Annotated in this window: 39 protein-coding genes and 4 tRNA genes; 25 read left to right on the forward strand and 18 right to left on the reverse strand. The window is 47.2% G+C overall.

Annotated elements, in window-relative coordinates; all coding sequences use genetic code 11:
- The 3 genes from JNN12_09805 to JNN12_09815 all read left to right on the forward strand — a co-directional run.
- Positions 1-292: hypothetical protein (locus tag JNN12_09805; protein ID MBL7978626.1), on the forward strand; the 292-nt coding region annotated here is incomplete at its 5' end.
- A 724-nt stretch (positions 293-1016) separates the two neighbouring features.
- Complete coding sequence (locus tag JNN12_09810) at positions 1017-2609, forward strand: TROVE domain-containing protein (protein MBL7978627.1); 1593 nt, start codon at positions 1017-1019, stop codon at positions 2607-2609.
- Positions 2610-2714: 105 nt separating this feature from the next.
- Positions 2715-3350, forward strand: a complete 636-nt coding sequence (locus JNN12_09815) for a hypothetical protein (GenBank protein MBL7978628.1) — start codon at positions 2715-2717, stop codon at positions 3348-3350.
- Here the strand turns inward: JNN12_09815 and JNN12_09820 are convergent.
- Complete coding sequence (locus JNN12_09820; protein ID MBL7978629.1) at positions 3347-3760, reverse strand: hypothetical protein; 414 nt, start codon at positions 3758-3760, stop codon at positions 3347-3349. The genes JNN12_09815 and JNN12_09820 overlap by 4 nt on opposite strands.
- Between JNN12_09820 and JNN12_09825 the strand changes: the two genes are divergently transcribed.
- From JNN12_09825 to JNN12_09840, 4 genes are all read left to right on the forward strand, one after another.
- Positions 3726-3797, forward strand: a tRNA-Met gene (locus tag JNN12_09825). The genes JNN12_09820 and JNN12_09825 overlap by 35 nt on opposite strands.
- 192 nt (positions 3798-3989) lie before the next feature.
- A tRNA-Arg gene (locus tag JNN12_09830) sits at positions 3990-4063 on the forward strand.
- A 199-nt stretch (positions 4064-4262) separates the two neighbouring features.
- Positions 4263-4338 (forward strand) — tRNA-Lys (locus JNN12_09835).
- A 205-nt stretch (positions 4339-4543) separates the two neighbouring features.
- Entirely contained in the window at positions 4544-5845 is a 1302-nt protein-coding gene (locus tag JNN12_09840) for a PcfJ domain-containing protein (protein ID MBL7978630.1), read from the forward strand.
- An 88-nt stretch (positions 5846-5933) separates the two neighbouring features.
- Here the strand turns inward: JNN12_09840 and JNN12_09845 are convergent, their stop codons facing one another.
- The 3 genes from JNN12_09845 to pdhA are packed head-to-tail and all read right to left on the reverse strand — an operon-like array spanning position 5934 to position 9420.
- A complete protein-coding gene (locus tag JNN12_09845) occupies positions 5934-7226 on the reverse strand; it encodes a 2-oxo acid dehydrogenase subunit E2 (protein MBL7978631.1) in 1293 nt (430 codons plus the stop codon).
- Positions 7227-7276: 50 nt separating this feature from the next.
- The gene (locus tag JNN12_09850; GenBank protein ID MBL7978632.1) at positions 7277-8260 is read right to left on the reverse strand and encodes a pyruvate dehydrogenase complex E1 component subunit beta; all 984 of its coding nucleotides are present in this window, start codon (positions 8258-8260) and stop codon (positions 7277-7279) included.
- A gap of 44 nt (positions 8261-8304) precedes the next feature.
- Positions 8305-9420 (reverse strand): pyruvate dehydrogenase (acetyl-transferring) E1 component subunit alpha, encoded by a 1116-nt coding sequence (gene pdhA, locus JNN12_09855; GenBank protein ID MBL7978633.1) that lies wholly within the window; start codon positions 9418-9420, stop codon positions 8305-8307.
- 238 nt (positions 9421-9658) lie between these two features.
- Here pdhA and JNN12_09860 point away from each other — a divergent pair, with 238 nt between their 5' ends.
- The 8 genes from JNN12_09860 (at position 9659) to JNN12_09895 (ending at position 16841) form a co-directional block, all read left to right on the forward strand.
- Positions 9659-10642, forward strand: a complete 984-nt coding sequence (locus tag JNN12_09860) for a nucleoside recognition protein (GenBank protein MBL7978634.1) — start codon at positions 9659-9661, stop codon at positions 10640-10642.
- Between the two features lie 39 nt (positions 10643-10681).
- Entirely contained in the window at positions 10682-11215 is a 534-nt protein-coding gene (locus JNN12_09865; GenBank protein MBL7978635.1) for a spore maturation protein, read from the forward strand.
- Positions 11216-11443: 228 nt separating this feature from the next.
- Positions 11444-12214, forward strand: coding sequence for an FkbM family methyltransferase (locus tag JNN12_09870; GenBank protein ID MBL7978636.1), 771 nt, complete (start codon positions 11444-11446; stop codon positions 12212-12214).
- 63 nt (positions 12215-12277) lie between these two features.
- Complete coding sequence (locus tag JNN12_09875; protein MBL7978637.1) at positions 12278-13399, forward strand: prephenate dehydrogenase; 1122 nt, start codon at positions 12278-12280, stop codon at positions 13397-13399.
- 102 nt (positions 13400-13501) lie between these two features.
- Positions 13502-14188, forward strand: coding sequence for a sialate O-acetylesterase (locus tag JNN12_09880; protein ID MBL7978638.1), 687 nt, complete (start codon positions 13502-13504; stop codon positions 14186-14188).
- Between the two features lie 114 nt (positions 14189-14302).
- Positions 14303-14767, forward strand: a complete 465-nt coding sequence (locus JNN12_09885) for a DUF1905 domain-containing protein (protein MBL7978639.1) — start codon at positions 14303-14305, stop codon at positions 14765-14767.
- Entirely contained in the window at positions 14764-15729 is a 966-nt protein-coding gene (locus tag JNN12_09890; GenBank protein MBL7978640.1) for an MBL fold metallo-hydrolase, read from the forward strand. Before JNN12_09885 ends, JNN12_09890 begins: the two co-directional genes overlap by 4 nt.
- A 656-nt stretch (positions 15730-16385) precedes the next feature.
- Entirely contained in the window at positions 16386-16841 is a 456-nt protein-coding gene (locus tag JNN12_09895) for a transposase (protein MBL7978641.1), read from the forward strand.
- Between the two features lie 622 nt (positions 16842-17463).
- On the opposite strand, the gene JNN12_09900 is transcribed toward JNN12_09895, so the two are convergent.
- The 8 genes from JNN12_09900 to JNN12_09935 all read right to left on the reverse strand — a co-directional run bounded on the left by JNN12_09900 (position 17464) and on the right by JNN12_09935 (position 41238).
- Positions 17464-19362 (reverse strand): propionyl-CoA synthetase, encoded by a 1899-nt coding sequence (locus tag JNN12_09900; protein MBL7978642.1) that lies wholly within the window; start codon positions 19360-19362, stop codon positions 17464-17466.
- A 305-nt stretch (positions 19363-19667) separates the two neighbouring features.
- Positions 19668-19889, reverse strand: a complete 222-nt coding sequence (locus JNN12_09905; GenBank protein MBL7978643.1) for a hypothetical protein — start codon at positions 19887-19889, stop codon at positions 19668-19670.
- Between the two features lie 51 nt (positions 19890-19940).
- Complete coding sequence (locus JNN12_09910; protein MBL7978644.1) at positions 19941-21467, reverse strand: MHS family MFS transporter; 1527 nt, start codon at positions 21465-21467, stop codon at positions 19941-19943.
- 66 nt (positions 21468-21533) lie between these two features.
- On the reverse strand, positions 21534-22700 hold the full coding sequence (locus JNN12_09915) for a hypothetical protein (GenBank protein ID MBL7978645.1): 1167 nt from the start codon (positions 22698-22700) through the stop codon (positions 21534-21536).
- A 294-nt stretch (positions 22701-22994) separates the two neighbouring features.
- On the reverse strand, positions 22995-24938 hold the full coding sequence (gene acs, locus JNN12_09920; protein MBL7978646.1) for an acetate--CoA ligase: 1944 nt from the start codon (positions 24936-24938) through the stop codon (positions 22995-22997).
- Between the two features lie 576 nt (positions 24939-25514).
- Positions 25515-27500 (reverse strand): hypothetical protein, encoded by a 1986-nt coding sequence (locus JNN12_09925; GenBank protein MBL7978647.1) that lies wholly within the window; start codon positions 27498-27500, stop codon positions 25515-25517.
- Positions 27501-27506: 6 nt separating this feature from the next.
- Complete coding sequence (locus JNN12_09930) at positions 27507-39491, reverse strand: hypothetical protein (protein ID MBL7978648.1); 11985 nt, start codon at positions 39489-39491, stop codon at positions 27507-27509.
- Positions 39492-39516: 25 nt separating this feature from the next.
- Entirely contained in the window at positions 39517-41238 is a 1722-nt protein-coding gene (locus JNN12_09935; GenBank protein ID MBL7978649.1) for a hypothetical protein, read from the reverse strand.
- Between the two features lie 258 nt (positions 41239-41496).
- Between JNN12_09935 and JNN12_09940 the strand changes: the two genes are divergently transcribed.
- The 3 genes from JNN12_09940 (at position 41497) to JNN12_09950 (ending at position 45303) form a co-directional block, all read left to right on the forward strand.
- Entirely contained in the window at positions 41497-42099 is a 603-nt protein-coding gene (locus JNN12_09940; protein MBL7978650.1) for a sigma-70 family RNA polymerase sigma factor, read from the forward strand.
- Positions 42062-44704, forward strand: a complete 2643-nt coding sequence (locus JNN12_09945) for a serine/threonine protein kinase (protein ID MBL7978651.1) — start codon at positions 42062-42064, stop codon at positions 44702-44704. Before JNN12_09940 ends, JNN12_09945 begins: the two co-directional genes overlap by 38 nt.
- Before the next feature lie 71 nt (positions 44705-44775).
- Positions 44776-45303, forward strand: coding sequence for a cytochrome P460 family protein (locus tag JNN12_09950; GenBank protein ID MBL7978652.1), 528 nt, complete (start codon positions 44776-44778; stop codon positions 45301-45303).
- A 310-nt stretch (positions 45304-45613) separates the two neighbouring features.
- On the opposite strand, the gene JNN12_09955 is transcribed toward JNN12_09950, so the two are convergent.
- From JNN12_09955 to aceB, 3 genes are all read right to left on the reverse strand, one after another.
- A complete protein-coding gene (locus JNN12_09955; GenBank protein MBL7978653.1) occupies positions 45614-46618 on the reverse strand; it encodes a Gfo/Idh/MocA family oxidoreductase in 1005 nt (334 codons plus the stop codon).
- 152 nt (positions 46619-46770) lie between these two features.
- A complete protein-coding gene (gene aceA / locus JNN12_09960; protein MBL7978654.1) occupies positions 46771-48042 on the reverse strand; it encodes an isocitrate lyase in 1272 nt (423 codons plus the stop codon).
- A 123-nt stretch (positions 48043-48165) separates the two neighbouring features.
- The gene (aceB, locus tag JNN12_09965) at positions 48166-49803 is read right to left on the reverse strand and encodes a malate synthase A (protein ID MBL7978655.1); all 1638 of its coding nucleotides are present in this window, start codon (positions 49801-49803) and stop codon (positions 48166-48168) included.
- 197 nt (positions 49804-50000) lie between these two features.
- Here aceB and JNN12_09970 point away from each other — a divergent pair, with 197 nt between their 5' ends.
- The 6 genes from JNN12_09970 to JNN12_09995 all read left to right on the forward strand — a co-directional run bounded on the left by JNN12_09970 (position 50001) and on the right by JNN12_09995 (position 54338).
- Positions 50001-51509, forward strand: coding sequence for a helix-turn-helix domain-containing protein (locus JNN12_09970; protein MBL7978656.1), 1509 nt, complete (start codon positions 50001-50003; stop codon positions 51507-51509).
- A gap of 57 nt (positions 51510-51566) precedes the next feature.
- A tRNA-Met gene (locus tag JNN12_09975) sits at positions 51567-51641 on the forward strand.
- A gap of 262 nt (positions 51642-51903) precedes the next feature.
- Complete coding sequence (locus tag JNN12_09980; protein ID MBL7978657.1) at positions 51904-52341, forward strand: hypothetical protein; 438 nt, start codon at positions 51904-51906, stop codon at positions 52339-52341.
- Positions 52342-52370: 29 nt separating this feature from the next.
- A complete protein-coding gene (locus tag JNN12_09985; GenBank protein MBL7978658.1) occupies positions 52371-52811 on the forward strand; it encodes a hypothetical protein in 441 nt (146 codons plus the stop codon).
- 82 nt (positions 52812-52893) lie between these two features.
- The gene (locus JNN12_09990; GenBank protein MBL7978659.1) at positions 52894-53388 is read left to right on the forward strand and encodes a hypothetical protein; all 495 of its coding nucleotides are present in this window, start codon (positions 52894-52896) and stop codon (positions 53386-53388) included.
- An 8-nt stretch (positions 53389-53396) separates the two neighbouring features.
- A complete protein-coding gene (locus JNN12_09995) occupies positions 53397-54338 on the forward strand; it encodes a hypothetical protein (GenBank protein ID MBL7978660.1) in 942 nt (313 codons plus the stop codon).
- Here the strand turns inward: JNN12_09995 and JNN12_10000 are convergent.
- Entirely contained in the window at positions 54335-54817 is a 483-nt protein-coding gene (locus tag JNN12_10000) for a sterol desaturase family protein (GenBank protein ID MBL7978661.1), read from the reverse strand. The genes JNN12_09995 and JNN12_10000 overlap by 4 nt on opposite strands.
- Before the next feature lie 273 nt (positions 54818-55090).
- Between JNN12_10000 and JNN12_10005 the strand changes: the two genes are divergently transcribed.
- Complete coding sequence (locus JNN12_10005; GenBank protein ID MBL7978662.1) at positions 55091-55285, forward strand: hypothetical protein; 195 nt, start codon at positions 55091-55093, stop codon at positions 55283-55285.
- Positions 55286-55367: 82 nt separating this feature from the next.
- Here the strand turns inward: JNN12_10005 and JNN12_10010 are convergent, their stop codons facing one another.
- On the reverse strand, positions 55368-56195 hold the full coding sequence (locus JNN12_10010; GenBank protein ID MBL7978663.1) for a segregation/condensation protein A: 828 nt from the start codon (positions 56193-56195) through the stop codon (positions 55368-55370).
- Between the two features lie 3 nt (positions 56196-56198).
- Positions 56199-57437: an insulinase family protein gene (locus JNN12_10015; protein ID MBL7978664.1), complete on the reverse strand. Its 1239-nt coding sequence runs from the start codon at positions 57435-57437 to the stop codon at positions 56199-56201.
- Positions 57438-57671: the final 234 nt, after the last annotated feature.

The following is a 57671-nucleotide window of genomic DNA, read 5'->3' on the forward strand; positions in this document are numbered from 1 at the left end:
AAAAATGGCGGAGTCGGATGTATTTGCGTATGAACAAAGCCTGAAGGTCTTCAGAGACAATAAGGCAACTTTTGACTATGCCTTGGAACAAGCCAAGAAGGAAGGAAGACAAGAAGGAAGACAAGAAGGAAGACAAGAAGGAAGGGAAGAAGGAAGACAAGAAGGTAGGGAAGAAGGCCAAAAAGCGGCACAACGGGCAATAGCACAAAAAATGCTTGCACAAGGATTAGACGTATCAATGATACGAGACATTACAGGTTTATCTATATCTGAGATTCAACCACTGGACTGAGCAACTTCTCCCATTTTATATATTGGGCTCGACCAGATAAGCACATCAAGGTATGTACCCATCGTCTTGACACTCAAATATTACCACTCCTATACACCATAACGGATATTAATTTTCAGACATTTGTACTTCATGCTGCTTACACAAGAATCACTCCTATTAATGATATTACTAATGTCTAATAAAAAAATACACCTGTCAAAAAAAAATATTTTGCCTATTGCATTCTTATTTACAATTGTTGTATTATACCAGAGCTAAACAAATTTAAACCAAAACAGCCATGTTCATCATTCACAACCTAAATACAAACCATTCCTCATCAGCGAGTCGGAGCGAGATTCGTATGGGGCGTATAAATGTACGGGGCAATGATCAAAAATATGGCTATAAGGGCTTACACACGCACAGATTAAGAAAGGATTAACCATATCAATCTGTCACCATGTGCAAGCCCACTCCAAAAGAGTCGGGCTTTTTTGTTGCTCCATTTGCAAACCGGATACGACATGCGCGACATCCACGTAACACCCATGCCTCCATACATGGGTTGTAAATACGATTTATTGAAACAATTTATTGAATCCTATTTAATTTTCGGAAGGATATATTTTCGATCCTGACAGGTATTTTATTGCCTATCAAATTCGATTTATCCCGACCTTCCGAAAGAAAAGTCGGGTTTTTTTATTCACTAAACCGCAACCTTTAACTCTTGTGTGCTATGCGATTTAATCAAACCACGCGCCACCAAACTAAGGTCTTGAACCATGAGGGAGCGGTGGCCACCCAATTACATCCGAAGATGGAATTGTATGCAGCAGTTGTTACCTCGCTGCTCAATGACAGCTTTTACGAAAAGGGAACAATCCGACTTGAGCGCCTGAAAGAACTCGTCGCCTTAAACGATCCGGTATTTGTGGCCCAATTAGCGGTCTATGCCCGCGAAAAAATGTATCTCCGTACCACGCCATTGGTTCTGTCGGTAGAATTGGCGAAAGCACATAATGGCGACGACTTGGTAAGAAAATTAGTGTCGCGGGTGGTACAACGGGCAGACGAAATCAAGGAATTATTGGCCCACTACGCGATTGCCAACCAGCGGAATGGTGTAAAAAAGCTGAATCGGCTTTCTAAGCAAGTGCAAAAAGGATTAGCCGCCTCGTTTAACCGCTTTGATGGCCACCAGTTTGCTAAATACAACCGTAAAACGGACGTTACGCTGAAAGATGCCCTGTTTTTGGTTCACCCGAAAGCAAAATCCGACCAACAACAATTGCTCTTTGACAAGATTATCCGAGACGAATTGGAAACGCCTTATACATGGGAGACCGAGCTTTCCCGTGTTGGGCAAATGGACTTCGAGACGGAAAAACAGAAAAAGGTGGCGGTTTCTGCAACATGGGAGGCATTGGTATTGAGCCGGCGACTGGGGTATCTGGCACTCTTACGAAACCTCCGTAATATCCTTCAAACAGAACCCTCTACTAGCGTTCTAAAAGAAGTTTGCCGACAAATTAACGATCCGAAAGCTATCGAAAAAAGTAAGGTATTTCCTTTCCAATATCTGGCTGCTTATCGCGAGTTAGACGAGCCAGACCAAGTGGTTACGGAACCGAGACGGTCCATTTTGGGGTGGGTGCTTGGCGAAGTTTCTGCTCGTCCGAAGCAACAAGAGTCCGTTTCCATCATTCGAGAGGCGTTGGAGCAGGCTGTGCTGACCTCGACCGAGAACTTGGCGGGATTTGATGTCGAAACCAGAATCTGTGTAGCCTGCGATGTCTCGGGTTCTATGTTCCAGCCTGTTTCTCGCAATAGCAAAGTAACGCTTTTTGATGTGGGATTGATGTTGGGTATGTTACTTAAAAGCCGTTGCAAAACCGTTTTAACAGGCATTTTTGGGGATACTTGGAAGATGGTCTCACTGCCTAACAAGGATGTTTTGGAAAGTGTAAGCTACCTAAAACAACGCGAAGGAGAAGTGGGATATGCCACGAATGGGCATAGGGTCTTGCAGGACTTGTACCGTCAACGAAGAATTCTCGACAAGGTGATGATCTTCACCGATTGTCAGATGTGGAACTCGGTTGAACATGCTTCGGATGCGTTTACACGAGCATGGAAGCAGTACAAAGAGGTGGCTTCTGATGCCAAACTCTACCTATTTGACCTTGCAGGATATGGGCAATTGCCGCTATCCCAAGCCACGGAAGACGTTTTTTTGATTGCCGGTTGGTCCGAGAAAATCTTTGAAGTCTTGGAACGTCTCGATAATCCGGAAAAGACACTTTCGATGATCGAAGAAATTGAACTGTAATTTGTCAACTAAAGTTTTAAGGAGGATTCCGGGCGCGGGTGTGGCCCAAAGGTTGCACCTCACCGGAAAATCGCTAGATTTTCACCCTTTTAAACGGAGAAAAACATGAACACACAACGCATGACCATACACCGTGGGCTTTCCGAATTAAAATTGTTGGATGTCCGCATCACCAAAACCATCCAAAACTTAAAACCTGCGGAAGTACGTCAGAAAGACAAACTCATCGGAGGTCGGACGCCAGAGGCAGAGTTTGTACAAGAGGCAAAGTCTAAGTTTCAGGCGATTCAAGACCTTATCGTCCGCAAAAACAAAATTAAATGCGCGATTGTGGAAGCGAACAGCAAAACCATGGTGGAAGTGGCAGGTCGGAAGATGACCATCGCCGATGCCATCAACTACAAAAGGCTGGTGGAGTACCAAAAAAGCCTGATCGAAGCCATCCAAAACGGACACCGACGAGCAGTGGCAGAACTCAACACCCGAAACACACAGGTGGAGCAAAACCTCCAACACATTTTAGAAACCACCTTCGGAAAGGACAACGTTAAAGTTGGAAAAGACGACATCGAGTCCATCCGCAAACCGTTCCTCGAAGCCAATGCCTACCATTTGGTAGATCCGTTGGAGGCCGAGAAAACCATCGAGCGACTCGAAAAAGAAGTGGGCGAATTTGAAGCTGAGGTAGATGCCATCCTCTCGGAAGCAAACGCTGTCACCTATATCGAGATCACGGTCTAACGAAATTGGGGGTGGTTTGCCCATCCCCAACTTCGGGTCGGCGGCACGAAATCCGCGAATAACACCATATTGCGCAAAGAGTTTGTAAGACTTTTTCCGCTCCATACCTGGATGACTTCGGGGTAGCTGGTTCGATTCCGGCCTCGGCGGCCCAAGGCCAGGCCAATGCCGAGTAGCTCATCGGTAGAGCACGAAGAGGGTATTTTCTGAAAAGCCCAAAGTTCAAGGATGAAAGTAGAGAGTTTAACGTCTAAAATTCTTTTGTATAAAGCTAAAAGTACAAACCACAAAGGTTCTACAAACCCGGTGGTACGTTTAGTGGGCGGGGTGTCGCCCCGTGGATTGCGACCGGCTGTGCCGTCGGCCCGTTTTTTTACCGCAATGGCGCAATGGTAGCGTATCAGGCCCATATCCTGATGGTTGTAGGTTCAAATCCTGCTTGCGGTACACCTCTCGAACGGAGATTTTTATTCCGGAAAGAAAATCTCCGTCGGAAAACCACAGTAGTATAAATAAGGCCATACACCGGATAAGTTCGTAGAAAGACACAGGTTCGACTCCTGTTTGTGGGTCTATGCAATCTCGGAAAATCATTCTTGGCTTCAACCAAAGGAGTTGTTTCCGTATTGTTCCCCAAAAGCCACAGAAGCGCAATCGGGAAGCGCATCGGAATACGAATCCGGAGGATGCAGGTTCGAGTCCTGCCTGTGGTTCTAACAAAGTGCCGTAAATACGGGTTGCTTCGAAGACTGCTAATCTTTGTGAAACCACGCCTGTATTGCTTGTTGCCTTTGTTTTTGTAAGTCGAGAAGCGCACCATCGGATGTTCATGGCGTGCCGTTTAAGCGGGCTCCTTCCTTTGGGATGATTGTCCTGCTTTGCTTATTGCCGTCCTGATTTTTCGACTTTCATACCATAGTGGCGCAAATGGTGGCGCAACGGACTTTTAATCCGTGGGTTGCAGGTTCGAGCCCTGCCTGTGGTACCAGCAAAGTGCCGTAAATGTGGGTTACTTCGATGCCTGTCACGCACCAATACCCCCACATTGTCTGTCGCCTTTGCTTCTTTTACTCGGATCAATCCGATTTTCACCATAATCCATACGAAAATGCAACGTAGCCTTGATACCACCGGCTCTCCCGCCGGAAAACCCCGTCAATTATTGATTATCATGCAAAAACCCATACTAAACCATGAATGCCCCAAAGAAATATCGGGCAAAGTACAATACACGGGGGCGCGCCCGTCGCCAGAAAGTGGCTAACCAGCGCCTTGCCCGCCTTGCCCGACAACAATCTGATTGCGAAATAGATAAAGCCTTTCTCCGTAATCCATCACTTTTGGATGCAACGCTATTACGACAATTAGCACAAGGAAAAGCAAAATTTTTCGATTATCATCATCCCTTGGCCGATTTACGCCCGCTCGGTTTGAATCGGCGTGTATGGAAAAAAGCCGTCCAACTCCTAAAAGTGATGATGGAAAAAAAGGTGAAAGCACTTATTACGCCAGCCTATATTGTGGCGCTTTGTAGGGCGGCACAACTTCCTATGATCCGTAAACCAGAAGACTGGAAACCCAAGGAAAAAGGTGCTTGGAAGTTGTTTAAGTCGTTGTTGGATCATCTTTTTGTACGATATAAAATACCGGAATCTTTCTACCACCTGCTTTATTTTGAACAAGAAGTGGCGTTAGAGGTGGTTTTAGCACTCTTCGAGACGGCTGCAAGCGGAAAAAGCGTGGCCAAACTGGGCCTCAAAGGAATCTGTGGAGCGAAACTAACCCGCCACATGAGCCATCAGTTGCTGAATTTGCAATTTTCTAATCTTTGTGAAGCCATCCGATTTGTACAAATTACTGGCCAAGGTGGATCGTGTGCTTTGGCTTCCGCCTTCACAAAAAACCGGTGTGTCCGTAAGCAAATGGTTTATGAGCATGCTTATGCTCGTGCTTTAGGCTACTTTGCACGACAAACCACCCATGAGGTGGAACAGTTGGAAAAGATTTTGTTGTGGTTGTTAGAACGTTTTCCCGAAGGAAACCTACCGGATCTTAGCCGCCGCACCATTGCATCCCTTCAGCGGGAAATGGATCAATTCCGCCATGACGAACGGTTGGCGAAACGTGCTACCGTAGCCGCTTATACACCATCAGGAATTCAAGGGGGAACGATCTGTGCTTTTGGTGAGGAAAATATTATTCTTGCGCAATACGAGTTCCTTGAAATGAGTGGTGATCATCAGCTCTTGGCCGAAGGCCGTGCCATGCACCATTGTGTGTTTACCTATCGGGATGAAGTGCTAAGCGGCAAGACCTCTATCTGGGGCTTACGCAAAAACGGCTATCGTTTGGCCACTATCGAGGTGCAAAACAACTCCCGAAGCATCGTACAAGTACGCAAGAAGTGTAATAATCTTGCAGATAAAATGACGCAAAACATTATCCGACAATGGGCAAAAAAAGCGGAATTGACCATTCCTGAAGGTATTTTTTAAACATCAAGAAAATGGGGCCTTCTACAGAATAGAAAGCCCCATTTATGTTTTCATCTTATTTTTGATCTTTCGTGTGCAAGTGGGAGGGTTAGAGGAGGAGCAAATTAGGTTCTTCGAGATATTGCTTCACCTCCGAAAGGAAAGCTGCCCCAACAGCGCCATCCACTACCCGATGATCGCACGAGAGACTCAAGGCCATGCGCTTACCCGGAACGATGGCACTGTCTTTAACAACAGGTACATCGCGGATGGTTCCGATTGCCAGAATAGCCGCATTGGGCGGATTGATAATGGCCGTAAACCGCTCAATGCCAAACATCCCTAAATTGCTTGTCGTAAACGTAGAGCCTTCCCAATCGGCAGGTTCGAGGGTACGGGCGCGGGCGCGTCCGGCAAGTTCTTGCGTTTCGGCGGCAATCTGAGACAAACCTTTTTGGTCTGCATTTCGGATTACTGGCGTGACCAAGCCCTCATCTACAGCCACCGCAATGGCCACATGTACATGATCATATAGCCTAATTTCACCCTCAGACTCCAAGTATGATGCATTGACCATTGGATGATTGCGCAAAGCAACCGCACAGGCTTTTGTAACCAAATCGTTGAAGGAAATTTTGGACAACTTCCGCGACTCGGCTAGTTTGTTCATCTCGCTACGGAATGCAATGGCACGTTCCATGTCTGCTTCCACTTGTAAATAGAAATGTGGTGCTGTGAACTTGCTTTCGGCCAATCGGCGTGCGATAGTACGGCGCATCGGCGTAATTTTAAGCGACTTGTGCCCGCCTCCAATAGCCATAGTAGGCTTGGGTGCAGGTGTGGGCGCAACGGGTGTGGGCTTGGGCGCAGAAACAGAAGCCGGAATAGGAGCAGGAACCACAACGGGTATTGCTACTGGCTCAACATTTTCGACATCCCGCTTCACAATACGGCCTTCGGGACCACTTCCGGCAATGCCTGAAAGCGATACCCCCTTTTCCTCTGCCATTTTCCTGGCCAAAGGAGAAGCCTTGATCCGGCCATCCTCTCCCACCACAGGTCCTGGAACCAATACAGGAGGCGCACTTTCTACTGGCATTGCAACTTCAGGAGAAGCCCCTTCGGCTTTTCCATACTTCGCTAAAATCGCCGAAAAGTCTTCGTTTTCTTTTCCAAGAATGGCAATAAGCCCACCGATAGGCACAGATTCGCCCTCGCCAATCAGCCGTTTAAGTAAAACACCATCATCATAGACTTCGAGGTCCATGGTTGCTTTGTCTGTCTCTACCTGTGCCACGACATCGCCAGACTTCACTTTCGCGCCTTCATCCACCAACCATGCCACTAGGAGTCCTTCCTCCATGGTGTCGCTCATTTTAGGCATTTCAACCGCAATAGCCATAAGATTAATTTTTTGGGGTTAGCAATTTTGTAAAAAGCAAGGGATTAACCTCAGTTGGCGTACATCACGGCTTTACAAGCCTTCACGATCTCGTCCACCGTAGGAACCCAAAGTTCGATCAGGTTTTTCGCATAGGGAGCCGGAACGTCCTTATTCGTCACCCGTAAGACAGGCGCGTCTAAATGATCGAAGGCTTCGGCCTGAATGCGATAGGCCACTTCTGAGGCGATAGATGCCAGCGGATTACTTTCGTCCACAACCACACACCGATTTGTTTTACGGATGGACTGTAAGACCGCCGGGATATCCATCGGACGAATAGTGCGAAGGTCAATCACCTCGGCCTCATATCCTATTTTGGCAAGTTCCTCGGCGGCGGCCATCACCGTCCAATAGACTTTATTCCAAGTCACAATCGTAACATGTTTACCTTCGCGACCCACACGGGCCTTCCCAATAGGAATCAGGTATTCTGGGTGGTCAGAAACCTCTCCCTTCATGCCATACATCACTTCCGATTCCATAAATAGCACAGGATCTTCATCCCGAATTGCAGACTTTAGAAGCCCTTTAGCATCGTCCGGGTTAGAGATTGACACCACTTTTAGTCCGGGGACATTGGCATAAAAGAATTCAAAGGAATTGGAGTGCGTAGCGCCCAATTGTCCAGCCGAGCCGTTTGGCCCTCGAAAAACGATGGGAATGCTATACTGTCCGCCGGACATATACCGAATCCGAGCGGCATTAGACAATATCTGATCAGCTGCGACCATGCTAAAGTTCCAGGTCATGAATTCGATGATTGGACGTAAGCCCATCATGGCCGCGCCCACGCCCAGGCCCGAGAACCCTGTCTCCGAAATGGGGGAGTCTATTACCCGTTTGGCACCAAAATGGTCCAACATACCTTGGCTTACCTTGTAAGCACCATTATATTCTGCCACTTCCTCCCCAATGAGAAACACGTTTGGATCGCGTTCCATTTCTTCCCACATCGCCGCACGAAGGGCTTCCCTTAATTGTAATACTGCCATAATACGTTTCGTTTGAAGTTTTTTAGCGTTTCGGAAGTCCCAAATCAGCAGATGAATGGGTAATCTTGTTGTACATAAACATCTTCCCACATGGTTTCGACGGGTGGGAAGGGGCTGTTTTCGGCAAAGTTCACGCTTTCCAATGCAATTTGGTTGATTTCCTCGTCCCACCTATCAATTTCTTCTGGTGTGGCCAAGCCCTTGTTTTCGAGGTATAATTTCAGGCGGATGATCGGGTCTTGGTTCTGACGATTTTCCATCTCCTCTTTGGTTCGGTATTTCTGCGGATCCGACATGGAGTGCCCCCGATAGCGGTAGGTTCGAATTTCCACAAAGCTGGGTTCTCCTTTCCTTGCCCATTCTACATGTTGTTTGAGTTGCTTATACACTTGCAACACATCCATTCCATTGATCAGACCACAGTGCATGCCATACGCTTCACCACGTTTGTAGAGTTCGAGCGTAGCAGAAGAGCGATCTACGGCGGTTCCCATGCCATAGATATTGTTTTCCACGATAAACACCACGGGCAGGTCATATAATCCCGCCAAATTAGCGGCCTCATGCACCGCACCTTGTTGTGCAGCCCCATCGCCCATAAAGGCGAGACACACATTGTCGGTTCCCTTGTACTTGAGGCCAAAAGCAATACCAGCGCCTAATGGAATTTGTCCCCCTACGATACCGTGACCACCACACATGCCATTTTTCTTGTCAAAAAAGTGCATAGATCCTCCTTTTCCACGAGAATAACCATCAATACGTCCAAAAAGCTCGGCCATGCAGCCATCGGGCGTCATCCCCAACGCCAATCCGAGGCCATGATCTCGATAAGCCGTAATAACTTGGTCTTCACCTATGCGCAATACATGCCGGACGGCTGCCGAGATGGCTTCTTGGCCATTATAGAGGTGGAGGAATCCTCCAATACGCTGGCGGCCATATGCCTGGGCTGCACGCTCCTCGAATCGCCGCTGTAGCATCATGTTACGGTACATATCCCGCACGGCCTCATCGCTCAGTCCTAATTCACGATGGTCATTGTCCTCTATCGGAGCAAGGTCTATCAAATGGTCAATGCTGTCGTATGCGGACGCCGGAGCAGCACCATTGGTTTGGCCTGCTACCGTGTGGCCAGTTTCTTGATTTTTCTTTGCCATGAATCCGGGTTTTAATTGTAAATGGTCTAAATCAGGATAATATACACCAGATACCCCATTCCCCGAAACCTACTGCTTAAAAAAACCGACCTTTAAGCGTCTTAGGCACCATGCGGAACCGCTTCCAAGCGATGGCTTCACGGATCTTTCAGTTTTTTTCGATACAAGGGTTCCGCTTTTGAACAAGATAGCGTAACTTAATCCGATCAAATAACCTCGGATTAATCCGTTTAAGTCTATGATGAACTACATCTGGGCGGGCCTCATTATTCTGAGCCTGCTTTTTGCGTTGGGAAAAGATTTCTCTGACCTCCAGCAAGACCGATACCGGAATGGGCAATCTCTGCCTGTCACCCTTTCTTTCCCGAATGGTTTCCAGAAGCAAGAGACCCAGCAGCCTGTACAAATATCGGTTCAGGCTTCCACGTATAGCCGTTTTTATGGCGTAACGCAAAAAGAAGCCCTGCGCTACGAAGGGAGGCTGCGGATAACACCCAATGGCCAAGAGCTGAGTTTTGCAGAAGGTGCCACGTTGCCAGAACCGCTCGCTACCATCCAAAAGACAACCAATAAAAAAGGAAAAGACCTCTTGGCGTTTGTTGGCACACTTAACATAAAAGGTGACTCTGTGGCATATAGTTCAGTTCGATTTCAACCGGTTCGCTTTATAAAACTTCAGGCCATAACAGCCGCTGCACTGGAATTTGCAGATACCGCTGTCACCTTGGCCCTCAGCCTTATTGGGGTCATGGCCCTTTGGTTGGGCTTAATGCAAATTGCTGGAAAGGTAGGACTTATCGAGGGCTTGGTTAAATTGGTAGGGCCAATCTTCAGACCTCTTTTCCCTGGTGTTCCCAAAGACCATCCAGCAATGGGGATGATCATCCTGAACATGGCCGCCAATATGCTAGGACTTGGAAATGCTGCTACACCGATGGGGATTAAAGCCATGCACGAACTTCAAAAACTTAATCCTTCGGAGGACACAGCAACCAACGATATGGTGATGTTCTTAGCCCTCAATACTTCGAGCGTACAGGTGGTTCCACCTGCTACATTGGTGGCCTTGATGGGCCTGGCGGTAAACGAATTGTTCTTTACCATTTTATTTGCCACGTTCTTTTCAACACTGTTTGGCATATTGGCGGCAAAAACACTTAGTAAAATGCCCAAACACCGTAAAACCGATCCGGGGGTTCGTTCTGAACCAATGACCGCCTAAGCCATCCGTTTCACGCCAACCCAATTAACCAGTTTTACCATGCGCGACGCGTTAGACTTAATCGCCTTATTTGTTCTTCCCACCTTAATTGTGGGCATCCCACTTTATGGACTGTTTAAAAAAGTTCCGGTTTATGAAGAGTTTGTAACGGGCGCCAAAGAAGGCTTTAATATCGCCGTAACCATCATTCCTTACTTGGTGGCCATTTTGTTTGCCATTGGAATGTTCCGGGCCTCTGGTGCCATGGAAGCCCTTACCGAGGGCCTACGGCCTATCCTGGGGGCAATAGGATATCCGGTAGAAGTATTGCCGATGGCCATCATTCGACCCCTTTCTGGCTCTGGATCTACGGCCGTTCTTGCCGATATGATCAAGGAATATGGTTCAGATTCTATTTTTGTTAAGATGGCTGCAACGATGTTTGGGGCAACCGAAACCACCTTTTATGTAATAGCGGTTTACTTTGGGGCGGTTAGCATCAAAAAAACGCGCCATGCCATCCCTGCGGGACTGATCGCCGATCTTGCCGGGATGATTGCGGCCATTATCATTGTACGTTGGTTTTTTGGGTAAGGTCCTAAATCCCAATACAACGCGAGGCTTTGGAAGGCAATCTACCAACCAAAGCCTTTTTTATGATGTTCGGATTTTCAGTTTTCAGGTAAATCGGTGATTAAAATCCCTATTGCGCCAATCAACCAAACCACTATCCGATTCACCGTTGTATCTTTCCAACACATACAGGCGCTCCTAAGCAGTTGCCTCCTTATCCACCTTATTTTATTGCTAAATTTTTTATATATGAAACACTTAGTAAAAAAAGCACTTCATTATATAGGTATCGAAATCAGAAAAGTACAAGCTGGACAGATAGATGAAGTCGGTACTGATCGCCGGCCGATTGGTCATATCCACCTTTTCTTGGAAGACATTGCCCACCGAGGATTTGCTCCCAAAGGCATTTTGGATATAGGAGCGAACCGAGGTGAATGGACCGAAATGGCCAAACGCATTTTTCCGGAAGCGGCGGTGATTATGGTAGAACCCCAAGAAGAGATGCGCAGGCTTTTACAAAAAGTGACCTCTCGTTTGGATCGGGTGGAATGGATTCAGGCCGGAGCCGGGGCCTCGAAAGGAGAAATGATCCAAACCATTTGGAAAGACTTGAATGGTTCTTCTTTCGTCCCAAAACCCGGAGACGTTCAGCCCGAATACCGCGAACAACGGGCCTCCCCCATCGTTACCATAGACGGGCTGCTCTCGGAACGCCCACACTTTGCACCAGATATGGTAAAGATGGACATTCAAGGCTTTGAATTGGAAGCCCTTAAAGGCGCTCATACTATTTTTGGTAAAACGGAACTGTTCATCCTGGAAACTTCGCTCTTCCGTTTTTTAGGAGAAAACCAGCCTATAACCCATGATGTCATTGCCTTTATGCACGAAAGAGGGTACGAACTGTATGACATTACCGAGTTCTTACGACGTCCCATAGATGGCGCATTGGGGCAGGTGGATCTGGCCTTTGCCCATAAGGAAGGGTTTTTAAGGCGCATAAAAAAATGGAACTGATTTTTTCCTTACCTCACTATATGGTTTTTTAATCATGAATATATCGAATATTTAACCTCATAAATGTCACGGTCTTTTTTTTCCCGAATAAGCATTATCGGTACTGGTTTGATAGGCGCTTCGTTTGCAAAAGCATTGCGCGAACGGTATCCATACCCACTCCACATTACGGGTTATGACACCCCAGCGGTAGTTCAAGAAGCCTTTTCTTTGGGTCTTATTGACATTCCCGCATCTACCTTAAAAGAAGCTGTCAAAGATGCAGAATTGGTGTACGTGGCAGTTCCCATCCGTAGCATTCTGGAAATCCTTTCTGATATTGCACCCTTTTTATCCCCTGGCACCCTGGTCACAGATGCAGGGTCGGTAAAATCGCCTGTGATGCAACACGCCCAAGAGGTGCTTAAGCCAGAGAATCCATTTATTGGAGGACACCCCATGGCGGGTGCAGAACATTCGGGACCGAAACACGCCGATGCGTTTTTGTTTGAAAATGCAACCTATGTCCTTTGTCCCCCCGACAAAACCTCCACAGCGGCTTTTGAGACCACTTTTTCTACCCTTATTTCCTTGATTTCGGCAACAGGTGCCCGGATTTTGGTACTGGATGCATCGCGGCACGACCATATTGCTGCCACCGTAAGCCACGTACCGCAACTACTTGCCGTTACATTAATGAATCTGGCAGCCGATAAGAATTTACAAGATGACGCCTTTTTGAAATTGGCGGCTGGGGGTTTCCGTGATATGACCCGGATCGCCTCTTCGGCATTCCCCATGTGGCGCGAAATCTTACATACCAACGCCACCGAAATCCAATCCGTTTTATTGGAGATGCAATTACGCCTCGCCACGCTCACCGATGTGTTGCAAAATAAAGAGCTAGGTTCGATACAGCAAGCCTTTGAGCAAGCAAGGGAAGTGCGAAATACCATCCCTAAAAACACCAAAGGCTTCCTCCATCCTCTTTCCGATGTATATGTTTTTGCACAAGATGTGCCTGGTTTTTTGTATCACCTAACCAAAACCATCTATGATGCCGGACTAAACATCAAAGACATGGAATTATTGAAGATACGTGAAGGGACGGGGGGCGCATTCCGGCTTGCTTTCGACAATGCACGGGAAGCCGACCAAGCGGTTAGCGCTCTCACCATAGCAGGGTATGTGGCCTATCGCCTCTAAGCGCTATGTCCTTATCATCCATACCAAGGCCGCACCACATTATTCATGCCGCTATCAAACCGAATTGATGTATTTTCGACCTCCCATTATTCATTATCCTTCATGAAAAGACATCTTTTTCTCCTCATCGGACAATCTAACATGGCCGGATTTGGCCCACTGCAACAAGTAAAGCCCATTCGCGATCCACGGATTGAGGTTTTTCGAAATGGGACTTTTATAGAGGCCACCGAGCCGCTCCATCAAGACCATAACCGAAATGGCATTGGTCTGGGGATGAGTTTTGCAAAAGTACTCGCAGATCATTGGGTTACAGACCGTATTGGACTGATTCCTTGTGCGGTTTCCGGAACGGCCATTAGACGCTGGGCGCCGGGAGCAGACCTGTACCAACGTGCCCTTCGGAAAACCCAACAAGCCTTGCCATTTGGCACGCTCCGGGGGGTGCTGTGGTTACAAGGAGAGGCCGATGCCGCCACCAAAAAGACCACCCAAAATCATTCCCTACTCTTCGAAAAAATGGTTCATCACCTGCGGGGCGATCTGGGCGATGCGCATCTCCCTTTTTTATCCGGTGGCTTAGGGGATTTTTTGGCCCACTTCCCCCCCTGCCGACGATTTGACCTCATTAACCAACAATACCAACATGCCGCCCTAACGGATTATGCCTTTGTCCCTTCTGTTGGCCTCAAGCATATGGGCGATGGCGTGCATTTTGATTCGCCTTCTCTACGCACGCTGGGCGAACGTTTTGCACAATCCTATTTACAGCTTACCCTGGCAACTTAAACCACGAACTCAACGGGTTACACAGGATTCTAACAGAACAAAATTCCTGAAAACCTTCCGGCAGCCGCTTTCTATTGTTATCTTGTGAAACCCCAAACACCAAACCCATAGGCCATGCACACATTCACGGCAGAATTGATCCGACCGGAAGATCCTGGAACATGGACCTTTATCGTGATGCCCTTTAGTGTGGAAGAAACGTATGGTGTTCGGTCTCAATTTAAAGTTAGGGGTATCATAGATGAGGTGGAGTTTGCAGGGACCCTCATGCCACGCGGCGATGGAACCCATTTTCTTGTCATTAAACAGGCTTTACGCGAAAAAATTGGCAAAGAAAAAGGTGACTTTGTGCAAGTGGAGTTAGAACCAGATTCGGGTCTTCGCGAGGTAACAATTCCGGCTGATCTGGACCTTGCCCTTAAACTAAAGCCTGAAGCACTGACACGGTTCAATACCTTGGCCTACAGCCACAAAAAGGAATATATTGATTGGATCGAAGGTGCAAAACGTGCATCTACACGGCAAAATAGAATTATTAAAACCCTTGAAAAAATTGAACTTGGCGAACGATTAAAGTGATTCCTTACGCGCTCCGCACCAAAATACGAACGACAAGCCTCTCGGTTTGCCTTGTGGCTGGGCTTCTTTTCTCGTTAGGAGTGGCTTTCCTGCCTGCCCCTCGGCCCTACGTCATGGTCTTAGGCATTGCCCAAGATGCGGGTTATCCACAAGCGGGTTGTGAAAAGCAATGTTGCAAACCCTTCTGGCAAGGAAAGGCCACACGGAAATTGGTGACATCCCTAGCATTGGTGGATCCTGCTTTTGGAAAAGCCTATTTATTTGATGCAACACCCGATTTTCCAGCACAACTACAGCGACTACGAACCCAACTACAAAAAAGTGAACCGTGGTTACCTGATGGTATTTTTTTGACCCATGCCCACATTGGGCACTACACCGGACTCATGCATCTGGGCCGTGAAGTAATGGGCGCAAAGGAGATTCCTGTTTTTGCAATGCCTAAAATGAAGGTTTTTCTTGCCGCAAATGGCCCTTGGCAACAATTGATTGCCCTGCAAAACATCCGACTAAATCCCCTCAAACAAGATACGGCCACCGTTCTTCGCCTTGGTTTACAGGTACGCCCCATCCTCGTGCCGCACCGAGATGAGTATAGCGAGACCGTTGGTTTCAGCATTGAGCATGGAGACCGTAAACTGTTGTTTATTCCAGATATAGACAAATGGGAAAAATGGGAGCGCTCCTTATCTACAGAACTGAAGGAGGTTCAAACAGCACTTTTAGATGGAACCTTTTTCCGGAATGGAGAACTGCCCAACCGAGATATGAGCGAGGTACCACACCCCTTTGTCGCTCAAACGATGACCTTGCTAAAAAACGCCTCGACTCGGGAACGTAAAAAAGTGGTTTTTATCCATTTTAATCACACCAACCCCTTGCTACGTGATGCTCAAGCACGAAAAGAAGTCATTCGCGCAGGTTTTGGGGTTGCCGAAGAATTACAACTTTTCTCCCTTTAGGAATCTTTCTACTTTAACCATACTCAATAGTTTGGCACCTTTTGATGAACAAGGACATAGCTTTTGTATGAATAAAACTTGTATGAACATTACCACCCCCTATCGTTTTTGAAAACATCCTAAATCTAATAAAAACAAATAACTAAATTAAAAAAGATTACTGGGGTATCTAAAGTAACGTGAGGTTGAGGCCAACGGGAGTAGAAAAACAGCATTTTTGACGCAATGGGAGGGTTTTTTATGAAGCCGTAATGTACGGCGCACCATTTCAGACCCCTTTAAGGCTTTGATTGATTTGTTGGAAGCCGGATTTAGCGTAATAGGCAAACAATGTTGTTGTAATCATGTTTAGTAACTTTGTACTAAATCATCTACTTTAATATATAGATTTACCAGAAAACTTTCTTTATCTTTAGGACTTTCGCTTGCGAAAAAAATTGCATAGTTTAGCGTGATAATAACGAAGAAAGACTACATAGAGTACTTATTAAGTACGCCGTACAATTATACATGTACGAATATGGCGGAGCATAAAGATCAAGTAAGTCATGATGTTGTCAGTGATTTTTTGCGTCAGTCGAAGTTTACCCCGACCGAACTATGGAATGTAGTAAGCAGTCACATCCAAGATGATGAGAACTCTGTGATCATATTAGATGACAGTGTACAGGACAAGCGGTACTCGAAACTTCATAGAATTAGTCACGCGGCAGTATTCGGGGAACGAACATGGCCTCATAAAGGGCATAGGCCCTGTGAACCTGGTTCATTCAACGGGAAACGAGGGTGATTTTTGGCCGATAGACTATCGGATATATCACCCCGAAACGGACGGCAAGAGCAAGAATGATCACTTTCAGGAGATGTTCAAACGCCTGAACACTCACCAAAACATCAAGGCCCGAACCATTCTTTTTGACTCCTGGTATGCTTCTGTCAGCAATCTGAAGCTGATTAACGCTGCCGGTTGGACGTTTTTCACCACACTGAAAAGCAACCGTCAGGTCAGTATCAGTCGGGAAGCAGGCTATAAGGCGGTGTCTAATATGGATTTTGATGAAAAGGCGCTTATGCCAGGCATTTGGGTCAAATTGAAGCCCCCCCCCTTTTAAGGTGAAGTTATTCAAGCTGGTTGCCACAAACGGCGACATTGACTGGGTGATAACCAACAGTCCAGCCCCCTCTGTAAACCGGTTCGTCGTTGAGAACAAGAACGAAAACAGGTGGCAGGTGGAGGACTTCCACAGAGGATTCAAACAATTGACCGGATCGAAAAAATGCCAATGACGAAAAGCCTGCTCTCAAAGAAACCATTTGTCATGCTGCTATCACGCATGGATTTCGCTCCATGTTATGACTAAACAGATGCGAAAAACCATTTATCAAGTTCGTAAAGAACTCTTTTCTCAATACTTATGTGCACAACTTAAAAATCCATCCATCAAAGCAATTTGCTGACAAGCGAAAGTCCTAATCTTGTAAGTACGTTGGGAGGAAGGTTTTATGATTGTGTCAATTGCGATTTGTTCACAAGATAAAACCTTTCTCTTTTTGTAATATCCTCAACCTCGCGTTCTGTAGAGATGTGTAGCAAATAAATTCTTTCCCTGAAGGGCATAGTTTTAACTAAGTACTTAAAAAATAAAGCAACGTGTACCCAGATGAGCCGTCACCCCGTCGGCCCTGTCTCTGGATATCCGTTGCTTAACCGGGTATGGCTAGTTGATCGGTTACTTACTCATGGGGATGTGCAAATCCCATTTGTGTTAGGTTTTCGGTGATTTCCTCCAGAATGGTAGGATCATCAATCGTTGCAGGAACTTTATATTCCTCGCCATCTGCAATTTTTTTAATGGTTCCCCGCAGGATTTTACCGGATCGGGTTTTCGGCAAGCGCTTCACAACGGTCGCCAGTTTAAAGGCCGCAACTGGCCCAATTTTTTCGCGAACTAATTTCACCAATTCAGGAACGATCACTTCAGCCGGACGCATCACCCCCGCTTTTAAGACCACCATTCCCATCGGAACTTCGCCTTTCAGGTCGTCTTTCACCCCAAATACAGCACATTCGGCCACATCGGGATGTGAAGCCAATACTTCTTCCATTGCACCCGTAGAAAGCCGGTGCCCTGCGACATTGATTATGTCATCTATTCGGCTCATAATCCATAGATATCCCTGCTCATCTATATATCCCGCATCACCTGTGAGATAATAACCATCATACATTGTCATATATGAATTCACAAAGCGGGCATCATTGTTCCATAGGGTCGGCAGACATCCGGGTGGCATAGGAAGTTTTACCACCACATTTCCAATGTCATTTACATCTTTTTGATTGCCCGAAATATCCAGTACTTGCACATCATACCCCGGAACAGGCTTCGTCGCCGATCCTGGACGGATTTCAAATTGCTCGATACCGAGACAATTCGCGGAAATAGGCCAACCCGTTTCGGTTTGCCACCAATGGTCAATTACCGGAACCTTGAGTTGGTCCATAGACCAGATCAGGGTATCAGGATCGCACCGTTCACCTGCCAAAAAGAGGGTACGGAAGTGGCTCAAATCGTATTTTGCCAAATGGGTGGCATTGGGATCTTCCCGCTTGATGGCGCGAATGGCGGTAGGGGCCGTAAACAAGACCGATACGTTATGATCAGCGATCACCCGCCAAAACGCACCGGGATCGGGTGTACCTACGGGTTTTCCTTCAAATACTACGGTTGTACTTCCATTTAACAACGGCCCATAAACGATGTAAGAGTGCCCTACCACCCAGCCCACATCCGAAGCGGCCCAGAACACTTCACCGGGCTGCACATTATAAATGTACTTCATACTCCACTGTAAAGCGACCATATGGCCGCCATTATCGCGGACAATCCCTTTTGGAATTCCGGTAGTACCACTAGTGTAAAGGATGTACAGCGGATCGGTCGCTGCCACCGATACACATTCTGCGGGCTGGGCACTTTCACAAGCCGTCTCAAAATCCACATCGCGACCTTCTTGCATTTCGGCCTGCAATTGGGGGCGTTGCAGGATTAAGCAAGCATTTGGCTTGTGGGTAGAAAGGGAAATAGCTTCATCCAATAACGGTTTATAGGCAATAATACGTTGTACTTCTATGCCACAACTGGCAGAGACAATAACCTTTGGCTTGGCGTCATCAATCCGAGTAGCCAACTCATTTGCTGCAAACCCACCAAACACCACCGAATGAATGGCCCCAATCCGCGCACACGCTAACATAGCCATGACGGCTTCAGGAACCATCGGCATATAAATCAAGACCCGGTCTCCTTTTTCCACCCCCAATACACCAAGTGCGCCAGCTAATTTTGCCACCCGATCTCTTAATTCACGATAGGTATAAGTTTTTTTTGAGTTTGTAACAGGGCTATCATAAATCAACGCATCCTGATCGGCACGTCCATTTTCTACATGTCGGTCTAAGGCATTGTAACAGGTATTGGTTTCTGCTCCGTCGAACCACCTATAAAAGGGTGGGTTCATACGATTCAACACACGATCCCACTTCTTATACCAATGAATGCTTTCTGCGGCTTCGCCCCAAAACCCATCGGGGTCTTGGATGGAGCGATCATATATTGATTGATAACTCATAATATCAACGGTTTAACACAAAAAGAGGCAGCATTACCGGGGCGCGATCACCTTATAGTATAGCTGCCTCCCCCCTACATTGAATATATCTGTTTTGCAAAAAAATGGGCGGTTATAAAACCGTTGGATTTGTTTTTACAACCGCCTTTTCCCCTGCATTGAATTTCTGATAGTGCAATTCAGGTTTTGAAAATACAGTGGTGGAGAGATATTGTCATCAAGACGCCATACCCACCACCACCGTCCCCTGCATTGAATTTGTGCCTTGCGGCAGCGCAAACCACCGCAAGACTAAGTTTTTGAACTTAACTTTCTTCGTTGTATTCCCCTGTCAGCGAGTAATACCCAAACAAGACCAAACTTCCCACGATGATGGGCGTGAGCACGAGCAGAATGATCCACCCAAAGATCACATCGTCCATTGTTTCGCCGCCAATGCGCTTAAAACTGTCCACGACACGGTCGTATCCGGCATACAGACCCAGAGCGATCCAGACGACACCGAGGATTTTTTTAATCATATCCATGATTTTTCTCCAATTTAATTAGGTTTAACGTAAACAGAGATTGATGGCAGATCACTCTTCATCAACGGCTTTGTTGGATAAATAGAGGGCACCAATTACCAGGCACACCCCTGCAATAATGATGGGGTACCACAATCCGGCGAGGTACGGCATGGGGGTTCCTGCTGTTTTTGCCTGTGTGACCAAGGCTGTTCCAATGAATGGCATCAGCCCACCAAAGATACCGTTTCCAATATGGTAAGGCAGCGACATAGAGGTGTAACGGATACGCGTGGGGAACAATTCGACCAAGAATGCGGCGATTGGCCCATACACCATTGTCACATAAATAACCTGGATAAGGATCAGGAAGATGAGCGTCCACTGCTGTCCAGAGGGCAGCGTAATCGCTTTTTTCACAACGGGTTTCTCGGCGGTTGTACTCCCTGCTGGCGTGGTCGTCGTTGTGGTTTCTTTAAATTTGGTTCCATCGGTATAGGAACGGGTCACCACTTTTTTCTCAACTTTATTGCCGTTTTCGGCGGTCGAATTGGTGACATCCGTTTTTTCACTACCTTCAACAACGGTTTTCTTGGTAAGATCGGCCGTGTCGTACATCATGGTATAGATAGGACGATAGGAGATAATGGCAAGTAGCATACCAGCCATCATAATCCATTTCCGGCCAATTTTATCCGAAAGCCAACCAAAAAGAACAAAGAATCCTGTTCCAAAGGCGAGGGCGTAAATCAAAATCCATGAAGCCTGTGCCGTATCAAGTGCCATGGTGTTTTGCATGAACGAGAGCGCATAAAACTGACCCGTGTACCAGACAACCCCTTGCCCCATCACTGCACCCAAAAGCGCAAGCAAAACCATTTTCATGTTTTCTTTCTTGGTGAAAGACTCTTTCAATGGGTTTGTGGAAATTTTGCCCTCGGCCTTAATCTTGGTAAATGCTGGAGATTCAGCCATTTTGAGACGAATATAGATCGAAACCCCAACCAATAAGATCGAAATCCAGAAAGGAATCCGCCATCCCCAGTCTTCAAACGCTTCTACTCCCAGTGCATTCCGGCACGTAAGAATCACGCCCAACGATAGGAAGAGTCCTAATGTTGCCGTGGTTTGAATCCACGAGGTATATAACCCTCTTTTTCCAACTGGCGCGTGTTCGGCCACATAGGTTGCCGCACCGCCATATTCACCTCCCAATGCCAAGCCTTGAATCAGGCGAAGCACCAAGACAATAATGGGCGCAGCCATTCCAATGGATTCATATCCGGGAACCAAGCCAATCAAAAAGGTTGATCCCCCCATCAGAACTAGGGTTACGAGGAAGGTGTATTTCCGACCAACAATATCACCAAGACGTCCAAAGACTAGCGCACCAAACGGGCGTACCACAAATCCGGCTGCAAAGACGGCAAGCGCAGAAAGTAGAGCAGCAGTAGGATTTCCTTTAGGGAAAAACTGTGTCGAGATAATGGCTGCCAACGAGCCAAAGATATAAAAGTCGTACCATTCGATCAGGGTTCCTACCGAAGAGGCCCCAATGACAGTGCTTATGCCTTGACGGCTATGTGGAGAAGAGGACATGAATTTATGGATTTAGGATGAACAAAATGTTCGTTTTAGGGAATCATACTTAGGAAAAAAGACAGATCAGAAGAACACGTAGGCAGCAGCCAAAAGACGCATGTTCATAACAGCTCCATCATTTGCATTGTTGCTCACAATGGTTGGTGCGCCTTTGGCATCTCGGCCCGAGCCATATTCCGCACCCGTAAAATCTGCTTCGAGGGCCAACCGGAGTTTACCTGCATTGTGTACGATGCGTGGAGATACCCGCCAAACATTGAGGATACTGCTTCCACGTGCATTATTGGTAAAGTCTTTGGTTGAGTTTGAGATCAAGTCCTCGGACGCACCACTATTAACCAAGTAACCTGCAAAGAGACCTACGGACGTAGGCTTTTTGGTTTGTATATCCACCCAAGCAGTTGTGGTATTCAGGGCTGCATAAGTAGAGACATTATTAACGGTTTCCTTTACCCAACCACCTACGGAAAGATGATCGCTCATATCGCCCCCATATGCACCTTTGGCCATAAAGGTCACTTTTTTGTTATCTAATTTCAGATAAACATCTGCCGCGCCTGTCGAGATATTATCTGCCAGATTTGCCGGACGAAGGGTTTTATGCATGATGTCTGCCCCAAGGGTCAGGTCGCCAGATTTGGCCTGAAATCCCAATACAGCCGCTGGTAATACCGCTCTTTGCTGTGCTTTACGCCCCAAGCCAACCGTCTCAAAAACATCCCGCTGCTGCATCAACGTTCCAACTAATTTAAAATTGGCGCTTGGTTTCAGGGCTAACTGAATCTGCGGATTGCGGGAGAAGGGTTGCATCGGCGCACCCGTATTAAAGTTCACCGTTCCCGGAAAAACACTACCGAACAGTGGTGACCATGTCTGGCCGATCAGTACTTCTTTTTTCTTCCATTCCATCTTGGCCCAAGCATGGCGCAAAACGTAATGGCTAATCGTGGCCTCGGAGGCACCAAAAAAATCGCCTTCAAAATAACCGGATACTTTTGCTCCCATTGCATCGGGCGCGGCGATTTTTCCGAACAGACGGGTTTGGAACATGGCAAACAATAAATTTGCATTGGCATTTTGGTCTTCATTGTTGCTCATGCTCTTTGCAGTAGGATATAGCAACAAATGGCCTTCCCGTGCTGAAGCCACCTGACGACTATCCAATATGCCATCAAACTTAACAAAACCACCAAAAGTTACGCCCGGCTGCTGGGCAAACAAGATGGGCATTGATAGCCACATCAACATGAAAAAAGAAAGAAGCCTCTTCTGGGCAAATAGCTTTGGGAACATGACGGATCCTCTTTTGTTTTGAGGATACAACAAAAGGGTAGCGCTCCTGCCACATTAAGAGCGATCTTTTGGTGTATCGTTATTGTTGAAAGGACGGCTTGCATGGTTTCGTTGCCACACTTTTTCCATGCAAGTCGTTTTTGTATTGTCTTCTGTGGTTAAAGAAGCCCGCCATTTACCACAACAAACGGGCTTCGTATCATATCACCACTTTTTTTAACGGTACTCGTTCTATTTATTGGCTCGATTCTCAATGAGATCTTCCACCACATTGGGGTCTGCCAGTGTAGAAGTATCTCCAAGATTAGAGAATTCGTTCTCGGCTACTTTCCTAAGAATCCGTCGCATAATTTTTCCGGAGCGGGTTTTGGGAAGACCGGGTGCCCATTGTAAAAGGTCAATGGTTGCAATCGGCCCAATTTCTTTACGAACCCAGCCAATTAATTCTTTTTTAAGCGCATCCGAAGGATCGGCATCTGCATTGAGGGTTACATAGGCATAAATCCCTTGTCCCTTAATGTCGTGTGGATAACCCACAACGGCTGCTTCTGCAACCAATGGATGGGCGACCAATGCGCTTTCCAATTCTGCCGTTCCAATGCGATGTCCTGAAACGTTTAGGACATCATCCACCCGTCCAGTAATCCAGTAATATCCATCCTCGTCTCGACGACAGCCGTCTCCAGTGAAATACATGCCGGGATACATCGAGAAATAGGTTTGGATGAAACGCTCGTGGTCTTTATAAACGGTACGCATTTGGCCGGGCCAACTATCCAATAACACCAAGTTTCCAGAGGTTGCCCCTTCCAAAATGGTCCCTTTTTCGTCCACTAAGGCCGGACGTACGCCCGGAAGCGGTCGTGTAGCAGAACCAGGCTTAAGGGGTGTTGCGCCGGAAAGCGGAGAAATCAGGATACCTCCGGTTTCGGTTTGCCACCATGTATCCACAATCGGGCAGCGTTCATCGCCCACGGTGCGGTAATACCACAACCACGCTTCCGGGTTGATTGGCTCGCCTACAGAACCCAGCAAGCGGAGGCTAGAACGGCTCGTTTTTTTAACGGGTTCATCACCCAAACGCATGAGGGCACGAATGGCTGTGGGTGCTGTATAAAAAATGGTAACCTGATGTTTATCAACCACTTCCCAAAACCGAGAAGCGTCTGGATAATTCGGAATGCCTTCAAAAATCAGTGAAGTAGCGCCATTGGCAAGCGGACCATAAACAATGTACGAGTGCCCAGTAATCCATCCTACATCTGCCGTACACCAATAAATATCGCCATCTTTATAATCAAAAACCATTTCATGGGTATAGGAAGCATATGTTAGATAGCCACCGGAAGTATGCAATACCCCTTTAGGTTTTCCGGTAGATCCCGATGTATAAAGGATGAAAAGTGGGTCTTCGGCATCCATTACTTCGGGTTCGCATACAGAGTCGGCTTTGGCCATTTCGTCATGCCACCACAAGTCGCGTCCTTCCTCCATGTGAACATCTGCTTCGGTACGATGAAAGACGAGTACTTTTTGAACAGAAGGACATTTTTCGAGTGCAATATCCACATTTTTCTTAAGTGGAACCACCTTCGTGCCCCGTAAGCCCACATTGGCCGTAAGCACCACAGAGCTATCACAGTCCTGAATTCGGCCAGCGATGGAATCCGGTGCGAACCCACCAAATACGACCGAGTGAACCGCGCCAATCCGTGCACACGCCAACATGGCATAGGCTGCTTCCGGAATCATCGGCATATAGATGGTAACACGATCTCCTTTTTTTACGCCAAGTGATTTCAGCACATTGCTCAACTTAGAGACCTGCTCGTGTGCTTCTCGGTATGTGATGCTTTGTGCGGGTTCATTGGGGCTATCCGGCTCATAAATAAAGGCCACCTGGTCTCCCCTTTCGGCTAAATGCCGGTCTAAGCAGTTGTACGACACATTTAATTTTGCATTTTCATACCAACGGATCTGGACATCACCTTCATAAGATGTGTTTTTCACTTTGGTCCATGGAGAAATCCAATCAATACGTTGCGCCACATTAGCCCAAAATGCCTCGGGATCTGATACGGATTTCTCGTATAAGTCCTCATACGCCGCCATTGAAGAGACATGTGCGGCTTCGCTATAGGCCGGGGCGGGGCTGAATACCATTTCATCTGCCATGTTATTACTCCTTATATTACCATTTGGCAATTTATTAACTTCGTTCTTTTTGGCGTGGTGCAATATTTTTGGGGCTTTGGCCAAATGCAAACGCTTTCACTGACGAAAAACTATGGCAAATCAAAGCCTTATGCAAGTCATCACTCTTTAATCAGGGCTAGATAAGGCACTTTTTTTTGAATTACATTACTCAATAGCAATATTTAAATAAAAAGATGGTATTTTTTGAAAAAAAATTGAAGTGAATTGGTATTTTTTAAGGATTTCAACACATAGAATTGTATAAGCGGTGGAAAATCTAAGACAAGCGGTCATAAAACGACAAAATCAAGAGTCTTCTCCAAAATGGGAAGCCTCCATAGCCATTGTATTATAAGGCGCCAAGAACGATCCACGTACAATGATTGGTAGGCGTTTGACATTAGACATGAAACAATAATCCCATAAAACCAAGACAAGAGCAATGCCAAAACTGACCTTGCAGATCATTTAAGGCGACCTATGCCCATGCTGGATCCTGAAGGGCGATCTCCCTTCACCAGACGCGGCATTTGCAAACAGCAAAAGACAAATATTTCATTTTCCGGAAACAAATAGGGAGGCCCGGCTTTCGTTCCCAGCGGTGTCCAATGCCCGAATGTGGTAATAGCCTTTTTCGGGCGGCTTGGGATCTATCCATTCTGACGTTACGGCGTCGGTTTCAGCGACCAATTGATAAACCCCAGTAGGTAATCCTGCCGTTCGGTAAATCCGATAACGGGCTATATCTATAGTGGGTAATTTTTCCCAACGGATGCGAACCCCATTCGCCTCCACGCGAGATTGCACATTTTGAACAATGGGTGGTGGTACATTGTCTTTTAAAGTGATGGCTTGCGAGACCATTGGTTTACTCACATTGCCGTTGGCGTCGGCAGCGGTGACATAATAGGTATAGGTTTCTCCGATGGTAACGGCTTCGTCGCGGAACGGTAAAGCCTGACTCCGAACACGCTGAAGGGATTTCAACGGACCACTCCCAATCTGGCGAAACAATTCGTAGTGGACTACATCCGGCGAAAGCGAGGCCCCATAAGAAACGGAGATATAGCGCCCATCTATATTTTCTGCGGTTATTTGCAAAGGCGAGTCAGGAGGGGTAAGGTCCTTAATGTCTAATACTACACGCGCAGAATCACTAAAATTTTGCCTTTTATCCATCGCCGTTACCACATACTCATATTGCACCCCTTCCGATATCTGGCCTTTGGCAAGGTCTTCATCCACAAATTGATTGCCAATAAAATTGCGCGTAGTGAGTTGAGAGAAAAGTTCAGGCGGAGTTTTCACTTGTCGTCGCAAGAGTACATAGGCAAGAAAATCCTCTGCCTGCGCAGGAGTTTGCCACAAAAGATTGATTTTTCGATCTGATGAAATGGTTGCTTTTAGGTTTTGAGGAGGCCGAGGCGGTATGTTATCCAAACTTTCGGCCATTACGGCATTGCTCTGTTTACTTTCGTTTCCAGCCGCATCCACCACCGTCACCCGATAATAATAGGTACTACCCGCTTTAAGGGTTTTATCGGTATAAATCGTTTGAAGCGGCCCCAGCATTATATCGTTCATCCGGACAAAATCCTTTTCGATATGGGTACTCCGATAAACAAAGTAGCCCGCCAATTGTGGATCGGTACTAAGAGGAAATGTGACCGTTGCTTCATTCCCTTTTTTCGAGACCACTACTTTCACTTGCTCTAAGACCTCTGGTGGTAAATTATCTTTCAGGACTAAGGGAAAGACATTGCTCCCTGCACTTGTGGTTCCTGCGACATTTACAGCCATCACCCGAAACCGAAGCATTTGCGCTCTTCCTGTTTCTGAATAAACAAAAGCGTGACGCGTCTGGTTTGCATCACGAAGCAGCCAAGCATCTTGTATGACAACAAATTTACCATTTTCCTCCTGCCGTTGCACTTCAAATCGCACCACTTGATCGGCTATGTCATCGGTAGATTTTGGGAAATCCCATTGTAGTGTGACGCGGGGGCCTTCGTGCGTGACAGACAGGTTTTCGGGAGCTGGTGGAATTTCGGGACGGATGCGAACGGTTCCGGTTATGGCTTGGCCACGAGGTTCCCCTTGCCCGTTTATCCATTCCACTTTATAGGTTACGGTTTCCCCAATTGGCGCTTTTTCGTCCACAAATAATTGCCCCAGTGCCCGACCCAACTCTGGTAATGCATAGCCATATAACTTTGCACGTAATCGATCTGACTGTAAACGTAAGAACACAGCCTGCGGATCGGTTTCGTCTAACTGTTTGCGAAAACCCTCGAAAGCCAATCCCATTTTTGCAACCAATTCCGTACCTGAAGTAACCGACGCTACTGGAGAATCGGTGAGTTTCAAAAAGGCTCCATCTCCGGTTTTTCGATAAACATGGTATTGCTCGTCTTGGCGAGGTGCCCGGTCTAACCACACAAAAACCTTATTTCCTGCTGCATCTGGCACCAACCTCAACTGAGAGAATACCGGAATCGCTGTCAGTAAATACAGATAAACAATGGCTCTTTTCATCATCATGCAGGCTTATTGTTCAAGTGGGATAGAGAAGGTGCGGGTTAGGCCAAGTGGGTTAGAAACGGTGACCTCTATTATACCCGGTATAAAATCTTTGTTTATGTTCAATGGAACGGTGAAGGATTTGGTATCCACCTCGTTCGGGGCAATAGGGCCTACCCAAGTTTGTTGCGAAATCGTCCGATATGTCTGTGCACTTAATTGCCCCAAGTTATCGAGTTTGCGGTAAAGAAATACATAAGACAGCCGACCATTCACCCCAGACTCTTCGTCTTTGAGTTCCAAGGATACCTGAAGCGCTTTGGTGCGTGCATCCCAGACCGATTTTCCTTCTCCCAGAACAGGCGGTGAGTCGTCCTGCTTAAGAAGAATGGGGCCTACTACCGATAGACCCGATGTTTTATTGTGCCCATTAACAACGCGGAAAGAAACATAGTAAGAATCAAAACCCAACTTCTCTGTTTCTGGTATCACAAACCTTCCAAAGTCTCCGCGATCGCAGGCTATTTTCCCCCAAGCCCGAACATCGGCCAAACCAACATCGGTCCCAATCGCATATTCGCAAGTTCCAATACCCGTTTCCTTGTCTTCGCTAGGTTCTGTGGTGACAAATACGGCTTGACTTAAGCCATGACTGATGCTCCGATAGGCTTGGATCATCGGCGCAAGCGGTCGGGTGGGATCGGGTGTTTCTCCTAAGTTAACAACCATTACTGGGCTACGCCTTCCAAAAAAATCCTCGGAGAAGACGAATAAGCGTGCATCGGCATAGGGAACGGTATTCTGAATATTCAGCGTCATTGTCTCGCCTTCTATGCGGTCCACATACCGCACGGGTGGGTCTAAGTACCAAAATTGTGCCATATTCCGGCGTGCAAAGGCATCAGCAACCACCCCAGCAGAATCCCGCTTGCTGGTGACAATATATCCATACCGCCGGATGATGTCACGTGGATTAGTAATTTCCACTTGGTATTGAGTGTATAAGTAAGGGTTCGTCCCACGCTTTACATAGTTATTTAACTCCGCTTCCGCCACTTGTGGGAAGACCACAGGATCTGGCATCGGTACATCTTCCTCACCAGCACGGTTGTTTTCGAATCGGATAAGGGCAGGCAGCTTGGGCGGGCTGAGGTCTAAGCGCACCGGAGTTGGGATATAATAAACTGCTTGTAACCCTTGCCCATTCTCGGCAACCACACTAAAATAATAGTCTCGGTCTTCTTGTAAGTTCAACCCACTGGCCTCACCCAAAATCGTTGAAGTACTGCGGGTCCGGTCTATCACCCCAACCAGTGGTTGCCAAGTCTGTATATTGGTTTCGCCATAAGCAGATCCAATGGCGTATGAGAATGATTTGATGTCCGACTCGGAATCCGCTGCTGATGCGGACAAAGCCACGCGATTTTGTTTATTCACCCAAATGGGCGTAACGCCTTTTTCGGGATCAAGTACCCCTGTTTTCTGCGGAACATCTGGTCCTACGACAATCCATGCCGATCCAATAGTTGGTGGTGTATAATCTTGCGAAACCAGATTGCCATTTCCAGTGGGCATGGCCACTCCCAGTTGTAAGACATTTGGATTCATCACAATTCCTTCTTCGCTCACGTCCACATTAAACGAAACCGTTCGCCTGGTCACATTTCCGGCAGGTCCACGTGCTTGTAGGGTCACTTTGAGCGCCTGTACTTTTTCGTTTTCCAATAAACGGACGGTTTCAAAGCTCTGTGAAGTACTTTTGCCTACACTCAGCATGACTTGTTCTGGCAGATAAGAAGCCATTACATTGATAACGGGTGCAAACATAGCCCTTTGTTGCAGGAGCGGGAGATTCGCATCTACGACGGCCTCTTGGCTGGAGACCGCAGAAGCCCGAACGGTTGATATACCGCCCGAAACCGACAAAGCATATTCAGAAACCGATAGCGGATGTTGTGCCGCCCATGTCAGGTTGACCACCCCCAAATTGGTATTTCGTTGTGCTAAAAGATTGATTTGGGAAATGGAAGGGGCCTGTAACGCCAAGGCAAGTCCTGTTTTCAGGGATTCGAGCGGTTCATTACCTTTTAAATTGCTAGAACCCCGCCATGTGGCAAAGTCTGAGACCATTCCATATAAAGTAACCACCATCTGTGATTTCAGGCGCTGAATTTCGGCCATTCGGCGCGAAAACTGTTCCCATGGTGTGAGCAAGTTCTGACGTTGTATAGAGAAGCTGCTGATTTCATTCTGGATTCTGGCTGGCCCAGTCGTTTCGATCAGTCGTTCTAAACCCAATTGAAAGCGCTCTATCCAGAACTCGCGCTGAATCCGGTTTACGTTTTCTTTGAATGCTCCTTCATTAAAAGAAACCGCATATTGTCGGATAGCATTGTTCAACGTTGTCGCATTTTCCGCCATCGAATTCCACGAGATGTCCGTTCCAATCGTCATTCTTTGGTATAAGATTGAGGCCATCGCTCCAGCATCTACCCCTACCTCTTGTCCAGCAGCACCCAAGGCCACCCGTGTATTCCAAGCCGTATTAGAGGTGGTATTAATTTCGTCTAAGACGGCTGGAACCAAGCCATTTAATGTACTCAACCGCTGCTGATACGTTTTCCGTAAAGACCAGATATGGGCAATCCGACGGCTGTAATAGCTATAGACATTGTTCAGCGAGGCCGAGAAGAGGCGTGCGTTTTCCTCCAATTCTCCGTTTCCGGCGTTTGAAATCGCGGGAATATCTACTGGGCGTTCAAGGCCATTCATCCAAGCTGCTTCTCCCAATAGGTTGACCTCTGTTTTCCCAATGTGTTGCCAAACCTGAATAATGGCCTTTCGGTACTTGGCCTCGATGGCCTCGATGGAAAGTTGTAAGTTGCCCAACGATCTCCGGTTTTGGTCATCGGCGGCTGAATCGTATTGATAGGAAGGTGGTTCTTCGCCTTGCCATGTTAGATTAAGATTTGAGATGGGGTTTTGAACCGATTGTATTTGTGCCTCCATGGTTTCCGATTCCTTCACCGACTCGATGGCAATGGCCTTTATTTCCTCTAAACGGGCTTGCATGGCCGCTTCTTTGTCTTTCAAAGCCGTCAGGGAGGCATTCATCAGATAGGCGTAATGGTCTTCGGAAATGAACTTTTCTGAAAGTTGCCCAGCCAATACTTGGTTATAGACATCGGTAAAGGCTTGTGGCCGATACGGACGTTGTGGCCATCGGTAGTATTTTGCAGAATATCGCCAAGTATCACTGTTCTGGTCTAAGAGGCTCTGTTTTTGGTCTGGCCGGAGAAGCAAGAGGTTGGCACCGGAGGCAGCCAATTGCTCCCTGCTCATAAACGCTGCGGCTGTAATGGCGGCTTGCAGGGCTTGCTGGGCTTGATTGGCCTCGTTTTTCATATTTTCGGCATCTTGCATGGCTTCTGCAATCATGGCTTCGTATGCGGAGTTAGAACCGAGACCTCCATCCCACTCACCATCATAATTGGCGATATAAACCGATATTTTTCCAAACAAGACTTTTACCCGTGCTCCTGCATAAAATAGTGTTTTGTTGTTTCGGCTGATAAAGGCCCCTTTTGCCGTGACACTGGCCAATTCAAAGCCCAGCACTTCTATACCTGCCGTCATTTCTCCATAAGCTCCCATATTCTTGCCATTGCTTCGCCACCACACCATAAAGTCGAAATGAACCGTTGTGGATACAATGGCCAATGAAAGCCCCGCATCAATAGACAGTTTAAACAAGAAACCTGGATCTCCTACAAAAAACTCGCCTTCCATCCCCACAAACAAGACCCGCGCCTTCACATTGCCCCAAATGGCCCATTTGGTATTTCCATTTTGGGAAATCAGGTTAAAACCCACCTCCGCACCAGCATACAATAAAAACCCAAAATCCAACTTAGCCCCCACTTCTCCAGCGATCCGGAAGAGATTGGGTTCTTTATGAATGTTCAAGTACATCCCCGCCTGAAAGACCGGCAGGTCAAAAATGGTAACATTGGCATTGACTGTAAAATCAAATTTATCAAAGCCATCGCCAAAACTAAAGGCCAGCAAAGCCCTTCCTCGGACCATTTTTAGTACATCAATTTGTGCAAACAGCAGTGCCGTAAAATCCATCCCATCAATTTGTGGCACCCGATCCGGTTTATACAGTGCTTCGCGTAAACCGGGCAAAGTCATCACCAATTCCATATCGGCTTGTTCTGGGCGAATAAAAAAGCCTGCCCCAATACTGGAAAGTGTGAGTACCCCCGGAAAAATCTCGATTGGGAAGTCTATCTTGGCGAAAAGCCCCATCGTTACTTTGCCATCCCGCACCCCGATTTTTCCTGCCAAAGCACCTCCAATACCCGGAGCCATTTCTACGCCACCTGCTACCCGCAGTACAAAGCCCCGTGCATCGGTCAGATATTGCATAGAGGCCGTCGCTTTCGCAATCCCACCTAGTTCCAAATGTGCGTTTTTAATAGATAAGAAAAACCCGCCGTTTTGCTTTTCATAGACCAGCACTTCATCTACGCCCCCACCAAGGCCATCGCCAATCGTAATGGTAGCACCCGCTTTTAGGTAGTATTTTACCGGAATAGATTCGGTATTTTGTTGCACACCACTTGGCCCTCCACTACTGGTGGGCAAAGTAAGGGTTGTGGGAGTGCTGCTAAAAGCGAAACCATTTAAGGTAAGCGAAACCACTTCCATTAGTTTTACACTGACCTCGCCTGTTGGGCTTCCGGAATCTATAATTCCATTGGTTCCAATCGTTAGCCCTTGATAGCCAAAGGTACCCGAGGAACCCGCTAAATTTAGGCTGGCTGTTCCGCCAATCACTACCGCAAATCCATTTTGCGCTTTAAAGCCAATGCTCAGATTGGTCACTTTAAATACACCCGCATCTACGTCGAAGCGAAATTGGGCATTGGGGAACCGCCATTCTACTCCCTGATTAACCGACAACTTGAAGCCCCAGTTTTGGTCTATATTTGCCGGAGATCCAAAGGCAATGATCTTCGACTCATCGTTCCCAAATTTAAGTGAAGCCGAGGCCATAATAGACGTATTGCTTGGATTGCTCCAATCGGCCACAAACTTGATTCCCGTCAATTTCAACTTGGCCATACCGCCCAAATCCACCTCCGGCGCACCAGCTATGCGTTCATCTTTCCCAAAATCGAACGTGGGGTAGATGGGTGTAAAGACAGGTATTCCATCTTGTCCAAGGGCAACCGTTAGACCCGCTTCTCCAGAGGATTTGAAGGGTTCGGGCAACGTGACAAGACCGGATGCCGTGATTTTAGGACGGTTGTTCTCGACCCCAATTTTCAGGGTATTAAAGACAAAGAGGTTTGGTATGATGCTGATTGGGTCATTCGGATTGAGGAGGTTGAGCGTGGCATCGCCAACCGAGAAAGAGCCATCCGTTCCAATTACGAGGTTATTAATGGGCAAGGCTTTACCAAGAAATGTAAGGTCTCCATCCAATCCAAACCGTAAAATACTATTTTGGATACTGAGGCGCATTCGCCGAATGAGTAAGGGGAATTGCTCTCCTAAGAACTTGGTTTGTTGTTGGTTATTGAATTCGGCTTGCGTAAGTGATACCCCACTTGTGCCGATTTTCAGCCCACTTACGCCCAGCGCAAAGCCTTTTCCGAGCATTTCTTCCATCTTGAAGGTTCCGTCCAACATCAAGGCAAACTCGGAATCACTATTAACCAAGCCAATACGCGAGGGCACAAAATCCGCAAAGCCAAGCGGAATGCCTTCCAAAATCACTGACCCAGTGGCATTCCAGGCATCCTCGCCGGAATTACCCATGTTTTTGCCGCTAAATCTTGGATCTACCAAGACATCAAAATTCCAGGCATTGTTGTAACCGCCGACCAACTGGAAGCGCCCCGGCTTTCCGGCATCATCCTTAAAGAAAGACGTAGCCAATTGTCCGCTTAGTGCCACACCACCAAACCCATTGTTCTGGATGGTAAACGATACACCACAAATGGAAATCTGTACCGCATCTCCACCAAAGTTCATTTTTTTCAAGGGGTTATCTGCACAACTTTGCTGAAATTGGATACTGGCATCACCAAGAGAAAGGATGGCATTGTCAAAACCACGGTCAGTAAGGCGAAGTCCGGTAAGTTCTAATGGCGCATCCCGATCCAACATCTTGGGCAATTTAACGAAGGCATCTGCCAATAGCGCCGGAGCACCATTGACCAATTGGAAACGCAATTGTTTGAGCGTAAGCGGGGTGTCTTTGAAGAGTTTTTGGTTAAGGGCATCGGTCACTTCCACGTCCAATTTTTCGAAAGACTCCACCGAGGCGCCATTAAAAATGGCACTAAAGGAGGTCTTCGCATTGGGTGCGCGCGCAATCCCGGCCAACACCAAATCATTGGATTGCCCAGGTCGGGTAAAAATCCGCATCCGACCATTGCCTAAGTTCTCGGTGGCAATCAGTAGGTTATTGCCTTGTTTGAGTTGGATATAGGCCACCGAGGTGGTGGGGACGGGCAATTTTTCGGGTAATAGGTCTGCAATAGCCTCCCCGATATTATCCGGATGGAAGCCATCTTGGTCTAAATAAGCCACCCGTTCCTCTTGCCCATCGTCGCGGGTACGGAAGTACTCCACCTTGCCATCTCGGACATAGACCGAGCCAAAACCGAAGGCAACTGGACCAAATTTCTGTTTGAGTTGCGGGAAGTTTAGGCTTCCTATCCGCATTTGGGCAGAAGCTTCACCCGATAAGGCCATCCCGTCTTTGGTGATCTGCACATTGGCTGGAATCCCCATTTTGAGTAAGTTTCCGGAAGCAGGCAATGGCGTATTCGCATCAGTGATGCTCCATTCTCCACGATCAAAGAAAAACTGAAAAGCCAATGGCGCTGAAATTTGAATGGAACCACTTTGCAAAACATTGCCGGCAAGGCCAAAAACAGCCTCATTGAAAGCCGTATTAACGGTTCCGCCACCTACCCGCAACCCACCTTGGCCATTTAGTTTCAACCCACCTTCCGTCAGGCTGGCATCTGCAACCGAAAAGGCAAAAATGGGATTATTTTTAGGGTAATGCCATGTGAAGGGTTGGTTGATGACGATCGAAGTGGGAGCCAGTATGTCGCCATTAAGGAGGTTAACCGCCAAATTTCCATTGCCTCGTACCGCGCCGCCTTCATTCTCAATAACGGCCTCGGCAGATCCGGTTAAGAGAAACGACGCTTCGCCATTCCCGAGTTTCAGCGATAAGGTGGATTGCTGAAACTGAAGTGATACCGCCCCAAACCGGATCGTGCCACACGGCGACACATTCGGCACAACAGCCTCTATCCTGCCCGAAAGCCGCAAGGTCGCGGTCATATCGGTTTGGCAGCCATTTGCATTTTCTACTACTTGCGGCCATTTCAACGTACCCTTCAGGTGGATTTCCCCTTCTTGCACCCCATTTTGACCCAATAACCGACCGCTGATTTTTGTTATCCGGAGGGCAGCCTCTCCCCCCAACCCCAAAGATTTTTCCTGCATCAATTCCAATTCATTAAAGGAGCCACTCAAAAGGCCCTTTTCAAAACCAGCATTCCGGATCACCAATGTTTGATTGGCCAACTCTGGTGAGCGGTCAGCAAGACCCGATGGTTTGATCCGTAAATCTAACTGGGGTGCAATATTGGGTGGATTTGCGTCAAAAATATTAATTCGGGTCTTTGCCAATCGTGCCCCAATGGTCTGAACCTGAATGGCACCAAGGTTTACATAAGGAGCACTCAAGGGAGGGGTCGTGCCTTCGTGTAGGTCTGTTTCTGGAAAGTCAAGACCCGCCTCGGTCAATTCCACCCCATTCAACGGAATTTCCAGACCACGCCCATTGGCCAAACCGAGCCATAATGCCGCTGCCAGACCCATTCGGAACGAAAACTGTTCTTGCCGATAGTCCAATTGGACATGCTGAATTCCGGAAAGCCGTAGGCCCCAATCCCCTACCGTTACGTTTTGCGCTTCTGCATAAAGTGGCTCAAATCGGGAAAGCGAAAAACCATCATGCGTATATCGAAAACCTGCCAAGGCCGAAGCCACCACCGCACTCGATTGGCTGCGGATTTCAATATTTGTTTCGCCCGTGATAAGGTACGTAGAGGGTCCGCCTTGGATTGGTAGGGCCATCTGGAGATTTATAGAGCGGAGGTTCATTCCCACCCAGCCTTTACCGGGGAGAAAAGGTATAAATTGATCTGGATTACAGGTAGCAGCAACTTTCCAGTGTTGATCTGTTTGCGTGAATAATTGTATCGGGCACGCATCGCCAAGGGTTTGTCCAAACAAGGACAACCTCCCAGCTATGGTCAGTTTGCCTTCTTCAAATCCCAATATCAAGGAGGTAAACGGGAGATTTTCCGGCAATTTGAGGTCCGCTCGATTGGCCACGGGAGCCGTCAGACTGCCCCCCGTCACTTGTCGGGTATTGGGGTTATACACCAGATTATCAAATGCCAACTCTACTACGGGCGGCGTTGCTTGATTGCCCTGAAGTGCGGGCAAAACCCAACGGGCTTTTTTTCCAGGAAGTGTAAAGAGGCGTAACAACCCATTTCCCATATCTTCAGAAGAGATCACGGCCACCCCATTGGTTTTGACCAAGAGGTGCGAAACCGATTCCAAAGGCAGGGCAATCTGATCCGGTAACAAGGCCGATGCCAAATTGGTGGCCATCCGCAAACCAAGTGCACTGAGCGTTGCAATTCGGTTGTCCTCTTGATCAAAACCAACTTCTCCTTCCAAAATACCAAGGGGCGACAAAGAAATCCGGAATTCCGCCGAGGCTTGGGCCGTTAGCCCTGTGAGGGTGATTTCACCAACCCGAATGTCACCATTTTGAACAAGATTAGCCGCGCCATCTCCCGGATTGGGTTGAGGGAATACCCATCCTAATGCTGAAATTTGAGAAGAAGCAGGCAACCAAAAGGTTAACCCTTCGGGACGTTGGGTGGCGGGTAATGAGGAATTGTTCGACAGCGAAATTCGTCCTGATTGTCGGTCAACAGCGGCAAACATCTCTACGCGACCATCCAAGGTAATCGTTCCAGATAAGATGCGGTGCGTGGCAGGGTCTAAGACCACTTCGTCGAAGGTTGCACCACCCAAAGAGGTGGCTGTTTGACCACCAGAATTACCGATTCCCAATAAACTTCCCCGGCCATTGATCCGAATGCGCTCTTCACTAAATTGTATAGCATTTGCCTGAAAATGAAAGGCAGGGTTATTTTTGGGAATTGAAAGTTCTGCGGATATCGTACCTCCAGCAGTCGCCCCCAATTGCCAATTATCAAATTGCCCGGTCATCAGGTCCAAGTCCACATTGACAGGAATCGTACCAATGCCCAATAATTCACCTTCTCCGGTCGCTCCCAAGAATCGGGCCGATTGCCGACCATTTTCTTCCCCCAATACCACTCTTGCGGTTCTCAAACGAATGCCATACCCCTCGTGCTGCACCGTAACTTGTTGCACAATGTCGCCCGATGCGGCATTTGAGACCCAAAAACCCCGCGTATTAAGAGAAATTTGCGCCAGGTCTTGCGTGGGCAATAAGGTGGATGTTCCTCCGATGATAATGCCGCGTTCAGGTGACAAAGGTCCAGAAAGCTGTAAGCTCCCTGTGGGCTGGGCGAATCCACTAACGGTGAATTGGTCATTGTCTTCATAATTTACATTTACCACTGCCCGTAGTTTTTCCACTGCTATCTGCGCCACCGGTTCAGCCAACTCAGGCGATTTTAAACCAGAGACACAAGGGTGTGGCAGTTCAGAAAGGTTACTCGACCAACCAAAAAACTTGCCATTCCACTGACCATTTTGTACAGTAAAAACGGTGGTTTGCAAACAGGTAGGAATCCTCGAAAGGCCACTACCGAAGCGAAAGTCTAAGTCCACTTGTGCGTTCCACGGGCCTGCATCACGACTTGGCATCCCCAACCAATCTACCAGAACCGGAGGTTGTCGGAATCCTGTAAACCGTCCCTCGAAAGGTGCAATCAAGAAGGTTGAGGACGGGGCCAAGTGTCTTTGCGACAAAGCAATTTCTGGCAATTGAAAGGGCGTGCCGTCAAAAATCAGGTTTGAGAATGTAACAAAAGGCTCCCCGCCCAACAGCCTATTCACCAAACCCACTTGCAAATTCAATCGGTAGGTCCAGCCAAAGTCATCCCTAAATCCAAAAGACTCCAACCGTATCCGCCCGATTAAGAAGTCTATGGTTCCCGTCTCCAAATACGTCTGCCGGTCACAATTTTGGATACCTAATTCTGGTTGAGATGTAGTGACTTGGTCTTGTACACGGATTGGAAAAAGCACGCCGCAATATTTTCCATCGCGGTTCAACAAGGCCAATTCAGCCATCAAAGTCAGGTCTGTGGATAATTGGTTTTGTATAGCATCAACCGAAAAATTACCTGTAAGTTGTTGTATGTTAAGTCTTATTTTAGATTGATCTGGCAAGTTAGATAGCGATAAATCCAAACGGCAAGAAATCGGAATTTGCCCAGCCAGATCGTCTAAGGCCACCCCTTCCACCCGACAATTTGTTGGCTTCCCAAAGAGAGCAAGAGTGGCCACGCCAGTGGTTTCGCCTCTGGGAAGTCGAACCCCCAGACGACCCATGAATAATTTGACAGGACCATTTTCATAGACCACCGGATTGGGTAAGTTGGCTTCTATGAGGCCGGAAAATCCGGTGGCATCAAATAAAACTTGTCCAGTAGCTGGCAAGAAGTTTCCTGTTTGCGGATGTTTAATTTTCGCCTCGACCACAAATCCTTGCACACGATCCCAATAAAATACTTGTAGTTGTACGTTTTCCTTTGGAAACGGTACACCAAGCGCATGTATGGCATTGTCTATATGAACCTGCCCGCCGATGACAGCCAAAGATTGTGGCTGAATTTGTACGTTTTGGAGCCGGACCCGAAGGTCTTTTGGGCCATCCGGCATCTCAAGGCGTAGGGTTGCAAAACCAGAAAGCGTTTTTAGTCCCCCAATATCCTGCGAAAACGCTGCTGAAAGCCCTCGTAATTGCGCAAATCCGGGGATTAAGGCAACCTGATCCCAAGCAGGCGGGGCATTGGGGTCTTCTCCGGATGGATTTATGGGATCTTGAACAATATTGACGGCACTTTTGGTGAAGGTCACAATTTCCGAAAGCCCATTACGAGTAATAGGTGCGTTGCGGCTCGTCTCCTCGGTTTTCAGCCGAACGGCGTAGGCTGCCCCTTCTTCCAATGCCGGATAGGCCGCCGAGTACACAAAAGTCGTTTGATTGGTGCGAATTACTTGTCCAGTAGCCAGAGGATTGCTGCTTAATGCTTGTAACGGGCTTTGATTGGGCAAGATTTTTGCGATATACAGGCTGTACTGAAAACGATCAGCAATCCCGCCAATAACGGGCGTCCATGAAAACGTCATGGGCGACTCGGCCACCTGCGACTCATGAAGCGGCGAAACCAATACAGATGGCTCCGGATACAGGATCTCGGTGGTTCCAACCGCTGGCGTTGTGAGGATCGCTGCATCCGCCAATGGCTCAATTTCCAGTTCATAGGCTCCTTCTGGTATCAATCCAGAACGCAATGCCACTGCCTGATACTTGCTTTCCAACTGGTTGATCACATCCTGAATACCCACTTCAAAACGGATCGAAGGGGTATCCTTAAAGGTGCGATACGTATAAATGCCCGGCGCATATGAATTGGGGCGTGAGGTGGTCGAATAGAGCACCTTGCCATTGTGCCGAAAGGTTACTTTGAAGCGAAAGGCTACAGGTGTGGCGTCCAAAGGGTTTTGATAGACAAATTGGATTTGGTATTTCCCCGAGTCATATTCACGGAGCAAATCGGTATAGGTAGAAAAACTGGCCTGTGGCAAAACACCAATCAGATTCACTTGGGCCGTTTGCGACCAAGCCGTCGGCCCAAGGAGGAAGAGGAAAAATAGAAAGGATCTTTTCATGATGACATGTATAGCTAAAAGAGGCTCAAAAACGGTGTTCGTACCGGAGCGTGCCCCGGAATTCTGTAAAAGAGGCCAAGTCTCCCCCTGCAGAACTGGAAAGCAACTGAACCCCCATCGAAAATCCATCGCGCTGGGTAAGAGCATAATGCCCTTGCAACAACGCCGTCCGCTGCTTACTGGTGATAGCAATTCCATTTGTAGGCTCGGTTTGGTTCTGGTTTAGCGAAGCGGTTAGGCTGAGGTTTAGTTTGCGTTTTAGCAATTGCGTCCCCGTTCCCAAATTCAACCCCGAAGTAGCCGTCTCGGCAAATTGATTGCGATTGCGCATCAAACTCCCCCCTATGTTCAGCGTAAGGCCCGATGGTAAACTTAGCGCATAAGCGGCATTCAAGGTGCGGGTATTAAAGTCCGGTGAAGGTCGTTTTCCTAAAATCACAGAAGGGCTAACATCGGAAAATTGCTGAAGACTGAGGTTTGTACTAATCGCATGTCCGAGGTTACCCATTCGCAAGGTGAACATGGGCATCAAGGTGAAAACCTGTGTTTTCTGGTCTTGGCGTAGGTTTTCGGCATCTGGGAGTCCCGCTTCTGGCTTCGAAGCATGTTGCATCTGGTTCCAAATGGCCGAAACCAATACATTCTTCGATAGTCTGGCTTGTAGATTCGCCCCCATTTGGGTGCGAATCAACGTGGAGGTACGCTGCCCCAACAAATTGTTTGCCTGCCGATTGAACTGAAAGCCAATATTTAACCTTCGCTTCAATAGCCGCAAAGTGGGCTGTACATACCAAATTTCGCGGTCATCCTGAATGGCAGAAACCCCCAATGACTGGAAATTCGGCTGGATGCGTTCGTAGCCAGTCCGCAGTCCGAAAGTAGGATACGTAACCCGGAGTTCACCATTTGCCGCAAAATCGGCACGGGTAGAGGTATGAAGGGTAAAACGACGCACCACTTTGTTTAATGCCTCGGTGAGTCGTGCATCCAAATTTACATTGGCAATCGAAAGGGTGTCTAAAGAGATGTCAGAAGAAAAGGCAGAAAGGGTTCCCTGAAGTTGAAGGACGATTTTATCTGGCACAATGGGCAATTGAAAATCAGGCGTGAGGGTGGCATTTTTGACAGGATTGACCGCCGGACGGAACAAAGTGACACTGGTGGTGTCGTCATAGGCATAGGTAAGGGTCAAGCCAATGTATCCCTTCGGATCCCCAAGCGCAAGACGGCCCGCATAGAGCCTTTGGGCAAAACTCCCATTGCTGAACAAGGATTCGGTAGAGCCTTTGGTGGCCCGTTTGGTTTGTCCGACAGCCACATTTAAGATAAAAAAACGCGGGCTTAGTTCGAGAGAGCCACCCATCATCGAAACGCCATTGAGGGCAAAACGGCCCAATACAGGACTTACTGAACCAAGGCCAATTTTGCCCCACTTCCACTGAGAATGAAAACCAACCTGATTGATGCTTTGGCGGAGTTGGTTATCTTCGGAAGAATAAAGCACATTGATACCAGACTGAAGGCCCAATAAATTGAACTGGACATTCCCAAAAGCTTGTGCACTGCTGCCCGGACGCCGTGCTTCTATACCAGATACCCGGTACAATTCTCCCGTAAAACCTGTACTCCCACTTACTTTAAGAATCTGTTTTTTAACCTCTTGTGCAAAAGCCATACAGGGAACCAGCACCACAAAAAGGAGGATTCCCGGCAACAAAACCCGAATGGTTCTAAATAAAATATCCATAGGCGGTGATTTTGAATCCAGAACGAGTGGATCAACAGATTAGCGAATGGGGCCAACGTTCCATCCATTTCTTACCTTTCCCGGAAAGCGGGTTCAGTAGATAAACACCTCATTTTGTACCCTCATATGTATAATTCGACAATCTCTGTCCAAATTCATCATCATGCCCCCAATTTGTTGAACCTTTTTTTGTGGTTCTTTCCGATAAGTCGTTAAAGAACGTATTTTCTTTTCTCCCATGACAGTAAAATTTCGATTATGCCCACTTCCACACCTCAAAATGATTTTTCCGCATTATTCCAACGCTACCGAGACGGCGATCGCACCGCATTAGACGAACTTTGGCCATTGGTATATCCTCAGTTGCGGCAAGTTGCCCACCGACACCGTGTGCAATGGAAACAAGACGAAACCCTGAACACGACCGCCTTGATACACGAAGCCTACCTGCGTTTGGTCGAGAACCATTTACACGTTGCACAAGATCAGGTCCATTTTTTTGCCTTGGCATCACGGGTCATGCGGTCTATTATTTTGGATTACGCCAAACACCGGAACCGCCAGAAAAGAGGTGGCAATGCCCTGCATGTACCGCTTGATTTTGCCATCGAATTGTCTGACAATGAAGCCGAACATCTGATTGAATTAGACGAAGCACTACAGAAATTGGAAGTTTTTGATGAACGGGGCGCACGGATTATCGAAATGCGGATTTTCGGGGGTATGTCTCTCGCAGAAACCGCCGAAGCACTGGCCATTTCTATTCCGACCGTTACCCGAAACACCAAGTCTGCACAGGCATGGCTATACCGCTTTATGCACGATGAGGACCTCCCCAATCTGGAACAACGGAATGGATGATCGCGCCCGGTGGTTGCAAATTCAAGCAGCCTTTGATGACCTTTTAGACCTACCCGAAAGCGCACAGGCGGAAGCCTTATCCCATTTGCCCCTTCCACTTCAGACAGAAGTAGCGGCCCTGCTACGGGCTGCCGAAAAAGCAGAGGCCTATTTGGGAGAAGCCGAACAAACCATTCGCAAAAGCATTCGTCCGCCCAACCGAACAGATGTTCAGGTAGGACCATACCTGCTTCAGTCATTATTGGGAGAAGGGGGGATGGGTACGGTGTATCGCGCCAAACGTATTGATGGTGCTTACGACCAAGAAGTGGCCATAAAAGTTTTACAAAACACGCTAAGTCCAGGATTACGTCAGCGGTTTTTGGCCGAACGACAAATTTTGGCCAATCTTCGGCACCCCCATATTGCACAATTAGTGGATGGCGGCACCACTTCGGAGGGTCTCCCTTGGCTAGCGATGGAACTGGTAGAAGGTGAACCCATTACGTCCTATTGTGTTCAAAAGGAACTACCGCAAGAGGCGCGCATCCAATTGTTTTTACAGGTTTGTGAAGCGGTACGGTTTGCACACCGGAACTTAGTGGTTCATCGAGACCTTAAGCCGTCTAATATCCTTGTCACTCCCGAAGGAAAGGTTAAATTATTGGATTTTGGAATCGCAAAACTGATTGAATCCGATACACCCCAATACCAAACCGTTTCCCGCCATATCTGGCTGACGCCTGCCTATGCCAGCCCCGAACAATTGCAGGGCGAATCCATCACCACATCTTCGGATGTCTATCAATTAGGACGCATTCTTTATGAACTCCTAACGCCAAACCAAATTTCTTCAAGTACCCGAAAATCAGGCCATACCTCTCAAAAACAGCCATTTACATCCAACTCATTACCCCGCAGTCGGGAAAAGTATTTCCCAATCGGCAAACGTTTTTTCTTTGCCAAAACTGCCGTTCACGAATTGGACGCTATTTGCCAAATGGCCTTGCGAACCGAACCCGAACGCCGATACGGAACCGTAGAAGCATTGATAACCGATTTGCAACATTTCTTAGAGGGCCTTCCCGTAGCCGCCCAGCGCGACACGCTTGGCTACCATGTTAAGAAATTTGTATCACGTCATCGGCTTCCTGTTGTCATTGGCATCGCAGCCATACTCATTGTCTTTGGATCAGCCATTTTTATGGCCCTTCAGCAGCAAGAAATCCGCGAAGAACGAGACCGCGCCCGCTCAGAAGCCGAACGTGCGCAATTGGTCGCTTCGTTTATGGAAGAAATGTATGCACTGGGGGAATCGGATGCCGCACGCGGGGGCATTATTCAGGTGAACCGACTTTTGGAACAAAGCGAAGCCAAATTACACCGTATTGGGGCGTATAATCCGGGTGTTCGGGGGCAGTTGATGGATGTCATTGCCCGCGCCCATACCCAACTTGGAAACCACCGTAAAGCCTTGTCTTTGCGGTTTCAATCCTTAAAGTTGAAACAACAAACCTTTGGCGAACAGCATGTAGAAACCGCCATTACCTTAGAAGACCTTACCTCCTCGTACATGTACCTGTTTATACCGGATAGTGCTGCTCATTACATGGAAAAGTCCCTAACCTTATATAAAAAACTGTTGCCGCCAAACGATCCCAAAACCCTTTATGCACGCCTTCACCTCGGCACCGTCCGCGAAGCACAACACCGCCATCCGGAAGCCATTGCCTTGTACCAACAAACAGAAGTTGGATACCAATCACTGTCCAACCCTCCCCAAAAAGACATTGCAAACTTATATAATTCATGGGGATATGCCTTGCTCACCAATCGCCAATATGATGCTGCTGAACCCATTCTGGCCAAAGCCCTTTCCGCCGCAATCAGGCACAACAATGGCCATCACGAAATCACCCCCATGATCTTAGGCTCTCATGGACTGATGTATGCAGGACAACGCAAATTACGCCCCGCCGCCGATATGTATGCCCGCGTTGTAGAAACCCGCGCCGGATTGCTGGGCTGGCATAACAAAAGAATCGTTCTAAGCCTTCATTACCTCGGAAATTTTCAATTGGCGGCGGGCATGGACCGTGAAGCGCTAAAAACTTATCAAAAAATTGCCGAAATTCAACAAAACCTTGCCACTTTCACAGCCGAAGAAAAGGGATTGAATGCTTTTTACCAGGCCCTTTTGTACTACCGTCTATCCGAATTTGCACCCGCAAAACAGGCATTTTCCGAGGCAAAATCCCTGCTCGTAGCACAAATAACACCATCCACCGACCTCAAACGACGCCTCCAACATATCCGTTTGTTGTTTCTTCGCACCCTCTTTGAGGCGCCAAACGTTTTTCCTATACTCGAAAATGAACTCTACTTACTGAATGCTACCTATCTCAATGCCCCCGAAGCGTTGGAAGCCAAGGGCCTGCTCGCCGACCTATACCTGCAAAAAGGGGACTTAGAACGTGCTGAAGAAACCCTTTTATCTGCACACGAAGCCTTAGAACAACTACCGGGAATGAACCTCCGCTTTCAAATTCAAATCTGGTCTCGCCTACACCGCTTATATATACGTTGGGGGAAACTTGACCTGGCCAAAAAATGGCGCGTTTCCTAAATGTGTAACATTCTTACGGAAACGGATACAAACTAAGGTAATCACTTTAATCTTTTAAAACCTGACGTCCTATGAAACCCCTTCTGCCGATCTTCTTTTTTGTCTTCATCCTCGGTTGCGATAACACCCCAACACCCGATCCTGATCCCAACCCCAATCCGGATACCCGCACCACAGATCAGGTTTTGTACGATTTTGCCAAGTCCGCAACAGGATATGTCTGGTATAAAAAATCGGATGCACTTCTCCCCAAAAGCTCGGGAAGCGGGCACACCGCCCCATTGATGCGCACCCGATTTAATACCATTGCCTCTGCCAAATTAGATGCCACAGGCAAAGTACAAGCCAGCGCCAATTTTCCTGATGGCTCGGTCATTGTGAAAGAATTGATAACGTCAAGTGGAGACCTTTCTTTATATGCAATACTCTACAAAAAAACGGGACACCAAGATGCCGACGCAAAAGGATGGGTATGGGGCTATATCAATCCCGATGGCAGTACTCGGATATCGGCTTCGCAAAAAGGAAATGCTTGTATCTCGTGCCATTCACAAAATGGGAACATAGACTATGTGCTGATGAATAAGTTTTTTCCGTAAAAGAGAAGAAACTTGCCTGTCACCCGTTCTCAAACCGCTTGCGTAACGGGATATTAACCCAAATAAAAATTGCCCACAAATACTGGATGACGGGGTGTTTCAATTGTATCAGCAGCATTTGCGTACCATCCGGACGCCCATCATAAATGGCTAATCCGGCAGGGGGTCTTCAATCAGCAACTGCTCGCATATTGGCAGATCGGGGATGAGGAAAAAGAAATCCATGTTTCTTTACTATAAAAACAAAATATCTTATGATACCTATATCTATTTTTATACTTTTATCTTGATTCAAAAATAGTTTTTTGATTTATACATTCACCCAACCGCCAGTCGTCTTACTCGCAAATACGGCATCTATCGCTCGCATATTGGCAACAGACGCAGCAAGGGAAATAGGGACCGAGAATTGTCCCCAAATGGCTTGGGAAAAAGCCTCGCACATTTGCACATAGTTATTCACAGGCTCGGTTGTGTGGTCTTCTGCCCTGCCATCCTGCACCAATGTAAGTTTGGCGGACTGGTTATCGGGCTGAAAAAAGGGCATTTCGAGTAGGATGCGTCCAGTCGTGCCCATTACCTCCACTACCTGTTGTCGCTCGGCTTGGGTGCCGCAAATAAAAGAGGCCTGCACGTCGCCAAAATCCACCAAAGCCGTCACTAAGCGATCTACCTTAAATACCGGATCGTCCTCTACTAAAGCCAGCACCCGTTTTGGTTCCCGATCCAACAACAACCGCATCGCCGAAAGGCAATAACACCCCACATCCAAAAGCCCACCCCCACCTGGCAAAGCCCCATTGCGGATATTCGTTGGATCATCGTTGAAGTAGGTAAACACCGAGCGAACCGTTTGCACCCGCCCGATTCGCCCCGTGTCTATCCATGTTTTCACCAGGTCCCATTGTGGATGAAACCGATACATAAATGCTTCCATGATCTTGAGGGAGGGGAATTGTTCGGCGATTTGGGCCATCTCGACCGCTTCTTCGGTGTTGAGCGTGAGCGGTTTTTCACACAAGACATGTTTTCCGGCTTTCAGTGCGGCGCGTGTATAGGGCAGGTGCAAGTGATTGGGCAACGGATTGTACACCACATCCACTTCCGAATCCTGAAGCAAATCCTCATAACTACCATAGGCTTTGGGAATGCCCACTTTTTCGGCAAGAGCCTTCGCTTGCGCAAGATTTCTGGAGGAAATAGCCACCACTTCGGCAAATGGGCTGGTTTGCAAGGCCGGAATCACAGCATTCAGACCAATTCGGGAGGTACTTAATACGCCCCAACGCAGGGGCTTTGGCGGTAAATGCGTCATTTCTTTATAGGACTTAGGAGGTAATGGAGAGAGTGAATGTACGAGCATTCGTGCGACGAATCCGCCTAAAATCTACACTTAACACAACGATTTCAAAAACAAAAAGGCGTTATTCCCGAAGAAATAACGCCCCATTATTCGTTGGCCACACCTTAATGGAATTGTTCTGTCTCGGTAGATCCAGCCAATGCGGTTGTGGAGGCCGTTCCCCCGGACACGATATTCGTCACTTCGTCGAAGAAACCAGTGCCCACTTCCCGTTGGTGCTTCACCGCCGTAAAACCCCGTTCCGCAGCAGCAAATTCTTTGTTTTGCAACGCCACAAATGCCGACATTTGGTTGCGTGCATAGCCATAGGCCAGATCGAACATACCATAGTTCAGCGCATGGAAACCTGCGAGGGTGATAAACTGGAATTTATAGCCCATTGCACCCAACTCGCGTTGAAATTTGGCGATGGTAGTGGCATCTAAGTTCTTGCTCCAGTTGAAAGAGGGCGAGCAATTATACGCCAACATCTTGCCCGGAAACTCTTTATGAATGCCTTCTGCAAACGTCTTTGCCTCTGCTAAGTCGGGCTTAGAGGTCTCACACCAAATTAAATCTGCATAGGGTGCATAGGCCAAACCACGTGCAATGGCCGTTGGAATCCCATTTTTGATACAGAAAAAGCCTTCGGTCGTCCGTTCTCCAGTACAGAATGGACGGTCACGCTCGTCAATATCGCTTGTCAGCAGGGTTGCGGCATCGGCATCCGTCCGGGCGACTAACAAGGTTGGTACATCACAGACATCAGCAGCCAAACGGGCCGCGACCAATTTTTTGATGGCTTCATTGGTAGGAACCAGCACTTTCCCCCCCAAATGCCCACATTTTTTCTCGGAAGAAAGTTGGTCTTCAAAGTGAACACCCGCAGCGCCGGCCTCGATCATGGCCTTCATCAGTTCGTAAGCATTGAGCACACCACCAAAACCGGCTTCGGCATCGGCAACGATGGGGGCAAGCCAATGAATATCACTTGTCCCGCCTTCGGCGCTGATAACTTGATCTGCACGCAAAAGCGTATTATTGATACGCTTAACAACTGCTGGAACACTGTTGGCAGGATACAAACTTTGGTCCGGATACATGTCTCCTGCAAGGTTGGCATCTGCGGCCACTTGCCATCCGGAAAGGTAGATGGCCTTTAGCCCTGCACGTACTTGTTGCATCGCCTGATTTCCGGTCAATGCACCAAGTGCATTCACAAAGTCCTCGGTATGCAGCAGGTTCCAAAGCCGTTCTGCACCCAATCGGGCAATGGTATGTTCAATTCTAAAGTTTCCGCGTAGCCTCAAAACATCCTGAACGGTGTATGGACGTGTAATGCCCGCCCAACGTGGACTGTTGGCCCAATCAGTCTGCATGTAATGTTGGATTTCCATGAGAGAACTCCTTATTTTGAAATGTTATAAAAAGAGGTGACCTCGGTTAAATTGCGGGATTTGGTTGTTGCGCAGTTTTATCGGGGTCTTTTTTTATGGGTTAATTTCGGTTTTTCGACAAAATTACTGCGCCAAACTGGAAGCAATGGCCAGATGTGGCCTAAAGTCCTCCTGCAAAAACAACGATTCGGCATCGAATGCAGCTTTTTTAAAGGCGGTTAGTACTTGTATGCTGGCATTGGCGTCCACCAATTCCTGTTCAATTTTCTGAAGTTCCTCTTCAAAAACCAAAGAAACCAGGGCCTTGGTGACCATCCGCCCATCTTCCAAAGTGATGCCATGTTTCAGCCATTGCCACACTTGTGCCCGCGAAATCTCCAGCGTCGCCAAATCTTCCATCAGGTTATCCCATGCCACACAACCAATACCACGGCTCCACCCTTCCTGATAAGCAATCCCCACACGTACATTGGTTCGTAGGCCTTCGATGGTATATGGCCCTCGGCCTTGCGGCAACAAGTCCGGTTGGTTTTCCAAATCGTGTTGAAGCACCTCCAATTGGTTGTCCCGTGTAAATTGTTCCAAAGCTGGTCTAATGAAATATGGGTGCGATACCCAGCAACCATCATGCCCCAGCGACACCTCCAACTCTTTGTCCGCCACTACTTTTGCCGTCTGGGCAGCCCGTAGCTCTGGCGTTTTACCTGGCGTAAAGGCGGCCATCCCACCAATAGCAAATGCACCATGTTTATGACAAACCTGAATCAGCCGACGGGCATATTGGTACATCCAAGGCGTATCGGGCTGAATGGTAATCGTGGCCCGATCACCCATTACGCGATTGGGATGGTTTTTGAGGACTTTGATGTCGCTAAAGATTTTGTCCCAACGCCCCACATTCATGCCAGCAGCATGGGTACGAAATTCGTACAAAATTTCTTCCATTTCGAAAGCAGCAGGAAGGGTTTCAATCAAAAAAGTGGCCCGGAGCGTGCCTTCAGGAACCCCAATTTCTTCTTCAAGGGCGACAAAAACCGCATTCCACCAACGTGCTTCCTCGTGGTATTCGGTCTTCGGAATGTAATACTTGGGCGTCTTGCCCTGTGCAATCAGTTTTGGGGCCGTATGCATCCATGTCAGCACCAAATCAAAAAGCCCGCCTGAAATGGGTTCCCCGTTGATGCGAAGATTGGATTCTTCGAGTGCCAGCCCACGAACCCGTACCATCATTACGGCCTGATCATCTGGATTGAGCACATAATGTTTTCCATTTTCTATGGTCTGTAGGCGGTTTTCGGCTACAGCAATCACATTCAACACCCCATCCACCACATTTTCCCACGACGGCTTCATAGAGTCTTCAAAATCTAACATGGCGGTATCCGCCCGATATCCGGCCTCATTGCGGTTGAGCATTTGAACCACCATTTTGGCACTGTTTACAGGCCCCGTGATTTCGACCCGTCGCTTCTGTAAATCAGCCGGGATGGCAGGAACCTGCCAATTCAAACGCGCTTCCGGATTTGTTTCGGTAGGGTAGTCGGGTAAAACGCCTGCATCATATGCCAATTGCCGCACTTTGCGTACTTCTAAAAGCCTTTTCCGCTCTGGCTGAAACTGGATATGTAATTTTTCAAGTACCTGAACAACACGTGGAGGCAAAATTGCAATGGCTTTCTTCGTTTTAGCAGACTGATGAATATCTACATTATCCGCAAGCGCTTCCGGAATAAAAGCAACATTTTCCATCAAGACTTTCATATCTATTACAGGTTTAGAACTAAAGGATGTCGGCCTAATCACTGGTATCACGGTAACAATAAGATAATAAGCGAAAATATTTTATGCAAGCGAAATTTCGCTAATAACTAAATTTTCCGCCCTAAACTAAATTTATTCACAATCACGTTCCCCATTTGTCGTATTTTCGCCATTAGCGAACATTTACCCCAATACTCATGACCTCAGAGAACCTCCGCTTCATCCTTGGACTCAAAATCAAAACACAACGCACCGAGCGCCACTTGTCTCTCCGCGATGTTGCCGAAAAAACAGGCCTTTCCATCTCGTACCTCAGCGAAATTGAAAAGGGCAAAAAATACCCCAAACCGGAAAAGTTATTATTGCTGTCTCAAGTATTGGATTTATCCTTCGACAACCTCGTTTCTACCCAATTAACAGACCAACTCGATCCGCTAAAAACCCTCCTTGGGTCCGAGATGATGCGCTCTTTTCCTTTTGAAATTTTTGGAATAACGGGCCAAGATTTGCTTGAATTAGTGGCAGGCGAACCCCATAGTGCCTCTGCCCTCATCCAAACCCTTTCCGAAATTGTGGGTGAATACGACATGCACATAGACCATTTCCTTCATGCGGCCCTGCGTTCGTTTCAGGCCATGAAGCGGAATTATTTTCCCGAACTCGAAGAAGCCGCCGTACAGTTCCGGAAAACCTATCAGTGGTCTATACAAAACGATCCAAGCGGCGACGCCTTGGTACACCTTGCCCAAAAGCATTTTGGACAACATGTATTTTTTGATGGCCTTCCCGACGCACTGGGTATGCCTGAAATTCGCTCGGTAAGAATCGAAGGGGCACCAGAACGGCTCTACATCAATCCCAAATTATGGGCTTCACAACGGATTTTCATCCTGTTACGCGAATTGGGATTTAAAATATTGACCCTACCGGATGCGCCCGTGGTTTCAGGAAGCCAATTGGGGCCTCCTAAGACATTTGAGGGCCTGCTCTCATATTTTAAAGCCTCCTATTTTGCCGGAGCGGTCATGCTGGACGGCGATACCATTGTTGATGAGTTGCAAAAATTATTCTCTAAAACGCATTGGGACGTACAACACTTCTCCCAAATTAAAGCACGTTATGCGGTAACGCCAGAACTATTTTTGTACCGACTCAGCCAACTCGTCCCCGGAAAACTGGGTTTGCGCCATTTGTACTACCAACGGTTCACCCACCCCATCGGCTCCGATGATTTTTTGCTGACCAAGCGACTAAACCTTTCGCCTGTTTTTATGTACCACGGAAAAGGACTCAATGAGCACTATTGCAGGCGCTGGACGGCATTGGCCCAATTACGTGCATTGTCGCAATTCCCTCCCTCTAGCCCACACCAAGAGGCTGTCAGCCTAAAACGACTGGAGTTTATGGATGCACAAGCCAATTTTCTCAGTTTGTCCATCTCACGACGGCTACTCCTGAAAGAACGACATCTTTCCGCCATCACCATCGGCTTGATGATGGACGAACAACTCAAGTCGGTCGTTAAATTCTGGAACGATCCTTCAATCGCCGTCGTCCAAGTGAATGAAACATGCGAAAGATGTAGCCTATCCCCGCTTTCTTGTACCGACCGTGTTGCTCCTGCACGCATCTATGACCAACACATACAAGAACAAAAGCAGCAAGAAATTTTCCAAAACTGGATCCAGAACATTAAGCAATCGTGAATCAGAACCGAAGAGTTGCTATTATGGTTTTCTTTCCCTATATTGAAAATCTTATATCGCGGGGTGGAGAAGTGGTATCTCGTTGGGCTCATAACCCAAAGATCGTGGGTTCGAATCCCGCCCCCGCAACCAAGCCGACCTAAAAAGTCGGCTTTTTTTTGTGCTTTGCCTTTCTCTATTTCATCCATAATCTTTTCGATTATTGCCTCGATAGCCTTTGTACTTTCTTGGACATATTCCAGGCCCTGAAAAATTTATGCGTTTTAGATGAATATGAAAAAACGATGTCTTCATATATTTTAAACATTAAACCTTTTCCCGATATTAGTACCGAGAATGCATTTTCAACCGCCATTCCTCTCATACTAATCAACACAAATCAATCCGTATTACTATGAAATTCATCACCAAACTAGGCATGGTCCTATGTTTCGCCTTTGTTGCAGGTCTATTAGGTCAAACAAATGCGCAAAGCCCCCTTTCTGCAACACAAGTAGCCCAGCTCAAGGCTTCAAACAAAGGCTTTTTATTGGGCAGTGGTAACCTTCCGGCTGCTGAACGCAACCAGCTAAAAGCGCTCCTAAAGGATGTTGATCCTAAGCTCTATTTTGTCCGTTTTGCAGATGGTACAACAATGGGGAAAAAGAATCTTGGCTTATCTGAAGTCAAAGCCGTTTCCAAAATCCGCAGACCGGGCAGCACACAAGGCATTACCTTCATTGTAGAAGGGCCTGAATATGTTTACATCTACACCACCGATTTTCAGGCGTTCCAATCCAAAATTGGTCAGGAAAAGGCCCTTAAGATCCAACAATTGGCCAATCGCTTTTAATCAATCGCATTCATTCAAATAACCGAACCATGAAAATCAATTTATTTTCCAAGTTAGCCTTCCTATGTTTATTGTTTTTGGTCATGGGAACTGCCTCCTACGCGCAACCCGCTTTAACAGACGCCAAGATTGCCACTTTGCGCCAGCAACACAAAGGATTTATCCTTGGCCGTGGTACTGTTGATGCAGCCGACAAAGCCGAATTGATTAACTTATTGAAAGGTGTAAATACCAACCAATATTTTATCCGTTTTTCGGATGGCAGCATTATCGGAACCAAAAACATGGGACTTTCTGAAGTGAAGGCTGTCTCCAAAATTCGTCGTCCAGGAGAATTACAAGGGATGACCTTCATTGCCCGCGATCCCGGTTATGTATTCATTTACAAATCCGACTTAAAATCTTTTGAATCGGTTGTTGGGCAAGCCAAAGCCCAAAAAATTCAGACGATTCTGAATAAGTACCAATAAATCGGATGGTAATTATTTGGGGGAGGCCGCACCATTCGGTCTCCCCTTTCTTGTTTTGCGCCCTCAACCTTGTAAACGGCTTATGAAATATCTTATCAGAACCCTGTTAGTTGTGCATTTTTGCTTTCTGACCTTGGCGCTTTTCCAAGTATTGGGTAAATTAGAACGCACCAACTTCAGCTATTTTACAGCGGTTATGAATGATCTTTATTTCGGCGACTGGAGTTTTGGCTTCTTTTCACAAAAAGTAGGCAGTGTTGCTTTCGAGCGCTATACCTTGCACAAGTGGGGTGGTTCGAAGGTGGTTTTAGACACCCAAAAGGGGTTCCGGTATTTTACCCATGCCCACGAATCCTATAACCGCTTTTACGGCCTAAGCGTTTATATCCGGCAAGATACCACCTATCAAGACTTGCTCTCCCATACCGTAGCAGTGCGGATGTTAAACCAAAGGCGGGAGGCGGTAAAGGTGGATGTAAGTCTTTTGGGAATGCAGAATCCCAGTTTGCGAGAATGGAAAGCTGGCAAGCGAAACCAGCCTAAGGAAGTGTATTTTGCAGAATTCGCCGCTCAATAAACACCAATATGTCTTCATTTTCCTTCAAGCCCCTCATCAATCGCGTAATAGCCTTTTTCGAGACGCCCCAATCTCCCGCCCCATTAGGATTTTTCAGGATCGCCATTTCGTTATTTTGTATCGTACAGGCATTGCTATGGTTGCCAGACTGGGAGGCTTTTTTGGGGCGATATGGCTGGATACAATGGGAAATATCTCGTGCGCTTAACAATCCTTGGGAGGTCCACATCGAACATATCAGCCAGTTGCTGGGATGGGTTGGTATTCCCGAAGAAGCCAGTATTTACGTATTTTTCTGGGTGTATGTAGCCGCATTAGGGATGGTGGCATTGGGCTTACTTACCAGAATCTTTGCGATCGTGACTTGGTTTCTACACATTGTAATCATGGCAAGTATTCCCACTTTTTTTTATGGCTTAGACATTTTTATACACATCGCATTGTTTTACATGATGGTATTCCCTGTTTCAAAAGCATGGTCTTTAGATGTTAAGTTGGGCTTGGTCTCGTCCGAGGCCACTTGGGGGACAGGAGTAGCGATTCGCGTCTTACAAATACACATGTGTTTTGCATATCTTTCGGCAGGTGTCGGCAAAATGTGGAATTATGAATGGTGGAACGGCGATATTTTGTGGCACTCCATGACACATCCTTTTTTTAAGAGTCTATTAGACATGTATTGGGTGGCCGATTATCCCTTTATCCCTATGTTTTTGGGCTGGTGGACGTTGTTTATCGAGACCTTGTATGGCGTTGGGATGTGGATTCCGCGCATCAGGGTCTTTTGGTTGTTCAATATGATTGCTTTACACGTAGGTATTGCTGTTTTTCTGGGTCTTTGGCTTTTTGCTGGTATCATGATCCTGCTTTCGCTCTCGGCCTTCGGCCATGAATGCCTGCGCGACCTAAAAAAGTTCCCTAAACCAACACCAGAACATTTGGTTGCTTAGGTATTAGTTTTGTTTTTGGGCGAGAGACCCCTTCGTCGGAAGGGCGTCCAAAATTGTTTATAGGGAAATAAAAACAAGCCATAGGGTTCGTAGCCCTCTTTTTCAGTGGTTTGGTGGTGCCGCTGATGTGCTCGGCGAATTGTTTGTAAGGCTTTGTTATCGGACTTAAAGGGCCAAAATCGCTTGTGCGTAAACAAGTCGTGAATGATAAAATACAACATTCCATAAATGGCAATGCCAATACCCAGACCCAGCCAATAATCAGGCACTTCTGGACGCCATCCATAGGCCATCATCGCAATGGAAACGGCTGCAAAACCTACCGAAAACACATCATTGGCTTCAAAAACACCCTGCGATGTTTCATGATGTGTGCGATGAATCCGCCAAAGCCATCCATGAAACACCCAGCGATGCAAAACATAGGCTGCTAATTCCATTAAACAGAATCCGGCGATAGTCCAAAGTAAAAGTGACATAACTACGATATTTGATGACGGATCTGAAATTACATCCAAAATCAGTCTTATGTCCAACCGCCTGTCTTTTTTCAGCGTGGCTTGACCGCAAGGCATGATGATGAATATAGACCTTACCGATTGGATTCGAACGTTTTGAAAGGTCACAATGCCTCTTTTCGCTTGCCTCCAAAACAACACCTTCCATTGGCCTTGCTTCTTCTTCACAGAACGAGACAACCCTGTTTAATACCGTCCAGATACAAAAACAAGGAACAATAACCAACGCCGATCATGACCGAATTTGAGCGCTTAAAATTATCCATACACGAGGACGCAGACCTCCTATCAGATAAATACCGTGCCTGTGCACGCTACGGTTATATCATTGCCTTTGCTGAAATGGGACACATCACCCCGGCAGACGTCATTGAGCTACAGAAGCTACTCGGTCTCACCAATGACGAAGCCTATGAGCTACAAGTTTAGATTAGCAGGAGGGATCGAACAACCTATTGCTTGAAAATCCATACTATTCGGAACACAATAGGCTATGGTTCCACGATGAACGTCATCCTTCTGGATCAGGGCGTATGATTCCTGTTTTATCGAACTGCTTTTTTTGTTTTTTGCTGGTAGCATCCGCCATGTCGGGTTCAAGCCCCGATGCGACATACGATTCTTCTTGAAACGGCTCTATAAAAAAATCGGACTCGGTTGTACGTTCAATAATCCAGATTATGCGCTTCCGGGCCATCTCCAAAATGGCCAAAAAAGTAGTAATAATAAAAGATTTGCTTTTTCCAACGCATGTGTCCACAAAACTCAACCGTCCTGATCTTTGCATTCTTTCCAGCAAAAACGATTCTTGGTCTTCGATTGAATAGGCTTCTGCCGCAATAGCATGTACAGGCGGGGCTTCCTGAACCTGGCGCAAGACCCGTTGAAGTGCCGAGATGAGGCCAAAAATAGAAACCCGATACTCTATGGCTTCGGTTGGTTCCACATATTCTTGTACCATTCCAGCCATTCCCCGTACAAACTGGTCTTTACGGGCTTCGTATGCCGTTTCCAAATGTGCCGCCCCCTCCTTAAAACGGATATAAGCCAGCAGGCGCTCCACCAATTCACGCCGGGGGTCTAGAGGTTCGCCTTCTTCGTCCATTTCTTGTCTCGGCAGCAACATCTTTGTCTTGATACTAATCAACAAAGCCGCCATATACACAAATTCCCCAGCCACATCTAAGTTGACCAATTTCAGGGCTTGGACATATTGTAGGAATTCTTGGGTGATATGAGCGATCGGAATATCAAAAACATCTATTTCGTCGCGCCGGATAAAATACAGTAACAAGTCTAACGGACCTTCAAATTCCGTAAGTTGGATACGGTAGTCCATTTTTTATTCCTGATTCAGCGTAGGTAAATAGACCACTTCGGCAAAATTTTCTGGTATAAAAAGCGCTTGTGCTGCCTGTTTCAGATCATTGGGCTGTACTGCATCCACCGCTTCCGCTATTTCCTCTGGCGAATAAAAGCGACCAAAGTACAATTCCATCCGACCAATGCGCATCATACAATTGGTCGTCCCTTCCAGTTCATACATCAAACCAGCCTTAATCTGTTTTATTGCCTGCTCCATCAAGCGAATAGGAATCGGTTCTTCCACAAAGCGGGCTAATTCGCGGTGTATCAGGTTTCGGGCGCGGTCAATTTTGGTGGCATCTGTGCCCATATATACACTAAAATCGCCTACATCCGAAAACACATTCAGACTGGAATAGATGCTATAACAATAACCGTACTTTTCACGGATATTCAGGTTGAGCCGGCTCGACATACCACCACTCAGCATTGTATTCAAAACCGAAAGTACATTTCTACGAGATTCATCGCGCAAACCCGCACAAGTGGTTCCCAGTATCAAGTGCGCTTGTTGAATCGGTTTCGGTATTTCTTTTCTTTGGGCGGTTTCTGCATACCATATCCGCTCTGGGAAGCCTGCTTCGGATTGCTTCACCCCTGCTGTATATTTCTCTACCAAACGTACCACTTTTTCATGCGAAATGGCGCCAGCAATAGCCACTACCACACGCTGAGGCTGGTAGCGGTTTTCGACAAATGCCAATAACTGGCTTTGGGTAAAAGCCATTACCGTTTCAGGAAACCCAATGATAGGATTACCCATTGGCTGGTCGCCATAAACAGCTCGCTCAAAGTGGTCGAAAATGGACTCTTCGGGGTCGTCTTCATACATTTTCATCTCCTCTACCACCACTTCCTTTTCTTTGTCCAATTCTGATGCAGGAAAAGTTGGACAAAAAACCAGATCTGTTAATAGGTCTATGGCCCGTTCTGCGTGCTCTGCCAGTGCTCGGGCATAATAGCACGTATTCTCTTTACCTGTAAAAGCATTCAAATACCCGCCCACCGATTCCAGATAGGCGGCAATTTGCTTCATCTTGCGTTTTTGGGTCCCTTTAAATACCATATGCTCGATGAAATGCGTCATCCCCTCTTCCCCTTTCACTTCATCACGGCTACCACTATCCACCCAAACCCCTACTGATACGGTTCTGACTGTCGGGATCGTCTCCGTCACCACCCGGATTCCGTTGGCCAGTACTGTTTTTTGCGTCATATTTCCTTTTTTTTGATAGAACGATGAATATACCAAATCTCGGACAGGATCGGTTTGGAAGTCTTTGAAAAGTTCTGGTGATAATGGGCTACTTCCGCCCCAGTTTGGAGCAACGCCAACGGTTATTCGCTCTCCGCCATCACAGATCCGCAAAAAGATGACAATTTATCCCCCTCTTGATAAAAAATGCCGTACTTTCGGATACCACCCACTCGTATGTTGATACACCCTCTG

The sequence above is a fragment of the Bacteroidetes Order II. bacterium genome, assembly GCA_016788705.1.
GTDB lineage: Bacteria > Bacteroidota > Rhodothermia > Rhodothermales > UBA2364 > UBA2364.

Excerpts from the sequence above, each read along its gene's own strand:
- JNN12_09930 (MBL7978648.1), bottom strand. The coding sequence starts at position 39,491 with ATGAAAAGATCCTTTCTATTTTTCCTCTTCCTCCTTGGGCCGACGGCT.
- JNN12_09895 (MBL7978641.1), top strand. The coding sequence starts at position 16,386 with ATGACAGTGTACAGGACAAGCGGTACTCGAAACTTCATAGAATTAGTC.
- acs (MBL7978646.1), bottom strand. The coding sequence starts at position 24,938 with ATGGCAGATGAAATGGTATTCAGCCCCGCCCCGGCCTATAGCGAAGCC.
- JNN12_09820 (MBL7978629.1), bottom strand. The coding sequence starts at position 3,760 with ATGGGCCTGATACGCTACCATTGCGCCATTGCGGTAAAAAAACGGGCC.
- JNN12_09980 (MBL7978657.1), top strand. The coding sequence starts at position 51,904 with ATGAAATTCATCACCAAACTAGGCATGGTCCTATGTTTCGCCTTTGTT.
- JNN12_09925 (MBL7978647.1), bottom strand. The coding sequence starts at position 27,500 with ATGATGATGAAAAGAGCCATTGTTTATCTGTATTTACTGACAGCGATT.
- JNN12_09955 (MBL7978653.1), bottom strand. The coding sequence starts at position 46,618 with ATGACGCATTTACCGCCAAAGCCCCTGCGTTGGGGCGTATTAAGTACC.
- JNN12_09845 (MBL7978631.1), bottom strand. The coding sequence starts at position 7,226 with ATGGCTATTGCGGTTGAAATGCCTAAAATGAGCGACACCATGGAGGAA.
- JNN12_10000 (MBL7978661.1), bottom strand. The coding sequence starts at position 54,817 with ATGTCACTTTTACTTTGGACTATCGCCGGATTCTGTTTAATGGAATTA.
- JNN12_09915 (MBL7978645.1), bottom strand. The coding sequence starts at position 22,700 with ATGCCCATCTTGTTTGCCCAGCAGCCGGGCGTAACTTTTGGTGGTTTT.
- JNN12_09950 (MBL7978652.1), top strand. The coding sequence starts at position 44,776 with ATGAAACCCCTTCTGCCGATCTTCTTTTTTGTCTTCATCCTCGGTTGC.
- JNN12_10005 (MBL7978662.1), top strand. The coding sequence starts at position 55,091 with ATGACCGAATTTGAGCGCTTAAAATTATCCATACACGAGGACGCAGAC.
- JNN12_09970 (MBL7978656.1), top strand. The coding sequence starts at position 50,001 with ATGACCTCAGAGAACCTCCGCTTCATCCTTGGACTCAAAATCAAAACA.
- JNN12_09865 (MBL7978635.1), top strand. The coding sequence starts at position 10,682 with ATGCGCGACGCGTTAGACTTAATCGCCTTATTTGTTCTTCCCACCTTA.
- JNN12_09940 (MBL7978650.1), top strand. The coding sequence starts at position 41,497 with ATGCCCACTTCCACACCTCAAAATGATTTTTCCGCATTATTCCAACGC.
- JNN12_09810 (MBL7978627.1), top strand. The coding sequence starts at position 1,017 with ATGCGATTTAATCAAACCACGCGCCACCAAACTAAGGTCTTGAACCAT.
- JNN12_09900 (MBL7978642.1), bottom strand. The coding sequence starts at position 19,362 with ATGAGTTATCAATCAATATATGATCGCTCCATCCAAGACCCCGATGGG.
- JNN12_09880 (MBL7978638.1), top strand. The coding sequence starts at position 13,502 with ATGAAAAGACATCTTTTTCTCCTCATCGGACAATCTAACATGGCCGGA.
- JNN12_10010 (MBL7978663.1), bottom strand. The coding sequence starts at position 56,195 with ATGGACTACCGTATCCAACTTACGGAATTTGAAGGTCCGTTAGACTTG.
- JNN12_10015 (MBL7978664.1), bottom strand. The coding sequence starts at position 57,437 with ATGACGCAAAAAACAGTACTGGCCAACGGAATCCGGGTGGTGACGGAG.
- JNN12_09945 (MBL7978651.1), top strand. The coding sequence starts at position 42,062 with ATGAGGACCTCCCCAATCTGGAACAACGGAATGGATGATCGCGCCCGG.
- pdhA (MBL7978633.1), bottom strand. The coding sequence starts at position 9,420 with ATGGCAAAGAAAAATCAAGAAACTGGCCACACGGTAGCAGGCCAAACC.
- aceB (MBL7978655.1), bottom strand. The coding sequence starts at position 49,803 with ATGAAAGTCTTGATGGAAAATGTTGCTTTTATTCCGGAAGCGCTTGCG.
- JNN12_09840 (MBL7978630.1), top strand. The coding sequence starts at position 4,544 with ATGAATGCCCCAAAGAAATATCGGGCAAAGTACAATACACGGGGGCGC.
- JNN12_09905 (MBL7978643.1), bottom strand. The coding sequence starts at position 19,889 with ATGGATATGATTAAAAAAATCCTCGGTGTCGTCTGGATCGCTCTGGGT.
- JNN12_09995 (MBL7978660.1), top strand. The coding sequence starts at position 53,397 with ATGTCTTCATTTTCCTTCAAGCCCCTCATCAATCGCGTAATAGCCTTT.
- JNN12_09860 (MBL7978634.1), top strand. The coding sequence starts at position 9,659 with ATGATGAACTACATCTGGGCGGGCCTCATTATTCTGAGCCTGCTTTTT.
- JNN12_09850 (MBL7978632.1), bottom strand. The coding sequence starts at position 8,260 with ATGGCAGTATTACAATTAAGGGAAGCCCTTCGTGCGGCGATGTGGGAA.
- JNN12_09875 (MBL7978637.1), top strand. The coding sequence starts at position 12,278 with ATGTCACGGTCTTTTTTTTCCCGAATAAGCATTATCGGTACTGGTTTG.
- JNN12_09985 (MBL7978658.1), top strand. The coding sequence starts at position 52,371 with ATGAAAATCAATTTATTTTCCAAGTTAGCCTTCCTATGTTTATTGTTT.
- JNN12_09990 (MBL7978659.1), top strand. The coding sequence starts at position 52,894 with ATGAAATATCTTATCAGAACCCTGTTAGTTGTGCATTTTTGCTTTCTG.
- aceA (MBL7978654.1), bottom strand. The coding sequence starts at position 48,042 with ATGGAAATCCAACATTACATGCAGACTGATTGGGCCAACAGTCCACGT.
- JNN12_09870 (MBL7978636.1), top strand. The coding sequence starts at position 11,444 with ATGAAACACTTAGTAAAAAAAGCACTTCATTATATAGGTATCGAAATC.
- JNN12_09815 (MBL7978628.1), top strand. The coding sequence starts at position 2,715 with ATGAACACACAACGCATGACCATACACCGTGGGCTTTCCGAATTAAAA.
- JNN12_09885 (MBL7978639.1), top strand. The coding sequence starts at position 14,303 with ATGCACACATTCACGGCAGAATTGATCCGACCGGAAGATCCTGGAACA.
- JNN12_09935 (MBL7978649.1), bottom strand. The coding sequence starts at position 41,238 with ATGGATATTTTATTTAGAACCATTCGGGTTTTGTTGCCGGGAATCCTC.
- JNN12_09910 (MBL7978644.1), bottom strand. The coding sequence starts at position 21,467 with ATGTCCTCTTCTCCACATAGCCGTCAAGGCATAAGCACTGTCATTGGG.